The organism is Streptomyces sp. NPDC001700 (assembly GCF_053596435.1).
Map to the genome: position 1 here is coordinate 1 of NZ_JBSFGE010000038.1, position 57,085 is coordinate 57,085.

47 protein-coding genes and 1 pseudogene (1 of these 48 cut by a window edge) are annotated in these 57,085 nt (G+C 72.2%); 25 read left to right on the forward strand and 23 right to left on the reverse strand.

What is annotated here, in order from left to right; all coding sequences use genetic code 11:
- The first annotated feature begins 100 nt into the window (after positions 1-100).
- The gene (locus tag ACWC5C_RS39360; protein ID WP_385438073.1) at positions 101-523 is read left to right on the forward strand and encodes a PPOX class F420-dependent oxidoreductase; all 423 of its coding nucleotides are present in this window, start codon (positions 101-103) and stop codon (positions 521-523) included.
- A 61-nt stretch (positions 524-584) separates the two neighbouring features.
- Here the strand turns inward: ACWC5C_RS39360 and ACWC5C_RS39365 are convergent, their stop codons facing one another.
- The 4 genes from ACWC5C_RS39365 to ACWC5C_RS39380 all read right to left on the reverse strand — a co-directional run bounded on the left by ACWC5C_RS39365 (position 585) and on the right by ACWC5C_RS39380 (position 4,491).
- A complete protein-coding gene (locus ACWC5C_RS39365) occupies positions 585-1,658 on the reverse strand; it encodes a tetratricopeptide repeat protein (protein ID WP_450883711.1) in 1,074 nt (357 codons plus the stop codon).
- Between the two features lie 195 nt (positions 1,659-1,853).
- Positions 1,854-2,807, reverse strand: coding sequence for an ABC transporter substrate-binding protein (locus tag ACWC5C_RS39370; RefSeq protein ID WP_450883713.1), 954 nt, complete (start codon positions 2,805-2,807; stop codon positions 1,854-1,856).
- A gap of 11 nt (positions 2,808-2,818) precedes the next feature.
- Positions 2,819-3,367: a GNAT family N-acetyltransferase gene (locus ACWC5C_RS39375; RefSeq protein WP_450883715.1), complete on the reverse strand. Its 549-nt coding sequence runs from the start codon at positions 3,365-3,367 to the stop codon at positions 2,819-2,821.
- Positions 3,364-4,491 (reverse strand): LLM class flavin-dependent oxidoreductase, encoded by a 1,128-nt coding sequence (locus ACWC5C_RS39380; RefSeq protein ID WP_450883717.1) that lies wholly within the window; start codon positions 4,489-4,491, stop codon positions 3,364-3,366. The genes ACWC5C_RS39375 and ACWC5C_RS39380 overlap by 4 nt, the downstream gene beginning before the upstream one ends.
- Positions 4,492-5,056: 565 nt before the next feature.
- Here ACWC5C_RS39380 and ACWC5C_RS39385 point away from each other — a divergent pair.
- A complete protein-coding gene (locus ACWC5C_RS39385) occupies positions 5,057-6,016 on the forward strand; it encodes an amino acid ABC transporter permease (protein ID WP_450883719.1) in 960 nt (319 codons plus the stop codon).
- 50 nt (positions 6,017-6,066) lie between these two features.
- Here the strand turns inward: ACWC5C_RS39385 and ACWC5C_RS39390 are convergent, their stop codons facing one another.
- From ACWC5C_RS39390 to ACWC5C_RS39400, 3 genes are all read right to left on the reverse strand, one after another.
- The gene (locus tag ACWC5C_RS39390) at positions 6,067-6,960 is read right to left on the reverse strand and encodes a glutathione S-transferase C-terminal domain-containing protein (RefSeq protein ID WP_450883721.1); all 894 of its coding nucleotides are present in this window, start codon (positions 6,958-6,960) and stop codon (positions 6,067-6,069) included.
- Between the two features lie 373 nt (positions 6,961-7,333).
- Complete coding sequence (locus tag ACWC5C_RS39395) at positions 7,334-7,792, reverse strand: RrF2 family transcriptional regulator (RefSeq protein ID WP_450883723.1); 459 nt, start codon at positions 7,790-7,792, stop codon at positions 7,334-7,336.
- Between the two features lie 33 nt (positions 7,793-7,825).
- On the reverse strand, positions 7,826-9,037 hold the full coding sequence (locus tag ACWC5C_RS39400; protein WP_450883725.1) for an acyl-CoA dehydrogenase family protein: 1,212 nt from the start codon (positions 9,035-9,037) through the stop codon (positions 7,826-7,828).
- 130 nt (positions 9,038-9,167) lie between these two features.
- Between ACWC5C_RS39400 and ACWC5C_RS39405 the strand changes: the two genes are divergently transcribed.
- Positions 9,168-9,812, forward strand: a complete 645-nt coding sequence (locus ACWC5C_RS39405) for a formylglycine-generating enzyme family protein (RefSeq protein ID WP_450883817.1) — start codon at positions 9,168-9,170, stop codon at positions 9,810-9,812.
- Entirely contained in the window at positions 9,809-10,261 is a 453-nt protein-coding gene (locus tag ACWC5C_RS39410) for a hypothetical protein (RefSeq protein ID WP_450883727.1), read from the forward strand. The genes ACWC5C_RS39405 and ACWC5C_RS39410 overlap by 4 nt, the downstream gene beginning before the upstream one ends.
- A 10-nt stretch (positions 10,262-10,271) precedes the next feature.
- Here the strand turns inward: ACWC5C_RS39410 and ACWC5C_RS39415 are convergent, their stop codons facing one another.
- Both ACWC5C_RS39415 and ACWC5C_RS39420 read right to left on the reverse strand, forming a co-directional pair.
- Positions 10,272-11,732 carry an MFS transporter gene (locus ACWC5C_RS39415; RefSeq protein WP_450883729.1) on the reverse strand — a complete coding sequence of 487 codons (1,461 nt, stop codon included), beginning with the start codon at positions 11,730-11,732 and terminating at the stop codon, positions 10,272-10,274.
- Positions 11,733-11,815: 83 nt separating this feature from the next.
- Positions 11,816-12,394 (reverse strand): class I SAM-dependent methyltransferase, encoded by a 579-nt coding sequence (locus ACWC5C_RS39420; RefSeq protein ID WP_450883731.1) that lies wholly within the window; start codon positions 12,392-12,394, stop codon positions 11,816-11,818.
- A gap of 162 nt (positions 12,395-12,556) precedes the next feature.
- Between ACWC5C_RS39420 and ACWC5C_RS39425 the strand changes: the two genes are divergently transcribed.
- The 7 genes from ACWC5C_RS39425 to ACWC5C_RS39455 all read left to right on the forward strand — a co-directional run bounded on the left by ACWC5C_RS39425 (position 12,557) and on the right by ACWC5C_RS39455 (position 27,051).
- Positions 12,557-13,735, forward strand: a complete 1,179-nt coding sequence (locus ACWC5C_RS39425) for a serine hydrolase domain-containing protein (RefSeq protein ID WP_450883733.1) — start codon at positions 12,557-12,559, stop codon at positions 13,733-13,735.
- A gap of 99 nt (positions 13,736-13,834) precedes the next feature.
- Positions 13,835-15,088, forward strand: a complete 1,254-nt coding sequence (locus ACWC5C_RS39430; protein WP_450883735.1) for an alginate lyase family protein — start codon at positions 13,835-13,837, stop codon at positions 15,086-15,088.
- A gap of 35 nt (positions 15,089-15,123) precedes the next feature.
- Positions 15,124-16,833 carry a sigma-70 family RNA polymerase sigma factor gene (locus ACWC5C_RS39435; RefSeq protein WP_450883737.1) on the forward strand — a complete coding sequence of 570 codons (1,710 nt, stop codon included), beginning with the start codon at positions 15,124-15,126 and terminating at the stop codon, positions 16,831-16,833.
- 124 nt (positions 16,834-16,957) lie between these two features.
- A complete protein-coding gene (locus ACWC5C_RS39440; protein ID WP_450883739.1) occupies positions 16,958-19,780 on the forward strand; it encodes a beta-L-arabinofuranosidase domain-containing protein in 2,823 nt (940 codons plus the stop codon).
- A gap of 162 nt (positions 19,781-19,942) precedes the next feature.
- Complete coding sequence (locus ACWC5C_RS39445; RefSeq protein ID WP_450883741.1) at positions 19,943-23,161, forward strand: NACHT domain-containing protein; 3,219 nt, start codon at positions 19,943-19,945, stop codon at positions 23,159-23,161.
- A 218-nt stretch (positions 23,162-23,379) separates the two neighbouring features.
- Positions 23,380-25,461: an ATP-binding protein gene (locus tag ACWC5C_RS39450; RefSeq protein ID WP_450883743.1), complete on the forward strand. Its 2,082-nt coding sequence runs from the start codon at positions 23,380-23,382 to the stop codon at positions 25,459-25,461.
- Between the two features lie 6 nt (positions 25,462-25,467).
- Entirely contained in the window at positions 25,468-27,051 is a 1,584-nt protein-coding gene (locus ACWC5C_RS39455) for an ABC transporter substrate-binding protein (protein ID WP_450883745.1), read from the forward strand.
- Positions 27,052-27,061: 10 nt separating this feature from the next.
- Here ACWC5C_RS39455 and ACWC5C_RS39460 read toward each other — a convergent pair whose 3' ends face one another.
- Complete coding sequence (locus ACWC5C_RS39460) at positions 27,062-27,472, reverse strand: Fur family transcriptional regulator (protein WP_385438112.1); 411 nt, start codon at positions 27,470-27,472, stop codon at positions 27,062-27,064.
- A 247-nt stretch (positions 27,473-27,719) separates the two neighbouring features.
- Here ACWC5C_RS39460 and katG point away from each other — a divergent pair, with 247 nt between their 5' ends.
- Complete coding sequence (gene katG / locus ACWC5C_RS39465) at positions 27,720-29,936, forward strand: catalase/peroxidase HPI (protein ID WP_450883747.1); 2,217 nt, start codon at positions 27,720-27,722, stop codon at positions 29,934-29,936.
- Between the two features lie 67 nt (positions 29,937-30,003).
- Here katG and ACWC5C_RS39470 read toward each other — a convergent pair whose 3' ends face one another.
- A complete protein-coding gene (locus ACWC5C_RS39470; protein ID WP_450883749.1) occupies positions 30,004-31,020 on the reverse strand; it encodes a LacI family DNA-binding transcriptional regulator in 1,017 nt (338 codons plus the stop codon).
- Between the two features lie 109 nt (positions 31,021-31,129).
- Between ACWC5C_RS39470 and ACWC5C_RS39475 the strand changes: the two genes are divergently transcribed.
- Genes ACWC5C_RS39475 through ACWC5C_RS39485 form a run of 3 tightly spaced genes read left to right on the forward strand, consistent with a single transcriptional unit; the run spans position 31,130 to position 34,126 of the window.
- Positions 31,130-32,308, forward strand: coding sequence for a phytanoyl-CoA dioxygenase family protein (locus tag ACWC5C_RS39475; RefSeq protein ID WP_450883751.1), 1,179 nt, complete (start codon positions 31,130-31,132; stop codon positions 32,306-32,308).
- Positions 32,309-32,325: 17 nt separating this feature from the next.
- Entirely contained in the window at positions 32,326-33,087 is a 762-nt protein-coding gene (locus tag ACWC5C_RS39480) for an SDR family oxidoreductase (protein WP_450883753.1), read from the forward strand.
- A gap of 43 nt (positions 33,088-33,130) precedes the next feature.
- Positions 33,131-34,126: a Gfo/Idh/MocA family protein gene (locus ACWC5C_RS39485; protein ID WP_450883755.1), complete on the forward strand. Its 996-nt coding sequence runs from the start codon at positions 33,131-33,133 to the stop codon at positions 34,124-34,126.
- Between the two features lie 10 nt (positions 34,127-34,136).
- Here ACWC5C_RS39485 and ACWC5C_RS39490 read toward each other — a convergent pair whose 3' ends face one another.
- Entirely contained in the window at positions 34,137-35,006 is an 870-nt protein-coding gene (locus ACWC5C_RS39490) for a sugar phosphate isomerase/epimerase family protein (RefSeq protein WP_450883757.1), read from the reverse strand.
- A 146-nt stretch (positions 35,007-35,152) separates the two neighbouring features.
- On the opposite strand from ACWC5C_RS39490, the gene ACWC5C_RS39495 reads away from it, so the two are divergent.
- The 4 genes from ACWC5C_RS39495 to ACWC5C_RS39510 all read left to right on the forward strand — a co-directional run bounded on the left by ACWC5C_RS39495 (position 35,153) and on the right by ACWC5C_RS39510 (position 38,342).
- Positions 35,153-36,181 (forward strand): enoyl-CoA hydratase/isomerase family protein, encoded by a 1,029-nt coding sequence (locus tag ACWC5C_RS39495; RefSeq protein WP_450883759.1) that lies wholly within the window; start codon positions 35,153-35,155, stop codon positions 36,179-36,181.
- Between the two features lie 71 nt (positions 36,182-36,252).
- Positions 36,253-36,582, forward strand: coding sequence for a hypothetical protein (locus ACWC5C_RS39500; RefSeq protein WP_385438126.1), 330 nt, complete (start codon positions 36,253-36,255; stop codon positions 36,580-36,582).
- A 124-nt stretch (positions 36,583-36,706) separates the two neighbouring features.
- Positions 36,707-37,483, forward strand: a complete 777-nt coding sequence (locus tag ACWC5C_RS39505) for an SDR family NAD(P)-dependent oxidoreductase (RefSeq protein ID WP_450883761.1) — start codon at positions 36,707-36,709, stop codon at positions 37,481-37,483.
- 55 nt (positions 37,484-37,538) lie between these two features.
- Positions 37,539-38,342, forward strand: coding sequence for an inositol monophosphatase family protein (locus ACWC5C_RS39510; protein WP_450883818.1), 804 nt, complete (start codon positions 37,539-37,541; stop codon positions 38,340-38,342).
- Here ACWC5C_RS39510 and ACWC5C_RS39515 read toward each other — a convergent pair.
- Positions 38,339-39,331 (reverse strand): alpha/beta fold hydrolase, encoded by a 993-nt coding sequence (locus ACWC5C_RS39515; RefSeq protein ID WP_450883763.1) that lies wholly within the window; start codon positions 39,329-39,331, stop codon positions 38,339-38,341. The genes ACWC5C_RS39510 and ACWC5C_RS39515 overlap by 4 nt on opposite strands.
- 46 nt (positions 39,332-39,377) lie before the next feature.
- Complete coding sequence (locus ACWC5C_RS39520) at positions 39,378-40,310, reverse strand: SDR family NAD(P)-dependent oxidoreductase (RefSeq protein ID WP_450883820.1); 933 nt, start codon at positions 40,308-40,310, stop codon at positions 39,378-39,380.
- 284 nt (positions 40,311-40,594) lie between these two features.
- Here ACWC5C_RS39520 and ACWC5C_RS39525 point away from each other — a divergent pair, with 284 nt between their 5' ends.
- From ACWC5C_RS39525 to ACWC5C_RS39535, 3 genes are read left to right on the forward strand one after another with little or no spacing between them, the layout of a single operon-like run.
- Complete coding sequence (locus tag ACWC5C_RS39525; protein WP_450883765.1) at positions 40,595-41,002, forward strand: RidA family protein; 408 nt, start codon at positions 40,595-40,597, stop codon at positions 41,000-41,002.
- Positions 41,003-41,053: 51 nt separating this feature from the next.
- Positions 41,054-41,680 (forward strand): TetR/AcrR family transcriptional regulator, encoded by a 627-nt coding sequence (locus ACWC5C_RS39530; RefSeq protein ID WP_450883767.1) that lies wholly within the window; start codon positions 41,054-41,056, stop codon positions 41,678-41,680.
- Positions 41,677-42,786 (forward strand): DMT family transporter, encoded by a 1,110-nt coding sequence (locus ACWC5C_RS39535; RefSeq protein WP_450883769.1) that lies wholly within the window; start codon positions 41,677-41,679, stop codon positions 42,784-42,786. Before ACWC5C_RS39530 ends, ACWC5C_RS39535 begins: the two co-directional genes overlap by 4 nt.
- On the opposite strand, the gene ACWC5C_RS39540 is transcribed toward ACWC5C_RS39535, so the two are convergent.
- Positions 42,740-43,507, reverse strand: coding sequence for an SDR family oxidoreductase (locus ACWC5C_RS39540; RefSeq protein WP_450883771.1), 768 nt, complete (start codon positions 43,505-43,507; stop codon positions 42,740-42,742). The two genes, ACWC5C_RS39535 and ACWC5C_RS39540, sit on opposite strands and share 47 nt — an antisense overlap.
- Positions 43,508-43,575: 68 nt before the next feature.
- Here ACWC5C_RS39540 and ACWC5C_RS39545 point away from each other — a divergent pair, with 68 nt between their 5' ends.
- Entirely contained in the window at positions 43,576-44,211 is a 636-nt protein-coding gene (locus ACWC5C_RS39545) for a TetR/AcrR family transcriptional regulator (protein WP_450883773.1), read from the forward strand.
- Positions 44,212-44,674: 463 nt separating this feature from the next.
- On the opposite strand, the pseudogene ACWC5C_RS39550 reads toward ACWC5C_RS39545, so the two are convergent.
- Both ACWC5C_RS39550 and ACWC5C_RS39555 read right to left on the reverse strand, forming a co-directional pair.
- Positions 44,675-44,880, reverse strand: a pseudogene (locus ACWC5C_RS39550) (SAM-dependent methyltransferase); the annotation flags it as partial.
- A 73-nt stretch (positions 44,881-44,953) separates the two neighbouring features.
- Positions 44,954-45,907: a phosphotransferase family protein gene (locus ACWC5C_RS39555; RefSeq protein ID WP_450883775.1), complete on the reverse strand. Its 954-nt coding sequence runs from the start codon at positions 45,905-45,907 to the stop codon at positions 44,954-44,956.
- Between the two features lie 36 nt (positions 45,908-45,943).
- Between ACWC5C_RS39555 and ACWC5C_RS39560 the strand changes: the two genes are divergently transcribed.
- Positions 45,944-46,468 carry an AAA family ATPase gene (locus ACWC5C_RS39560; RefSeq protein WP_450883777.1) on the forward strand — a complete coding sequence of 175 codons (525 nt, stop codon included), beginning with the start codon at positions 45,944-45,946 and terminating at the stop codon, positions 46,466-46,468.
- A 19-nt stretch (positions 46,469-46,487) separates the two neighbouring features.
- Here the strand turns inward: ACWC5C_RS39560 and tpg are convergent, their stop codons facing one another.
- The 4 genes from tpg to ACWC5C_RS39580 all read right to left on the reverse strand — a co-directional run bounded on the left by tpg (position 46,488) and on the right by ACWC5C_RS39580 (position 53,081).
- Positions 46,488-47,045: a telomere-protecting terminal protein Tpg gene (gene tpg, locus ACWC5C_RS39565; protein ID WP_385438152.1), complete on the reverse strand. Its 558-nt coding sequence runs from the start codon at positions 47,043-47,045 to the stop codon at positions 46,488-46,490.
- Positions 47,046-47,062: 17 nt separating this feature from the next.
- Complete coding sequence (gene tap, locus ACWC5C_RS39570; protein ID WP_450883779.1) at positions 47,063-49,648, reverse strand: telomere-associated protein Tap; 2,586 nt, start codon at positions 49,646-49,648, stop codon at positions 47,063-47,065.
- A gap of 70 nt (positions 49,649-49,718) precedes the next feature.
- Positions 49,719-50,348, reverse strand: a complete 630-nt coding sequence (locus ACWC5C_RS39575) for an SRPBCC family protein (RefSeq protein WP_450883781.1) — start codon at positions 50,346-50,348, stop codon at positions 49,719-49,721.
- Positions 50,349-50,381: 33 nt separating this feature from the next.
- Positions 50,382-53,081: a SpoIIE family protein phosphatase gene (locus ACWC5C_RS39580; protein ID WP_450883783.1), complete on the reverse strand. Its 2,700-nt coding sequence runs from the start codon at positions 53,079-53,081 to the stop codon at positions 50,382-50,384.
- 376 nt (positions 53,082-53,457) lie between these two features.
- Between ACWC5C_RS39580 and ACWC5C_RS39585 the strand changes: the two genes are divergently transcribed.
- Entirely contained in the window at positions 53,458-55,416 is a 1,959-nt protein-coding gene (locus ACWC5C_RS39585) for a family 20 glycosylhydrolase (RefSeq protein WP_450883785.1), read from the forward strand.
- A gap of 7 nt (positions 55,417-55,423) precedes the next feature.
- Here ACWC5C_RS39585 and ACWC5C_RS39590 read toward each other — a convergent pair whose 3' ends face one another.
- Positions 55,424-56,251, reverse strand: a complete 828-nt coding sequence (locus tag ACWC5C_RS39590; RefSeq protein ID WP_450883787.1) for an HpcH/HpaI aldolase/citrate lyase family protein — start codon at positions 56,249-56,251, stop codon at positions 55,424-55,426.
- Positions 56,248-57,085, reverse strand: the 3' portion of a protein-coding gene (locus ACWC5C_RS39595; protein WP_450883789.1) for a hypothetical protein. 32 nt of this gene lie beyond the right edge of the window; 838 of the gene's 870 nt are visible here — the last part of the coding sequence; its start codon lies off the right edge, out of view; its stop codon occupies positions 56,248-56,250. The genes ACWC5C_RS39590 and ACWC5C_RS39595 overlap by 4 nt, the downstream gene beginning before the upstream one ends.

Here is a 57,085-nt window from a genome sequence, read left to right on the forward strand (position 1 = left end):
CCCGGAGAGCCGGGCGGCCACTCCTTGTCAGCCACTGAAGGCAAGAACCCATAAGCCACACCCGGCCCTCCCGGGCCGCCTAACAACTTACGGAGTTCCCATGTCCAAGCCGCCGCTGCCGCCCGAGGCCGCCGCCCTGCTGCGCCGCCCCAATCCGGCCGTCATGGCCACCGTGCGCTCGGACGGCACCCCCGTGTCCACTCCCACCTGGTACGTGTGGGAGGACGGCCGGGTCCTGGTCAACCTGGACGACGGCCGGGTCCGGCTGAAGCACCTGCGCCGCGATCCCCGGGTGACGCTCACCGTCCTGGACGAGCACAACTGGTACACCCACATCACCCTCATCGGGCGCGTTGTGGAGATGCGCGAGGACGAGGGCCTGGCCGACATCGACCGCATCGCCACCCACTACACCGGTGGCCCCTACCCGGACCGGGACCGCCCCCGGACCAGCGCCTGGGTCGAGGTCGAGCGGTGGCACGGCTGGGGTGCGATGAAGGACAACGACCAGGCTTCCATATAAGCCATCGGCTCCCCCGGCCCCTGTCCCGGTCGTTCCGGGGCCGGGGCCGGTGGCTTTCGCGTCAGACGGTGGCGGCCACCCTCGGGTGTTCGGGGGCCACCGCCTCGTCTTCCGTGATGCCGAACTCCACCCGTGCCCGGTCCACCATCCGGCGGGCGTGCCGCAGTCCGATCCGGTCCAGCACACCGGCCAGTTCGTCCAGGTCGGCGGCCGTCAGGGCGCGGTCACGCCCCAGCCGGGCCAGGGACTTGACGAGCCCCAGCCGGGACAGGGCCTCGCCACGCGGCTCGCTCATGGCGCGGAACTCGTCCAGTGCCTGCTGGTAGACATCGCGCGCCTCAGCGCAGCGGCCCGCGCGATAGAGCACATTGCCGCGCATCTTGTGGTTGTAGGCGAGCGCGCTCATCAGGTTCATCGTGCGACACGTCACCTCCGCCTCGGCCAGCAGGTCCAGCGCACGGTCCGCGTCCCCGTCGCGCACGGAGACGATGTCGGCCAGGCCCCGCAGCGCCCAGGCGTGGCCGCGCCGGTCGTCGGCCTGCGCGGCGATCGCCGCGGACTCCTCGAACATCGCGTACGCCGTGTCGTACGACCCGGTGTTGCGATGCATCTGGGCGATCCCCTCCAGCGCCCATACGGTGTGCCGAGCCTCGCCGCGCTCCCGCGCCTCGGCGAGAAGTTGCTCGTGCAGCGCGCTCACGGCCTCGTAATCCCCCTGGATGCGGCCCGTCTCCGCCAAACCGGCGAGCGAGTAGCCGCGGGCGAGGATGTCCCCTCCCTGTTCGCCGAGTTCGGCCGCGAACCCGAGCAGCCGCCACGCCAGCGCCAGCGCGCCCCGCTGCCGGGCGAGGGTGCCGCCGCTCCACAGCGCCCACGCCATCGCCCCGGCGTCCCCCGCCGCACGGGCCGCCCTATAGCTGGCCTTCCACTCGCGGTCGGCATCCGTCACATGTCCCAGCCTGCGGTGGGCCTCGGCCACCGCGAGCCCCACCCGTGCCGTCTCACGCGGGCAGCCGTTCCGCTCGGCCGCCCGCAACTCCTCTCTGCCCGCGGCCAGTACGTCGACCAGCGAAGAGTTCACGGACAGGGTGGTGAGGGAGCCCTGGTACTCCGGGGCGAATGCCTTGCCGTACATGGATGCCTTTCCGTTCTCGATCTCCGGAGCGCGCGCCACCCTTCTGTCCACCACCGCTATACACTCAGTGCATAGCGGGTCGGAAACAACCCCCGCCGGGTTGTCCGCCGCGCGTCCGCTGCCGATCAAGACGCGATTCGGCCCGGCGAGGTTGTTCGCCTCTTACGTGTTCGGGATTACGGGGGGTGTTCCGGCTTACGAGGGGTGTTCGGGCGGGTTGATCTGCGACGTTTTGATCGCGGAGGGGCCGGTGCCCCACTTGTCGAGGATCCGGGCGTAGACACCGTCCTTGATCAGCTCGTTGACGGCGGCCTGGAAGGCCCGGGTGAGCCGCGATCCCTTCTTGAAGGCGAAGCCCACGTCGAGGCGGTGGTACTCGCCGAGGAAGGTGGTCTGCGCGGCCTGCTGTGCCGCTTGGTGGCGGAGGCCGTTGATGGTGGACATCTCCACGTCGATCCGGCCCTGCTGGAGGGCGGTGAGGAGGGCGCCGTTCTCCGAGAACACCTTCACGTCGTACGGCTTCTTGCCCGCCGTGGCGCACACCTTCTTCTGCGCCTCTAGGGTCGCCTCGAAGGTGGTGCCCGCGCCGGTGCCGATGGTCCGGCCGCACAGCCGGGTCAGGTCGGTGACCTTGCCCTTGCCGAGCGCGGTGTTGCCCTTCTTCACCGCGAAGCCCTGGCCGTCGTTGATGTACGTGGCGAAGTCGATCGTCTTCAGGCGCTCGGCGGTCACGCCGAAGTTGCCGGTCCCGACGTCGTACTTGCCGCTGCCGAGCGCGGGCAGGATCGTCTCGAACGAGGCGTCCTGGCGCTGGAGTTCGACGCCGAGCACCTTGGCCACCGCGTCCGCGAGGTCGATGTCCTGGCCGACCGGCTTCCCGCCCGCCCCGCCCGGGTAGTACGCGCCGGGCGGTCCGCCGACCGAGCTGCCGATGCGCAGCTTGCCCGACTTCCTGACGTCGGCGGGGAGCAGGGCGGCGACGGAGTCGACCTTGTGCACGGCGGCGACCGGGTTGCCGGTCGGCGCGGGGGACGCGGCGCCCGCCGCCGAGGTCCCGCCGGTGGAGCCGGAGCCGCAGCCGGACAGCGCCAGCACCAAGGTCAGGGGGAGAGCGGTCGCGGTCGCGGCCGGGCGGAGGCGCGGTCTCATGCGGGGGTGGTTCACGGGGTGTATGCCTTTCGGATGCGGCCGTCGGCGGTGGTACGCGCGTCGGCGGCGAGGTGCTTCTCGAACGGGAGCGGGCCGATGGTCTCCGGGTCGGACTCGGTGTCGAACAGCGGTGTGTAGCCGGTGGCGAGGTACAGACCGCGCGCCTCGGGCTGGCGCGGACCGGTGGTCAGGTAGATCCGCCGGTAGCCGAAGGCCGCTGCCTCGCGCTCCAGTTCGGCCACGACGTGGCGGGCGAGGCCCCGGCGGCGGTGGCCGGAGTGGGTCCAGATCCGCTTCAGTTCGGCCGTGGTCGCGTCGTACCGGCGGAAGGCGCCGCCCGCGACCGGCTCCCCGTGCTCCAGCAGCAGGAGCAGCACGCCACCGTGCGGGGCGGTGAACTCCTCGTCGGGGTACCGGGCCAGCTCGGCGTGGGCGTCCTTGCCGTAGCGGCTGGAGTACTCGTCGCCCAGTTCACGCAACAGCGGCGCCACGCGCGGGTCGCCGACCTCGACGGTGACGACGGTCAGCCCGGTGGCCGGACGCTGCGTGACAGCGGTCATGCGCGCACCGCCGCGAGAGCCTCCGGGCGTCGCACGGCGCGCTCGGCGTCGCGTTTGGCGACCTCCTCGCGCACGATCGGGATGACGTGGCGCCCGAAGTCGATGGCGTCGCCCAGCAGGTCGTAGCCCCGGGCCGAGAGGATGTCGACGCCCAGGTCGTAGTAGTCCAGCAGCGCCTGGGCCACCGTCTCGGGGGTGCCGACCAGGGCGTTGGAGTTGCCCGCGCCACCGGTGGCGGCGGCGGTCGGGGTCCACAGCGCGCGGTCGTAGCGCTCGCCCTGCTCCGCGATGTCGATCAGCCGCCGGGAGCCGATGTTCTCGGGGGCGCCGCTGCGGTGGTGCCGTACGAGCCCCGCCTCGCGCCGCGCGCGGATCGCGCCGACCGTGCGGTGGGCCTTCTCCCAGGCCAGTTCCTCGGTCGGGGCGATGATCGGCCGGAAGGCCGCCTGGATGCGCGGGACATCGGTGCGGCCCGCCGCCCGCGCGGCCGCCTTCACCGCCTCGATCTGTTCGGCGGTCTTCTCCAGGGGCTCGCCCCACAGGCAGTAGATGTCGGCCTCCGCTCCCCCGGCCGCGTACGCCGCCGGGGAGGAGCCGCCGAAGGAGACCCCGGGCCTGGGCTGCTGCACGGGGCGGACATCGCTGACGAAGTCGTGGAAGCGGTAGTACTCCCCCTCGTGGTCGAAGGGCTCGCGGGCCGTCCAGATCTTCTTCACGATCCGGATGTACTCGCGGGTGCGCTCATAGCGCTGGTCCTTGGTGAGGGTGTCGCCCTCCCGGCCCTGCTCGTGGTCGTTGCCACCGGTGATGAAGTGCACCGTGAGCCGACCCTCGCTGATCTGGTCGAGGGTGGCGAAGGTCTTCGCGGCGTACGTCGGGTACGAGACGTTGGGCCGGTGGGCGAGCAGGATCCGCAGGCGGTCCAGCCTGCTGGCGATGTACGCGGCGGCCGGTGCGGGATCCGGCGATCCGGAGCCGTAGGCGAAGAGCACCCGGTCCCAGCCGTGGTCCTCGTGCGCCCGGGCGAGCCGGAGCGTGTAGTCCTTGTCGAAGGCGGCGCCGGAGCGCGGGGTGGTCTCGGAGCCGTCATGGGTGGCGGCGATGCCGAGGAATTCCACAGGCATGCGTGGGGCCTTTCGGAAAAGGGCGGAGGTGTCCCGCGATCGGGGCGGACTACCGCTGTTGAAGCCGTATATGACGGAGGATCAGCGTGATGAGGCCGGAGAGGTGCGGAGGCAGCGCGTGTCCGGGTACGCGGAACCGTTCGTACCCCGGGTCAGCGCCCGGGGACGGCGGTCATGCGAGGAAGAACTCGGCCCGCGACGGGGTCACCGAGGGAGGGAAGGGCCGGTCGGACAGCCCGCTGCCGGGTCAGGCGCAACACATCGCGGACCACACACGACCGAAGTCGATGTGGTCGCGGGAGACCAAGCGCAGCTGGGCAGTCATGGGATTAATTGAGCAGGACGAACGGCGTCGCGTCAACCGGTGCTCGGATGGCGGACCGGCGGTGGCCGTCTTCCCCCGCCACATTGACATCTTCACGCTGTCGGCACATACCATCGCCCTTGGACCAGCTCCGGCCGCGTTGAGGGACGCGGCGAGCGTGATGAAGCCCCACCCTGGCCGCACCCGTGCCGCCAGGGGTCTCTTGCCCACGCCCGCGCCCCTCCCCCGGAGAGCCCTCAGATGGCCACGCCTTCCGATGTCACCGCCCCTGCCCCCGTGTCCGCGCGCAAGCATCCGGAACCGGTCGACCTGCCGCGGATCGTGCCACGCCGACACCTCGGCCGGTGGTTCACCGCGGCCGTCGCGCTGCTGGTGTTCGCCATGGTGGTCAACTCCGTCATCCGCAACCCGGCGTTCCAATGGGACGTCGTCGGGCGCTACTTCACCACCACCGCCGTGCTGGGCGGGCTGCTGCTCACCCTGTGGCTGACCGCGGTGGTCATGGTGCTGGGCTTTCTGCTCGGCACCCTGCTGGCCGTGATGCGGCTGTCCGTCAACCCCGTTCTGGCGACGCTGAGTTGGGGCTATGTGTGGATCTTCCGGTCCACACCGCTGCTGGTCCAGCTGCTGTTCTGGTTCAACATCGGCGCCCTCTATCCGACGCTCGGTGTCGGCATTCCCTTCGGTCCCCAGTTCATCACCGTCAAGACCGTCAACCTGTTCGGCCCCGCCCTCACCGCCGTCATCGGACTGACCCTGCACGAGGCCGCGTACGCCGCCGAAGTGGTGCGCGGTGGCATCCTCTCCGTGGACCCCGGCCAGACCCAGGCGGCCCAGGCGCTGGGCCTGGGGCGGTGGCGCACGCTGCGCCGGATCGTCGTGCCGCAGGCGATGCGCTCCATCGTGCCGACGGCGGGCAACATGCTGATCGGCACCCTGAAGGGCACCAGCATCGTGAGTGTCCTGGCCGTGCACGACCTGCTCTACTCGGTGCAGCTGGTCTACAACCAGACGTACCAGGTCATCCCGCTGCTGATGGTCGCCACCGTCTGGTACATCGCCGTCACCACGGTGCTGAGCGCCGGGCAGTTCTACGTCGAGCGCCACTACGCGCGCGGGGCCGCCCGTACGCTGCCGCCCACTCCGGTGCAGCGGCTGCGCGGACAGGTGGCCGCCCTGCGCGCCCGGCTACGGCGGTGAGACGCGCGCAGAGCGGCCCGTGACGTGGCGTCAGCCGGGCGCTACGGGGGTCAGCCGGACTCGACGGGGGTCCTGGTCCGGGTGTGCGCCGCCCAGTCCAGGATCTGCACCGCCGCTCCGGCGGCCTCCAGGCCCCGGCAGTGCGCGTGGTGGCGGCGGGCGATGCCGTCGAGGTCGAGGTGGGGGCCGAACGCCGGGTGGGCGGCCAGCCGCCGCGCGTAGGCCCACACGTGCGGATGCTCCGTGATCCTGTGCACCGCGGCGGCGTCCAGGTGCTGCCGGTGCACGGTGTCGAGCCACACCAGGGTCACCCACACCTGCACATCGGAGGCGGTCAGCGCGTCGCCCAGGACGTAGTCCCGGGTCGTAAGCCGCCGCTCCAGCGCGTCCAGCGCGCAGAACACGGTGCTGAGCGCGGCCTCGCGCGGCGCGTCGTCGGCACCGGGCTGTCCAGCGCGCTGGACGGCCTCGTTGATGCCGTGCTCGCAGAGGTGCGCGATCGCCTCCATCTCCCGCTCCGTGCCGGACGGGTGGAGCACCGCGCGGTCCGGGCTCCCGCTGCCGAAGCGGCGGTCCAGGTCGCGCAGGATGTCGGGGGCGTGGGTGCTGACGATCCTGCCGGACCAGTCGTCGCTGAGCACCGGCGCCGCCGTCGGCCCGGCGTAGCGGTGCGCGCTGGCCTCGTACATCAGACGCAGGGCGGAGTGTCCGCCGTCCGGTCCGTCGGGCACGGCGGGCAACAGGGTTACCGGAAGGGTGTCTTCCAGGCCGAGCAGGCTGTGGGTGATGGCGATCCGCAGACAGTGGCGGCAGGACAGCGCCAGATGGAGGCGGTAGCGGCGCGGCACGGCGTAGTGTCCACTGCGTGCGTCCCGGCCGATCCTGCCCCGGAACGATGCGATGGACAGCGAGGACTGCGCGGCTTTCCCAGGTGTGACGGACACGTTTCTCCCCAGATCGTGTTCTTCGCTGGTGGTGAGACGTACGGTGAAGGGCCTGCGGTGGGCGCGGGCGGCGGGGTTCGCGCTTCGCCGCGTGACGACGCTGTCAGGTGCCCGCGAAGGCCTGCCGGATCAGACCGGATCAGAAGGGCAGACTTGCGGCGCTGCAGACGCGCAGCAGGTCGATGTGGCGGCGGGACGTCAGAAGAGGAGAGGTCAGAAGGGGAGATGGCCGATGCGCGCGGACCGCGTGACCGGCGGCCGCCTGCCCTGGCCCCATCATTCCCCACCTATCCGCTAGGAATCCCTCCCGAGGAGTGTCGAGCGCCCCGCGAGCCACGTCAAGGGGTGTCCCACGGACTGGCTGACGGACTGGCTACGGGTTCGTCCACGCCTCGGGGTCCTCGGCGAGGTCCAGGACCTGGTCGGGCAGCTCGGCGGCGGCGACCTCGGCGAGGGTGACCTCCCCGAGGATCTTGCGGACGTTGGCCCGCACCGCGATCCACAGCGGCAGCAACGACTCCGCCGGGCCGTGGTACGACAGCTCGGGCGGGCGCACGCCCCGGACGGAGACCAGGGGCCCGTCGACCACGCGGATCACATCGGCGATCGTGATCTCGTCGGCGGGGCGGGCCAGCCGGTAGCCGCCGTTCCCGCCGCGCTGGCTGGCCACCAGCCCGCCCCGGCGCAGATCGCCGAGGATCCCTTCGAGAAACTTGTGCGGCACGCCCTGCGACGCGGCGATCGCCTCGGCCTTGACGGAGACACCGTCCACCGCCACCGCCAGCTCCAGAGCCGCCCGCACCGCATAGTCCGCCTTCGCAGAGATCCGCATGCGGTGATTATCCGCCACCGGGACGCACGGCGATCAAAAGGGCAGGGCGAACGGAGGGTGCTCGCCGTGGAGGAAGTAGTCCCCCACCTCCTGGAGCCGGGGCGCGACCGGCACGCAGAGGGTGTGGGTGCGTACGTTGCGCCAGAAGCGGTCGAAGCCGTACGCCGAGGCGGCGGAGCGGGCCCCGAGGACGTCCAGCGCGCGGGCCGTGACGTCCTGCGCGGCACCGGCGGCGGCCGCCTCGGCCGCCGCCGCCAGCATGGTGATCTCGGCGCACTCGTCGTCGGTGAGGTCCTCGCCGCGCGCGAGCCCCACGTCCAGCGCCTCCAGCGCCTGGTCGGCGAGCGCGGACGCGGAGAACGTGGCGACGGTCAGCTCGCCGTAGGTCGTCAGCACGTACGGGTTACGGGGCGAGCTGTACGACGGCCCGTCCAGCTGCCACGGCACATCTACGGCCCTGCTGTACTCGCGGGCCTCGGCGAGCACTCCCTGGGCGATCCCGAGACAGATCTGCGCCGAGACCAGGCGCCCGGTCGGCGCGGACAGCCCGGCGAAGGGCGACAGGGTGCCGTCGTCCGGGGAGAGCGGGCCGAGGACCGCGTCGCGCGCGACCGCCACCGCGTCGAACTCCACGCTCCCGCCCGCCGCCAGCCGCTGGCCGAAGGTCTCCCCGCCGTCGCCCCCGGACACCACGCCGGGCCGGGCGGCGTCGACGAGCACGGCCAGCGGCTCGCCCGTCTCGGAGTGGTCGGCGCGGACCGCGAGGCGGTCGGCGACCAGGACGCCGGTGGCGTACCCCTGGCGCCCGTTCAGCGCATAGCCGTCCGGCCCGGGGGTCAGCGTCAGCCGCGGTTCCACGGAGGCCAGCCCGCCGCCCCAGCACCACTGGCCCGCCGCTGACTCCCGCTCGACGCGGGCGGCGATGCCGGGTCCGCCGAAGAAGCGCGCGCTGGAGGAGAGCAGATAGTGGCAGCCGAGCACTTGGCCGATCGCCCCGTCGGCCGCGGCGATCGTCCGTACGGCGGCGAGCGCCGTGGGCCAGTCCGCGCCGCCGCCCCCGCTTTCCACGGGGATCAGCAGCGACAGCAGCCCCGCCTCCCGCAACCGCGCGACCTCGTCGAACGGCGTCTTCCCGGCCTGGTCGCGGACCACCGCGTCGGTGGCCAGGTCGTCCGCCGCCTCCCGGGCGATATGCAGCCACCGCGCGCGGTCGGGTGTCTCCGTTACCGCTTCCACGACCGTCACGCGCGCTCCTCATTCATCCGGCGAAAACCTGCTCCATGCTTCCCTATTAACCCAGTAGGAAAAATAGGGAATCAAGCCGCAGACGTCCAGCCGGTACCGTCTGTGCGTGGACGCGACCGCAGGGCACGAGATGATCGACATCCCGCCGGGGCAGGTGACGCTGTCCGACCGGCGCACCCAGCGGAGTTGGCCGGTCCGGCTCGCGCCGTACCAGCTCGGTGTGTATCCGGTCACCCAGGCGCTGTACGCCCAGGTCACCGGCGGGCAGCCGAGCACCGCCCACGCGGACGCGTCGCCCGTCGAGGGCGTTTCCTGGCGGGACGCGGTGCGGTTCTGCAACGCCCTGTCCCAGCGCGACGGGTTCGCGCCCGCGTACCACCTCTCTGACGAAGATGTGGCGTGGGACGCTTCCGCCGATGGATACCGGCTGCCGAGCGAGGCGGAATGGGAACACGCGTGCCGTGCCGGTACGGCCGGACCGCGCTACGGGCCGCTCGACGACATCGCCTGGCACCGTGGCAATTCGCACGACCGGCTCCACGACGTGGGAGCCAAGCAGCCCAACGCATGGGGCCTGCACGACATGCTCGGCAACGTCTGGGAGTGGTGCTGGGACCTCTACGACGCCGAGGTCTACGGCACCTACCGAGTCCTCCGTGGCGGCGGCTGGTTCGATGAGCACTGGAGCTGCCGGGCCTCCGTACGGCGCCGCAGCCACCCGACCTTCCGGGTGGACGACGTGGGATTCCGCCTCGCGCGGGGAAGTGCCCGGTGACGTCACACAGCGGCAGCGCACACTTCGAGGCGGCCACGGGCGACGAACAGCCCCTCGGCGCGGGCACCCGGGAGCGGGCGGCGGCGGTGCGGGCGGCGTTCGACGGTCTGTTGGAGATCCGGCGGCTGATGAACACCGAGCGGCCCGCCGCCTGGGAGCGGCACCAGCCGGTACGGGCCGTGGCCATCTCCCTGGAGGCGGCGGGCATCCCGCCCTCGGCGCTCGGCGCCGACGGCCACCGGCTGGCGACGGGCTACCGCTGCGGCGAGGCCGAGCAGGCGGGGGTGGTACGGGTCGAGTGGCTGGGGCCCTCGGGAAGTGGCGCCGCGTACGCGGCGGCTGAGGAGCTGGGCAACTGCGCGCGGGTGCTGCGCGGGCTGGGCTGGGAGGCCCTGGAGTACCGCGGCCGCGCCCGCCACCGCTATCTGGAGGTCGAACCCCTCCCCTGACGCCGGGGGCTCAGGCCCTGGCCTTTCGTACGGACCGGGCCATGGTCAGCGGCGCGGCGACGCACGCCGCGGCGAGGAGGATACCGAAGCCCACCGTCAGGGCGGTGGTGTAGCCGTGGACGGATGCCGCGATCGGCGTGGCGTCGGGGGCCGACGCGAGGTGGGACGCCGTGGCGCTGGCCGCGATGGTGTTGAGCAGCGCGGTCCCGAGTGCGGCGCCCAGCTGCTGGGCGGCGTTGTAGGCGGCCGACGCGGCCCCGATGTCGTGCCGGTCGATGTCCGCGGTGGCCAGGCTCGCGGTCGGGGGCATCACGCAGCCGAGGCCGAGTCCGGTGAGCACCAGGGCGGGTGCCAGGTGGAGCGGCAGGATGTCCGTGCTCTGGGGTGTCAGGCGGGTCAGTACGAGCATCCCGGCGGCTGCGGCGATCAGGCCGGGCAGGATCAGCGCCACGGGGGCGACGCGTCCGTGCAGTCGCCCGGCGATGAGTGTGGAGCCGAGCAGGGCGGCCACCGCGTTGATGATCAGCGTCAGGCCCGCCTGGACCGGTGAATAGCCGAGGAGAGTCTGTGTGTAGTAGCTCATGAACAGGTAGAAGCCGAACATCGCGACGAACATCAGGGTGATCGAGAGGAACGCACCGGCGCGGGCCCGGTGCACGAGCACCCGCATCGGCAGCAGCGGGCGGGCGGCCCGGGCTTCGACGGCGGCGAACACGGCCAGCAGCAGGACACCACCGGCCAGCAGCGCCACCACCTTCGGCGCGCCCCAGCCGAGCGGTTCGGCTTCGTTGAAGGCGTACACCACAGCGGTGAACCCGGTGACGCTGAGCAACGCGCCCGCGATGTCGAGCCGTCCGTCGTCGCGAACCGGGCGGTCCTGTGGCACGAATGCCGTGCCGAGCACGGCGAGCAGGGCGACCGGGACGTTGATGTACAGGCACCATCGCCAGCTGGCGTACTCGGTCAGCAGACCCCCCGCGACCAGCCCGAGGGCCGATCCGGCCGCACCGACCGCGGCGAACACGCCGAACGCCTGGCCGCGTTCGCGCGGCTCGGTGAACGTCGTGGTCAGCAACGACAGCCCGGCGGGCGCGAGTAGGGCGGCGAAAACACCCTGCAGGGCGCGGGCCCCGAAGAGCATCCCGGGGTTCACGGCGGCCCCGCCCAGCGCGGACGACGCGGCGAAGCCGACCAGGCCGATGACGAACGCCCGCCGATGGCCGAGCGCGCCACTGACCCGTCCCCCGATCAGCAGCAACCCGCCGAAGGCCAGGGCGTACGCGGTGATCGCCCATTGCCGGTTCGCGTCGGACATACCGAGCGCGCTCTGTGCGGAGGGCAGCGCGATGTTCACGATCGTTCCGTCCAGCACCACGAGCAACTGGGCCGCGCTCACCGCCAGCAGCGTCCACCACCGGCGCTGCGGCGCGGGGCGCTCCATGGTGCCTCGGGTCTGTTCTCGGGAATCCATGACTTCAAGTGTTTCGTTGAAGTGACTCCGGAGACTTTTCACCGCCCGTGGCCGCCGGTTCAGCGCCGATCGCCGGACAACCCTCAATCCCCCGGTTGAATCCGGCCCCGCAGGATCAGCACCGCCAGCCCCTCCGCGTCGAACCGCTCCACCCGCTTCCACCCGGCACCCAGCAGGCCGACCTCCGTCTCGTCCAGCGCGACGCCCCGCCGCTCCTCGGGCGTCGTCGCGGCGAGCGGCGTGATCACCACGATCGCCCCGCCTTCCCTCAGCCGATGGCCGAGGTCGTCCATGACCCGGGTTCGGTCGCGGAAGAAGGGATAGACGAGCCGGAGCGTGATCAGGTCGTAGCCGTCCCGGTGCAAGGCGGCGAGGTCGTCCTTCTCCACGTCCAGCCGCAGCCACCGCACGCCCCGGGGGTGCGCACTGCGAGCCCGCGCGAGACCGCTGTCGGCCCAGTCGACGGCGTCGACGGCATAGCCCACCGACGCCAGATACGCGGCCAGTTCGCCCACACCACAACCCACATCGAGCGCACGGCGGCCCCCGGCGGAAGCGGGCACGTGCGCGGCCAGCAGCCCGCGTTCAATGTCCCCCAGGGGCCGGTATGTCTTCCCGTCGGCGTAGTGGGCGTCCCATTCGTCCTGCCGCGTGTGTCCCAACGGAGCGCTCCTCACCGATGACGTTCTTCACGGTCCGCGTGCCGCGCCGCATAGGGGCCCCGCGAGCGTGCGGGGCGGCCGCCAAGAACATCCCCGGGTTTCCGCTGGTCCAACCAGTCGGTATGTTGCAAGTCCGCCGAACACACCTGTTGGGAGTGCCCCATGACGCAGCAGTCCGTTCCGCCCGCGCCGGGTATCGAAGGCCACTGCGACCCGCGGTTCGCCGCCGTGCGGGACGCGTTCGAAGCCAACTTCGCCGAGCGCGACGAACTGGGCGCGGCGGTCAGCGTCCAGGTGGGCGGTCAGACCGTGGTGGATCTGTGGGGCGGCTGGGCGGACGCCGGGCGTGAGCGGGCGTGGGAGCGGGACACCGTGGTGAACGTGTGGTCCACCACCAAGGGCGTGACGGCGCTGTGCGCGCATGTGCTGGCGGACCGGGGGCTGTTGGACTTCGACGCGCCGGTGGCCTCGTACTGGCCGGAGTTCGCGGCGGCGGGCAAGGCCGACATGCCGGTGCGCCATCTGCTCTCCCACCGGGCGGGCCTGGCCGGGCTGCGGGAGAAGCACACCGCGGCGGACCTGTACGACTGGGAGAAGACCTGCGCGCGGCTGGCCGCCACCGAGCCGTGGTGGGAGCCCGGAACGCGGTCCGGCTACCACGCCATGATGTACGGCCACTTGGTCGGCGAGGTGATCCGGCGCATCACCGGTGTCCTGCCCGGTGAGTTCCTGCGGCAGGAGATCACCGGGCCGCTGGGGATCGACTTCAGCATCGGATTGCCGGAGAAGGAGGCCGGGCGGGTGGCGGAGCTGGTGCATCCGCCCGCCGCCGCGTCCAGCGAACAGGCCGCCGTCTTCGCGCAGTTGGAGCCCGTGGCCATTGCCGCGCTGGCCAATCCGCTCATCGGGGCCGCCGAGGCCAATACTCCGGAGTGGCGGGCCGCCCAGATACCGGCCGCCAACGGCCACGGGACAGCCCGTGCGCTCGCCACCCTCTACGGCATCTACGCCCGCCGCGGCCTGGCCGGGGACCACCGGGTGCTCTCGCCCGAGGCCGTCGAGCGGGCCCGGGAGGGGCAGGGGGCCTGCCGTGACCTCATCGTGGGCGACGGTTTCCCGCATGACACCGAACTCGGGCTCGGAGTGCTGCTGAGCGGTCTCAACGGCTCGTACGGCCCCAACCCCCGTGCCTTCGGCCACGACGGCTTCGGCGGCTCCTGCGGCCACGCCGACCCCGAGGCCGAGGTCAGCCTCGGGTATGTCATGAACCGCATGGGTCCGCACATCTCCGACGATCCCCGGAAGAAGGCCCTGATCGACGCGGTGTACTCGGCAATGTGACGGCGGGGGCGACGCTGGCGTAAGAAAAAACTGTTATCGGCGGTCGTGTGGCTCCGTCTCCTGGGCATCCCTTGTCATCCCCGTTCAGGAGCGAGCCACATGCCGCACACCCACGCGCACACGCACGCGCACAGCAACAAGCACCGCCTCAGCCGCAGAGGCCTGTTCACCCTCGGCGGTGGCCTCGCGGCGGCCGGGGCGCTCGGCGGTGGGATCGCCGCGTTCGCCGGGGGTGGCGCCGAGGCCGCCCCGACGGCCTTCACCCACCCCGGCGCGCTGCACAACGCCGGTGACCTGCACCGCGCCAAGGTGCGGGTGGCGGCGGGCGACGACCCGTGGCTGGCGGGCTGGAAGAGACTCACCGCCAACCGCCACTCCGCGAGCACCTGGGCGCCGAGGCCCCAGGCCACCGTCATTCGCGGTGGCACCGGCCAGAACTACCCCACCCTGTACCACGACGTCCACGCCGCCTATCAGAACGCCCTGCGCTGGAAGATCGGCGGCACCAGGGAGCACGGCGACACCGCCGTCGCGATCCTCAACGCCTGGTCGGCCACGCTCAAGGAGATCACCGGCAACGCCGACCGCTTCCTGGCCGCCGGTCTCTACGGCTACCAGTTCGCGAACGCCGCCGAGCTGATGCGCGGCTACGAGGGCTTCGACCTCGCCCGCTTCCAGACGATGCTGAAGCGCGTCTTCCAGCCGCTCAACGAGGACTTCCTCACCCGCCACAACGACGCCTGTATCACCAACTACTGGGCCAACTGGGACCTCTGCAACACCGCCTCGCTCCTGGCGATCGGCATCCTCCGCGACGACGCCACGGCGTTCGACCGCGCCGTGACGTACATGAAGTCCGGCGAGGGCAACGGCTCCATCCCGCACGCCATCCCCTTCGTCCACGAGAGCCAGGGCCTCGCGCAGTGGCAGGAGAGCGGCCGCGACCAGGGCCACACCATGATGGGCATGGGCCTGATGGGCGCGATCTGTGAGATGGCCTGGAACCAGGGCATCGACCTGTACGGCTACGACGACAACCGGTTCATGAAGGCCGCCCAGTACGTCGCCACGTACAACCTCGGACGGGACGTGCCGTTCACCACCTACACCTGGGGCACCGGCCAGAACTGCGCGCAGCGGTCGCAGACGGTGATCTCCGACGCGGGACGCGGGCAGATTCGCCCGGTCTGGGGCATCTTGCGCTACCACTACGCACGGCGCCGGGGGCTCTCCGTCCCCGCCATCACGGCGATGGCTGAGAAGGTGGGCGCCGAGGGCGGTGGCGGCGACTACGGGCCGAACAGCGGAGGGTTCGACCAGCTCGGCTTCGGGACGCTCCTCTACGCGAAGTGAACCCCGGGCGGGAAGGGACAGCGGAAGGGCAGGTTTTGGACGGGCGCAGTGTGGACGGACGGCAGTGGCGCTCCACCATCGCGGCGGCGCAGACCGGGGACCGGCGCGCCCTCGACGAGCTGGTCGAGGGCTGGTTGCCGCTCGTCTACAACATCGTCGGGCGGGCCCTGAACGGCCACGCGGACGTGGACGACGTGGTGCAGGAAACCATGCTGCGCGCCGTCCACGGCCTGGGCTCGCTGCGCGATCCGGACGGCTTCCGGTCCTGGCTGGTCGCCATCGCCATGCGCCAGATACGCGAGCGGGCGCGGCAGCGGACCGCCGACGCGCTGCCGGACGACACCCGTGGCGCCCCGGATTTCGCCGAACTGACCGTATTGCGACTCCAGTTGGAGGGTCAGCGGCGGGAGGTCGCGGAGGCGGTGCGCTGGCTCGCCGACGAGGACCGGGAACTGCTGTCGCTGTGGTGGCTGGAGGTCGCGGGCGACCTCACCCGGCGTGAGCTGGCGGCGGCCGTCGGCATCAGCCGACAGCACGCCGCCGTCCGCGTCCAGCGGATGAAAACGCGCCTGGAGACCGCGCGGGGCATCGTCCGGGCGCTCGACGCCGCATGCCCGGAGCTGCGCGAGGTGACCGACGGCTGGGACGGGCGGCCCGATTCGGTGTGGCGCAAGCGGCTGGCGCGGCACATCCGGGGGTGTGCGCGCTGCGCGGGAGGGCGCGAGGACGCCGTACCCGCCGAGCGGCTGCTCGTCGGCATCGCGCTGGTGCCGCTGCCGGTCGGCTTCACGCTCGCGACCGTGCTGGGAGGCAAGACAGCGGCGGCGGCAACGACGGCCGCCGCTCCGGCGGGCTGGTCGGCCAAGGTCCTCGGCGCGCTGGCCAAGCCCGCGGTGGCGGTGACCGCCGGGGCGACCATCGCCGCGGGCGGCGCGTACGTCGTGACGCAAGCGCCGGACGAGCCCCCGCCGCGCGCCGCACCGCCCACCGCCGCGAGCACGTCGCGCCCGCCATCGTCCGCGCCCCCGCCCTCCCCGAAACCGAAAACGACACCGAAAACGACACCGACGCCGACACAGACGCGCTCCCCCAAGCAGCTGTACGGCACCGTCGTGGACACCGCCGACCGTGCCCCCGCCGCCACCGCCCGCCCCACGACGCTGCCACGGCGCGCCGACGGCACGGTGACACTGACCGGCGCGCCGCCGACCGGGCTGACCCACCGGGGCGAGCAGGTGACGTTCACCGGGCGCGGCTACTTCCGGGTGCGCTGGCAGGTGCTGCCCGGACAGCGCCCGGGCTCTCTCGCCATGGCGACGTGGACCGGTCTGCGCGGCAAACTGTTCCACGTGGCCTCGGGCGGCGGACGGCGCCTGGACGACGTACAGCCGGGTTCGACGGACGGTACGACGTGGATGGGCGGCCCCGCCACCGGCTCCACCGTGCTGCCCGCCGGGACCCAGCAGATGTGGCAGAACGAGTACTTCTGGCTGGACGGCAGCGTCACGCTCCACCAGAACGAACGAGGCGCGGACTACAACCTCTTCGCCCAGCCGTCCCGTTGGGACCAGGTCACCGAGGACGTGGCCACCGCGCCCGACGCGGGCGCGGGCATCGTCCGGTACGGGCTGGTCCGCGACACGGGCGGGGACACGGCGCCGGTGCCGCAGTATCTGACGCGCGCGCGGCCCACCGATCCCGAGTCCGTACCGCAGCGGTCCCGGGTCACTCCCCCGCCCCGCTGACGCTTGCCACACTCTCGTCCCAGCCATTGACGTGTTCTGACCGGCGGTCTACTTTCGCGTCGACTTCCCGAACGTCGGTCGATATACCGAACGTTGCGTGATCCCTCCCAGAAACGAGGCATCCATGGCATCCGCACCCGCCAGACGAGCCGTCCTCCGTGCGGCGGCCCTCGTCGCCACGGCCCCGGCACTGACCTCGCTCGCCACCGGCCGTGCGACCGCCGCCCCCACCAACGCGCCCACCACCCGGGCCCCGGCCGCCTGGACACTGCAGCCGTTCAGCCCCGAGGACGTGGCACTCCGCGAGGGTGTCTTCAGCGCCAAGCGCCAGCTGATGCTGGACTACGGCCGCGGATACGACGTGGACCGACTGCTCCAGGTCTTCCGGGCCAATGCCGGGCTCTCCACCCGTGGCGCGGTCGCCCCCGGCGGCTGGGAGGGGCTGGACGGCGAGGCGGGCGGCAACCTCCGCGGCCACTTCACCGGCCACTTCCTCACCATGCTCTCCCAGGCATACACCGGCACCGGCGAGACGGTGTACGCGGACAAGATCCGCCATATGGTCGGGGCCCTGGACGAGGTCCGCGAGGCGCTGCGGCGCGATCCGGCGGTGCTCAGCGTCCCGGGCAGGTTCGGCACCGCCGCGGAGAACGTCCGCGGGTCGTACCAGTACGTCGACCTGCCGGACACCGTGCTCGGCGGAGGCGCCACGGCGGTCACCCTCGCGGCCTGGGTGAAGCCCACCCACCCCACCGCCTGGGCCCGGATCCTCGACTTCGGCGACGACACCACCCGCTACCTCTACCTCGCCGCCCGCAACGCACAGGGCAACCCCCGCTTCGCCATCACCACCTCGGGCGCGGGTGGCGAACAGAGCCTCGACGGCACGGCGCCACTGCCCGTGGACACCTGGAGCCATGTGGCGGTAACGATCGCGGACGGCACCGGAATCCTCTACGTCAACGGCGCGGCGGTCGCGAAGAACACCGCGATGACCCTCACCCCGGCAGCGCTCGGCACCCTGCGCGACCACTGGCTCGGCCGGTCCCACTACCCCGCCGACCCGGTGTTCGCGGGCGCCTTCGACGACGTCAACCTCTGGTCGCGGGCCCTGACCGCCGCCCAGATCGCCGAGCTTCACAAGAGCCCGGCGGCCGAGTCGTCGGCCGGGGCCGGAAACCTGGCCGCGTACGCCTTCGCCGAGACCACCGGCGGCACCTTCGCCGACTCCTCGGGCCGCGACCAGCACGCCACCCTGCGCCGCACCTGGGGCGGGCCGAGCCACCCCGGGTTCCTCGCGGCGTATCCGGAGACGCAGTTCATCACCCTGGAGTCGATGACCAGCGGCGACTACACCGTGGTCTGGGCGCCGTACTACACCGCCCACAAGATCCTGCGCGGGCTGCTCGACGCCCATCTCAGCACGGGCGACGCACGGGCCCTGGACCTCGCCGAGGGCATGTGCGACTGGATGTACTCCCGGCTGTCCAAGCTGCCCGCGAGCACGCTGCAGCGGATGTGGGGCATCTTCTCCAGCGGCGAGTTCGGCGGCATCGCCGAGGCGATCTGCGATCTGTACGCGATCAGCGGCAAAACCCAACACCTCGCGCTGGCCCGCCTGTTCGACCTCGACAAGCTCATCGACGCCTGCGCCGCCGGAAACGACACCCTGGACGGGCTGCACGCCAACCAGCACATCCCGATCTTCACCGGTCTGGTCCGGCTGTACGACGAGACGAAGGAGGAGCGCTACCTCACCGCCGCGAAGAACTTCTGGAGCATGGTCGTCCCGGCCCGGATGTACGGGATCGGCGGCACCAGCAACCGGGAGTTCTGGGGCGCCCGCGGCGCCATCGCCAAAACCCTCAGCGACACCACGGCCGAGACCTGCTGCGCCTACAACATGCTCAAGCTGAGCAGAATGCTGTTCTTCCACGAGCAGGACCCGGCGTACATGGACTACTACGAGCGCGCCCTCTACAACCAGGTCCTCGGCTCCAAGCAGGACAAGGCCGACGCGGAGAAGCCACTCGTCACGTACTTCATCGGCCTGGTGCCGGGGCATGTGCGCGACTACACCCCCAAGGCGGGCACGACCTGCTGCGAGGGCACCGGCATGGAGAGCGCCACCAAGTACCAGGACTCGGTCTATTTCAAGAAGGCCGACGGCACCGCCCTGTACGTCAACCTGTACAGCCCGACCACGCTCACCTGGGCCGAGAAGGGCATCACCGTCACCCAGTCCACCGGGTATCCCACCGAGCAGGGTTCCACCCTCACCATCCGGGGCCGCACCGCCGCCTTCGATCTGCGCCTGCGGGTGCCCGCGTGGGCGACGAGCGGCTTCCGGGTGACGGTCAACGGCAAGACCGTCAACAGGACGTGGGCCCCGGGCAGTTACGCCTCGGTGTCGCGCACCTGGCGCGATGGGGACACCGTCCGGGTGCTCATCCCGTTCCGACTGCGGGTGGAGAAGGCGCTCGACGACCCGTCCGTACAGACCCTGTTCTACGGTCCGGTCAACCTGGTGGCGCGCGACGCCCGCACATCGTTCCTCAACCTCGGCCTCTACCGCGACGCCGCCCTCTCCGGCGATCTGCTGCCCACGCTCACCCCCGTACCGGGCAAGCCGCTCCACTTCACCCTGGACGGGGTCGAGTTCGCCCCGTTCTCCGAGGGCACCGAGGAACCGACGCACGCGTACTTCCGCCGGTCCGAGCCGACGGTGGTCTTCGGCGGCACCGACTCCGGCATCGCCAACCCGGTGCGGGACGACGGCACCACGCTCCTCGACGCGATCTGGGCCGCCGCCCCGTACCGGAACAAGAGCGCGCTGGTCAAGCACGTCCGGTCCACCGTGGACTCCTGGGTGGCCGCGGGGCTGCTCGGCGCGGCGGACGGCCGGGGAGTGGTCGACGCGGCGCGGAAGGCCGACTACGTATCCTGAGCGAACGCGGGCGAGCAGAAGCGGAAGTGACGGGTGCTCGGCGCAAGTCCGGCGTCCGCGCGCCCTGCCTGAAGGCGGCCGTCCACGGCTATGGTGAGCGGGGTTCCAGGGGCGCGGGCCCCGGCGGGGGAAGCGCGTCGGCGCTGGTGAGGGAGGGCTGCTGTGGACGGCGGCACGGTGGGTCTGAAGATCGCGTCGGCAGTGGTCGTGCCGGTGGTCAAACGACTGCTGCTGCCGCCCGCGAGCGCGCCCGCGGCCGAATTCGGCGAGCGTCCGATTCCGGTGCGCCGGCTGGTGTCGTTCGGCCGGGAGCACCGCACCCTGACCGAGGACGATCTGCACAAGCTCGCCCGGGAGCTGGTCCGCCGCGCCGTGCGGGCCGCGGGCCCCCACGATCCGCCGATCGGCGCCGACGAGCACGACTCCGTCGGCCAGGCGCTGACCCGCACCCTGCACGCGCTCGGCGATCTCGACATGGACGACGTCCACGCCTTCGCGCTCGGCCCCGAGCGGCTGGCCGCGGAGCTGTCCAGGAGCGCGGGCCCCGACACCCGGCGGCTGCTCAGCGACGACGCCGCCCGCTTCCACGACCGCCTCCTGGAGACGGCGTGCGTCCACCTCATGCGCTTCTTCAGCCAGCGGCCCGGTTTCGCGGCCCGTGCCCAGATCGAGCAGAGCCGCGAGATCCGGGAGCAGAGCGAGAAATTGGACAGGATCCTGCGGCGACTGCCCGACATCAGCCGCCAGGACGCGGAGTTCGAGGAGGAGTACGGGCGCTACGTCGTCGAGTGCCACGGCAGGCTCACGATCTACGGTGTCGATCTGCGCGAACCGGACGGCCAGGACTGGCCGCTGGAGACCGCGTATCTGAGCCTGGAGGCCAGGCCGTACCGAGAGGGGACCGATCCGCTTACGGTGGTGAACAGCGAGCCGGGCACCGACCGGGACGCGGAGGCCGAGCGGGCCGCGGGCCCGGCCGAGACGGTCTTCGCCCGCCATGAGCGGGTGCTGCTGCGCGGGGTCGCGGGCACCGGCAAGACGACCCTGGTGCAGTGGCTGGCGCTCGCGACGGCGCAGCAGGAGCGGCTGCCGGGCGGGCTGACGCAGCTGTTCGGGCGCGTCCCCTTCGTCCTGCCGCTGCGCACCCTGGCCCGCAAGAACGCCGAGCTGCCGATGCCCGAGGACTTCCTGCGCTGGATCGGCTGTCCGCTGGTGGGCACGGAGCCGGACGGGTGGGCGGCGCGGGTGCTGCAGCACGGGCGCGGTGTGCTCCTGGTCGACGGGGCCGACGAGATCCCGAAGGAAGACCGGACCCGCACTCGGGCCTGGCTCAAGAAGCTGCTCGCCGTCTTCCCCGGCAATCTGTGGCTGCTCACCACCCGCCCCTCGGCCCTGGAGCGGGGCTGGCTGGCGCGCGAGGGCTTCCAGGAGTTCGCGCTCGCGGCGATGCGGCCCGCCGACATGAAGCAGTTCATCCGGCGCTGGCACACGGCGGCCGGGGCGTCGGAGGAGATGGGCGAGTCGCTGACGCTGTCGCTGCGCAGCAGCCCCGAGCTGAGCCGTCTGGCGACCAATCCGCTGATGTGCGGCCTGATCTGCGCCCTGCACCGGGAGCGCCGCGGCTTCCTGCCGCAGGGCCGCGCCGCCCTGTACGAGGCGGCGCTGTCGATGCTGCTGGAGCGGCGCGACCTGGAGCGCGAGGTGTACGGGCGCAGCCGCCCGGCGCTGGACCAGAAGTCGGCGACGGAGCCGCTGCAGAAGCTGGCGTACTGGCTGATCCGCAACGAGCGCACCCAGCTGGACCGTCCGGACGCGGTGGACGTGGTGCGCCGTCTGCAGCCCTCCGTACCACGGCTCGCGGAGGTCGGGACGGCGGAAGAGGCTCTGCAGCATCTGCTGGAACGTTCCGGGCTGTTGCGGGAACCCGCCACGGGAGCAGTGAACTTCATTCACCGGACTTTTCAGGATTTCCTGGGCGCCCGGGCCGTGCTGGAAGAGCGCGACATGGGCATGCTGGTGAACAACGCGCACTTGGACCAGTGGGAGGACGTGGTGCAGATGGCCGTCGCACAGGCCCGTCACCAGGAGCGCGCCGATCTGCTGACCCGCCTTCGCGAGCGGGGCGACCGGGAGCAGGACGCCGCGGTGCGGGCGCGTCTGCGGCTCCTCGCGCTCGCCTCGCTCGAACAGGCCACCCGCCTGGAGCCGACGGTGCGCGAGGCGATCGAGGACCGGGCGGCGCGGCTCCTCCCGCCGCGCAGTCTGCGGGAGGCCAGGTCGCTGGCGCAGACGGGCCCGCTGCTGCTCGGTCTGCTGCCCGCCGCGAAGGATCTGGAGGGCGACGAGGAGCTGGCCACCGTCCACGCGATATGCCAGATCGGCGGGGACGCGGCCATCCCCCGGTTACGTGAGTTCCTGCGCACCGGCCAGCCCGCGGTGCGCGCGCAGCTCCTCGCCCACTGGGACCGGTTCGACACGACCGCGTACGCCGAGGAGATCGTACGGCCCCTCCTGGAGACCGCCCCCGAGGAGCTGGTCACGGTGCGCTCGCACGCCGAGCTGGACGCGCTGCGCACCATGTCCGGGTATCAACGGGTGGGGCTGCACGGCGACTTCGCCCCCGAGGAGATCCGCGCCACCCTCGACCCGCTCCACCTGCGCGAGCTGCGGCTGCGCAACACCCTCCAGCTGGAGGATCTCGGTCTGCTCTCCGCCTACCCCGAGCTGGAGACGCTGGCCCTCCAGGGCTGCCGGAACGTCAAGGACCCGGCGCCGCTGACCCGGCTGCCCCGGCTGCGGCGGCTGGAGCTGCGGGACCTCCCCCAGTTCGAGACGCTGCAGAAGCTGTCGGACTGCCCCCGTCTTGAGGGCCTGCTCGTCGGCCCCGAGGTGCCCTGGCGCGGCCTGTCCGACCTGCCGCGCGCCGCCGAGCTGCGGCTGCTGGCGCTGCCGTCGGCGGCGGCCCAGCTCGGGGGCATCGTGGCCTGCCGGGCCCTTGAGGAGCTGCGGCTGCAGGACGCGAGCGAGCGGCTGACGCCGGACGAGTGGGGCTCCCTCGTCGCCGAGTTGCCCAATCTGCGCAAGCTGACGCTCTCCCCGCAGCAGCTGAGCATGCTGCTGTTCGCCCCGCGCACCGAGATCCCCCAGGTCACCCACCTGGATGTCTGGGCCAGGGCGGGCGCCGCGGTTCCCCTGCGGCGAATCGCCCGGCGCCTCCCCGGGCTCGAGGAGGTCCATCTGTCGCAGGTCGCCGAACTCGACCTCGCCTCCCTGGCCGGACTGCGCAGGCTGCGCCGGGTACGGCTGGTCTACCCGGGCGAGATCCGAGGGGCGGACGCGCTCCCCGACAACGTCGAACTGGATGTCTATCCGCACCCCTGACATACCGCACCCGCGTTCGATATCAGGGGCCCGCAGGCCGCCGCCGCGTACCCGATCGCGCCTTCACCTGGTGTGACGCTCCCGCGACGGGTAAATTCTCTGTTTACAGGCGTAGTTGGTACGGATGTCAGCGGCTGATGTCTCGGGGGAGCGGTGCCGCCCGCCTCCTGAGTTGTGGCCACGGGCAGCGTTGAGCGACGGAGGCGGGACGCAGCCAGATGCGCGTATCGGAAGGGTCACCGCTCTACGGCCGTGACCCCCTGCTGCGCTCGCTCGTCCCCCGGCTCACCGGCCTGACCCTGGACGAGAGATCCCGTACGGCCCGGGAACACCAGGGCGACCTGCCCGTCGTACTGGTGACGGGATACCACGGCATCGGGCGCAGCGCCGTCCTCGCCGAGCTGGCCACCCGCTACCGGGACCGGCTGCCGCTCGCCCACCTCCGCGTCGTCGCCACCGAGACCGCCGCCTTCCCGTACGCCCCGGCCGACGGCGGCACGCCCACCGCGTCCACCCTGACCGAGATCCTGGCGGAGCTGGTGTGCGGGCTCGCCCCCGGGCTGCGCCGCCGCTTCCCCGTCCTGGTGCCGGGCCTGTTCGCCGTCTCCGGATGGCACCACGGCAACGCCGAGCAGCGGGACGCCGCGTGTCTCCGGTTCGCCCGGCTGCTGCTGGCGTGCCGCCTCACCACCGGGGACGAGAACACGTTGCGGCACGCGTGGGCCACCGCCGTCGAGGGCCGTCTGGAGGCCCGTGGTGCGGATGCCCGGGGCGCGGAATACAACGAACCGGAAGACCTGAGCCCGGACGCGGTCACCGCCGCCGTGGTGGCCGAGTATGCCGACCGGCACCAGCCCGCCGCGGCCCAGGAGTGGTACCGGCGGCGCTTCCCCCGGGGCGCGGACGGCCAGGATCCGCTCGTGCTGCTCGGGCAGTGGTTCCAGCAGGGCGGCGACTACCGGCACGCGGCCGAGCAGACCCTGATGGCCGCCTTCCTCCACGATGTGGCCGCCTCCTACGGCAGGCTCCAGCGGTGGAACCGGGAGCCGTGGCCGCTCATCCTGCTCGACGACACCCACCACCCGTCCGGGCACGGCTTCCTCGAACTGCTGCTGGAGCACCGGGCGATGCCGGAGCGCCCCGACCACGAGGAGCTGGTCGTGGTGGCCACCCGGCTCGGCGGCCTGCCGGAGGACGCGCCGGCGGCGGTCCGCCGCAACCTCCCCGACCTGGTGAAGTCCTCAGGCTGGGAGCGCAAGGGCCTCAGCCCCTCCGCCGGGCTGCTCGCCGTCCCGCTCACCCCGCTGAGCCGGGACGACATACTGCCCCTGCTGGTGCCGGACCAGCCTGCCCGGCCGCTCCACCCCTATCTGGCTTCCGCCGTCCACTCCCTCACCGGCGGGCATCCCGCGGTGACCACCGTGCTGTGCGCGGCGGTGCTGGACACCACCGCGAAGGGCGGCAGCGTAGGCCCACGGGACCTGCTCCAGCTGCGCGCCGAGGACGGGCGCCCGGTCACCGAGGCGCTCCTCGAACGGCTGCTCCCGGACCGGCGCCAGCGCGACCGGCTGACCCTCCTCTCGCTCGCCCGCGACAGCACCGCGGCCGAGGCACTGGCCGACCATCTGCGCCTCCAGGGCCCCGATCAGCTGCCCGCCAACTCCGCCACCGACTACCTCGAAGAGCAGCAGTGGCAGCAACTCACGCCACCGGACGAGCCGCTGGTCACCGACCCGCTGCTGCGGACCCTGCTGGTGCACGAGGCGCGCCGTACCTCGCGGGCGGCCGAGGACGGCCGTGGCTGGCAGGACATCCACCGCTTCCTGCGGATGCACCACGCGCAGCGCGGCGAGAGCGGTGAGGCGGACGCCCTGCGGCACACGCTCGCGTCCGGGAACGCCGAGGCCGTGGTGGCCATGCTGGCGGAGGAGTTCCAGTCGGAGCAGGACGAACACGCCGCCGCGCACTGGCTGGTGTGCCTGCGGTACGCCGCCACCGCGCCCACCCCGCCCGCCGGAGAGTGGGCCGACGAACGCATGCAGGTCGCCCTCGGCGCGCACGACGGCCGGTACGCGGGGCTGCACGAGATCGAGCGCTGCGTCAACCGGCTGCTGCACGCCCTGTGGCATGTATCCGAACCGCACGCCGAACCGGATCCCGACATGTGCAAGGCGGTCGGCGAAGAGCTGGCCTACCTCTCACCGCGGCACCCGTCCTGGCACGCCGTCCTGGGCCAGGCCGCCCGCAGCTGGCCCGGCGCGGCGCGGAAGAAGCGTCCCTTCCCCATCACCGGTCAGTGAGGAAGCATGCTGCTGCGTCTGTTCCGTCGTCATCCCCGCGAGTGGGGCCCGGTCGAATGGCTGGCCGTCGCCGGACTCGGGGCGCTGGCCGCCGTCGCGGTCACCGTCGTCGTCAGCATGGCGCGGGGCCCCGGCAAGTGCGGTGACGATCTGCGGGACATCGACGGGGACTGCGTGGGCGTCACCGCGAACGCCTTCGAGGCCGACCCCGGCGTCGAAAGCCTCATCCGGGCGGTCGCGAAGGAGAACGCGCGGGTGGAGCGGAACGCCGAGTCCCCGGCGAGCGGGCCGCAGATCCCGTATGTGCGCATCGCGCTGATGATGCCCTTCACTGCGGACGAACACAGCGCCATGACCACGGACATGATCCGCCGAGGGCTCGCCGGTGCCCTCGCCGCGCAGCGGCAGGCCAACCGTTTCGGCGGCCCGCACTACCAGCTGCTGCTCGCCCCCGACGGCCGCAACCTCGACCAGTGGGAGCCCGTCGTCGCGCGCCTCGCCGAACTGGCCAAGGACACCCGCGCGCCGCTGGTCGGCGTGACCGGCATCCCCAGCAGCACACCGGATACGCGCAGGGCGATCGCCGCGCTCAGCAAGCACAGCATCCCCACGGTCGGTCCCGTCATCACCGCGGCCACCATGAACTCCCCGTACTTCTTCAAGACCTCGGCCAACAACGACCAGTTCGCCCGCGCCCTGAAGCTCTACCTGGCCGAGAAGCCGGGCCAGCACCGGGGTTTCCTGGTCTGGGACAACCGCGCCGAGGACGTCTACTCCCAAGACCTGCGCGGCGTCTTCGAGAGACACTTCGGCGACGCGTACGGCCTGGCCCGCCACAACTCGAACTTCACCGGCACCTCCGGAACCGACAAGGGCATCCCCCAGCGGTTCACCGACGCCGTGCAGAAGATCTGCAACGAGAAGTCCGACACGGTCTTCTTCGCGGGCCGCGACCAGGATCTGCCCGCGTTCATCGAGCGTCTGGCCCAGGAGGGCGACTGCGGCCGCACCACGAAGCTGCGCATCCTCAAGGTGGGCATCGGCCTGGAGCCCACCCTCACCGCCGAGGCGCCCACCCGGCGGCTGGAGGACGCCCGGGCGACCATAGTGGACGCCTCCTGCGTCGACCCCGCGTGGTGGAACGGCAAGAACAAGCCCGAGAAGGCGCTCGGCCGCTTCCTGGACCGCTTCGACGAGCTGCGGAAGCAGCACGATCTCGGCGACAAGCCGCTCGACGACGGCTACGCGGTCATGTACCACGACGCCTTCGCCCTCCTCGCGGGCGCCGTGGACCGCACCTACACGGAAATCAACGAGAGCGGCCAGCAGGCCCCGAAGTCGCCGAGCATCCCCACGAAGGACGACGTCTACAACACCCTCATCATCCCGAGCGTCTCCGGCGACTCCTGCGACTCCTGCCTGATCGGCGCGGGCGGAACCTACGGCTTCGAGGGCCCGGGCAAGAACGACCAGTGGGCCGTCTGCAAACCCGTCCCCGTGGTCGAGCACCCACCCGCCGCCCGCACCGGCGGACAGACCACCCTCTACCGCACCTACCGCACCGGCCCCGGGAACGCCTGCCCCTCCTGATCCGGGCGGGCTAGACGCAGGAGGGGCACAGGCCGCGGTAGGTGACCTCGGCCCCGGACACCGTGAAGCCGAACCGCTCCTCCGCCGGGAGGGCGGTCAGCGGGTCGCCGGTGGGGTGGACGTCGCGGATGGTGCCGCAGCTGGAGCACACCAGGTGCTGGTGCGGCTGGTGGGCGTTGGGGTCGTAGCGCTTGGCCCGCCCGTCGGTGGAGACCTCCATGACCTCGCGGAGGGAGACCAGTTCGCCCAGGGTGTTGTAAACGGTCGCCCGGGAGATCTCGGGCAGCCGCTCCGCCGCGCGGGCGTGCACCTCGTCGGCGGTGAGGTGCACATGGTCCCCGTCGAGGACCTCCGCGACGACACGTCGCTGGGAAGTCATCCGCCAGCCACGTCCTCGCAGTCGCCGCAGCAGGTCACTCATACAGGCTCACCTATTCACGTTCGGTGGGATGTCCCGATCTTACCCATGGGTGCCCGGGACTCTGATGGGATCTGGGTTTGGCGTGCTTATTGACTTAGACCCTGTCCATCGTAGGATCGGTTCCGGCGATAGCCAAGGGACAGGAAGACTCCAATTCGGCAGGAGACGGAGGCGTGGGGCCCGGCCCCGACTGTTCCACCGCCCGCAGTTCCTGGGCACCTGATCCGCCTGGTCCGGAAGGATTCCCATGTCTGAGAACCATGAAGCAATCGTCACCGACTCAAAGACGGAGGGTGAGGGCGGTGGCTGCCCGGTCGCGCACGGGCGGGCCCCGCATCCGACCCAGGGCGGCGGAAACCGCCAGTGGTGGCCGGAGCGGCTCAATCTGAAGATCCTTGCCAAGAACCCTGCCGTGGCCGACCCCCTCGACGAGGGCTTCGACTACGCCGAGGCGTTCCAGGGCCTCGACCTCGCCGCGGTCAAGCAGGACATCGCCGAGGTGCTGACCACTTCGCAGGACTGGTGGCCGGCCGACTTCGGCCACTACGGCCCGTTCATGATCCGTATGGCCTGGCACAGCGCGGGCACCTACCGGATCAGCGACGGCCGCGGCGGTGCCGGTGCGGGCCAGCAGCGCTTCGCCCCCCTGAACAGCTGGCCGGACAACGGGAACCTCGACAAGGCCCGCCGTCTGCTGTGGCCGGTCAAGAAGAAGTACGGCCAGAGCATCTCGTGGGCCGACCTCCTGATCCTCACCGGCAATGTCGCCCTGGAGTCGATGGGCTTCGAGACCTTCGGCTTCGCCGGTGGCCGTCCGGACGTCTGGGAGGCCGACGAGGACGTCTACTGGGGCCCCGAGACCACCTGGCTCGGCGACGAGCGCTACACCGGTGACCGTGAGCTGGAGAACCCGCTCGGCGCGGTCCAGATGGGCCTGATCTACGTCAACCCGGAGGGCCCCAACGGCAACCCGGACCCGCTGGCCGCGGCCCGCGACATCCGTGAGACGTTCCGCCGGATGGCGATGAACGACGAGGAGACGGTCGCCCTGATCGCGGGCGGTCACACCTTCGGCAAGACCCACGGCGCGGGCCCGGCGGAGAGCGTCGGCGCCGACCCCGAGGCCGCGACGATCGAGGAGCAGGGCCTCGGCTGGAAGAACTCCTTCCGCACCGGCAAGGGCCCGGACGCGATCACCTCCGGTCTCGAGGTCATCTGGACCACGACCCCGACCGAGTGGAGCAACGGGTTCTTCAAGAACCTCTTCGAGTACGAGTACGAGCTGACCCAGAGCCCGGCCGGGGCCAACCAGTGGGTGGCCAAGGACGCCCCGGAGATCGTCCCGGACGCGTACGACTCGTCGAAGAAGCACCGCCCGCAGATGCTCACCACGGACCTGTCGCTGCGGTTCGACCCGATCTACGAGCCGATCTCCCGCCGCTTCTACGAGAACCCGCAGGAGTTCGCGGACGCCTTCGCGCGCGCCTGGTACAAGCTGACCCACCGTGACCTGGGCCCGAAGTCGCTCTACCTCGGCCCGGAGGTCCCGGAGGAGACCCTGCTGTGGCAGGACCCGCTGCCGGAGGCGGAGGGCGAGACCATCGGCGCCGAGGACATCGCGGCCCTCAAGGCCAAGCTCCTCGACTCGGGCCTGACCGTCTCTCAGCTGGTCAGCACCGCGTGGGCGTCGGCCTCGACCTTCCGCGGCGGCGACAAGCGCGGCGGCGCCAACGGCGCGCGCATCCGCCTGGAGCCGCAGCGCGGGTGGGAGGTCAACAACCCCGACCAGCTCGCGACGGTCCTGCGCACCCTCGAAGGCATCCAGCGGGAGTTCAACTCCGGTGCCAAGAAGGTGTCGCTGGCCGACCTGATCGTGCTCGGCGGCTCCGCCGCCGTGGAGAAGGCGGCCAAGGACGCGGGCCACTCCATCGAGGTGCCCTTCACCCCGGGCCGGGTCGACGCGACCGAGGAGCACACCGACGCCGAGTCGTTCGCGGCGCTGGAGCCGAAGGCCGACGGGTTCCGCAACTACGTCGGCAAGGGCAACCGGCTTCCGGCCGAGTACCTGCTCGTCGACCGGGCGAACCTGCTGACCCTGAGCACCCCGGAGATGACGGTCCTCGTCGGTGGCCTCCGCGTCCTGGGCGCCAACCACGCCCAGTCCTCGCACGGCGTCCTCACCGAGAAGCCGGGCACGCTGACCAACGACTTCTTCGTCAACCTGCTCGAACTGGGCCTGGAGTGGAAGTCTACGTCCGAGGCCCAGGACACGTTCGAGGGCCGCGACGCCGCGGGCAAGGTCAAGTGGACGGGCACCCGCGCCGACCTCGTCTTCGGCTCGAACTCCGAGCTGCGCGCGGTCGCGGAGGTCTACGCGAGCGATGACGCCAAGGAGAAGTTCGTGAAGGACTTCGTGGCGGCGTGGTCCAAGGTGATGGACCTCGACCGGTACGACCTCGTCTGATCGATCTCCTGATCAGTCCTGCTCAATAACGTCCAGGCCGACCCGCACGGGTCGGCCTGGACGCTTTTCACGGCATGTTGTACGGGGTGACCACCTGGATCGCCGAGGGCAGCGCGGGCCCTTCGTCGGGCAGCGCCTGGTGGGCGCGCATGATGGTCTGGCAGGCGCGGCGCATGTCCTGGCGCAGGTCGTGGTGGAGGACCGCGGAGAGGCGGCGTTCGCGCAGCAGCCGGGTGTTGTCGTGGTCCAGGTCGTGGGCGATGAACACCGCGCACTCCCGTCCGAGGGTGTCGAAGGCGTCGAGGGTCGCGGCGTTGCCGCCGCCGATGGAGTAGACGCCGAGGATGTCGCCGTCGCGCTCCAGCGCCGCCAGGACGAGGTCCCGCTGAGTGGCGTCGAGTCCGTCGCTGTCGGTGACCTCCACCAGGGACCGGCCGGGGTGGGCGTTCCGCATGGCGCCGCGGAAGCCCATCTCGCGCTCCTCCTCGCCACGGAAGGAGCCCCGGCTGATGGTGACGAGCACATGGCCGGGGCGGTCGCCGAGCCACTGCCCGGTGAGGTAGGCGGCGGTGGCCCCGGCGGCACGGTTGTCGATGCCGACGTACGCCCTGCGCGCGCTGCCGGGCAGGTCGGTCACCAGGGTGACGACGGGGATGCCCGCTTCGGTCAGCCGCCCGACGGCGGCGCCGATCTCCGGCAGGTCCGGCGCCTTGAGGAGCACGCCCCGTGAACCCCGCTTGGCGATCTTGTCCAGGGCGGCGATCAGCTCCGAGGAGGGGCCGGTCTCCCGGAAGTGGAAGCGTGAGCGCACCACGGCGGGGTGGAGGGACGGCAGTTCGGCTTCGAGCGCGTCGCGTACGGCGGTGGAGAACCGGTCCGGCGCCTGCATCACGATGTCGATCATGAAGGTACGTCCGCCGATGCGGACCTGGGTCCGCTGGCGGTCCAGGTCCTTGACCGCCTGGCGCACCTCCATGACGGTGCTCTCCCGTACGCCGCCCCGGTTGTTGAGGACCCGGTCGACGGTGGCCTCGCTCAACCCGGCCTGCCGGGCGATCTCCTTGATCGTGTAGGGGTGCCGCATGGGGATGTCCTCGATGCCGATGATGGGTTTTTGATGGGTCGCTGCGGATTGATTGATGGATGGAGGTTCATAAGACTGGCAGAAAGGCAGGCACGGCGAAAGGACCCGGATGTCCCCCACCGACGCGATGACACGGACGTGGCTGACCGAGGACGACTGCGCTCTCGACGCGTTCCGCACGCTGGTCGAGCAGGGCACCGACCCGCGTGATCACCCCTCGGCCGACCGGATCGAGCGCGGCGTCCCGCTGTACGACAGCGACCGGATCCGCGACCTCGCGGCCACCCGGGACGGGCTCCGGGCGATCCAGGAGGAGCTGGTGCGGGCCCTGCTGGACGGGCCCGGCGTGGTGGTGCTGCGGCGCGCGTATCCGGACCCGGCCGTCGTGGACGGCGCGTCCGCCGCGTTCCACGCGCTGATCGAGAAGGAGCGCGCGGGAGGCGGCGCACGCGGTGACCACTTCGCCAAGCCGGGCGCCAACGACCGGGTGTGGAACGCCCTGGAGAAGATGGCCACGCACGCGCCGGAGGCGTTCGCGGACTACTACGCCAACGACATGCTGGCGCTGGTCTCCGAGGCGTGGCTGGGCCCGGCGTACCAGGTCACCTCGCAGGTCAACGTGGTCAACCCCGGTGGCGCCGCGCAGAGTGTGCACCGCGACTACCACCTGGGATTCCTCCCTCAGGCGCGGGCGGCCGCGTACCCGGCGCACGTCCACCGGCTGTCGCCCGTCCTGACCCTGCAGGGCGCGGTGGCGCACTGCGACATGCCGGTGGAGTCGGGGCCGACGCTGTTCCTGCCGCATTCGCAGAAGTACGAGCCCGGCTATCTGGCCTGGCGGCTGCCGGAGTTCATCGACTACTTCGAGGGCCACCACGTCCAGCTCCCGCTGGAGAAGGGCGACGCGGTGTTCTTCAACCCCGCGCTCTTCCACGCCGCCGGGCACAACCGCTCGGCCGACATCAGGCGCATGGCCAATCTGCTCCAGATCTCCTCCGCCTTCGGCCGCGCGATGGAGAGCGTGGACCGCCGGGCGATGGCGAACGCGCTCTTCCCGGTGCTGCTGCGCCGTACGGCCGAGGGCGTCTCCGAGGAGTGGCTGCACCGGGTGGTCGCCGCCACGGCCGAGGGCTACGCCTTCCCCACCAACCTGGACCTCGATCCGCCGGTCGGCGGGCTCGCCCCGCCCTCCCAGGCGGACACCCTGCGGCAGGCCGTGGCCGAGGGCTGGACACCGGAGCGACTGCGACAGGAATTGGACGCGGGCGCCGAGCGCCGTCAGAGCTGAAGGAGGCACAGCACCCCATGGGACTGCTCAACGACAAGGTCGTCCTGGTCAACGGCGGCAGCCAGGGCGTGGGCGCGGGCATCGTACGGGCGGCCGTGCGCGAGGGCGCGGCCGTCGTCTTCACCGGGCGCCGGGCCGAGGTCGCCGAGCCGCTCGCCACGGAGACGGGCGCCCGCTTCGTCCGCGCGGACCTCGCGGATCCGGAGCAGGCGCGCGAGAGCGTCGTACGGGCCGTGGACACGCATGGCCGCGTCGACTGCCTGGTCAACGCGGCCGGGCTGACCTCGCGCGGCTCGCTGCTCGACACCACGCCGGAGCTGTTCGACGCGCATATGGCGATCAACCTGCGCGCGCCGTTCTTCGCGATGCAGGCGGCGGTGGCCGACATGACGGCCCGCGCGGCGGCGGGGACCATCGTCAACATCCTCTCCAACTGCGCCCACGGCGGCCCGCCGCATCTCGCGCCGTACTCCGCCGCGAAGGCGGGGCTGGCGGGCCTGACCCGCAACGCGGCCTACGCCCACCGCTGGGACCGGATCCGTATCAACGGCCTCAACATCGGCTGGACGGACACCGAGGGCGAGGACGCGACGCAGCGCGCCTTCCACGGTGCGGGCGACGACTGGCGGGAGAAGGCCGCCGCGTCGCAGCCGATGGGGAAGCTGGGGCAGGCCGACGAGATCGCGGACTTCGTGGTCTTCCTGCTCTCCGAGCGCAGCGGAGTGGTCACCGGGTCGGTCATCGACTGGGATCAGAACGTCATCGGCGGGTTCGAGTGAACCGTCCCGTGGCCTGCCCCCTCTTCGGCAAGGAGCGACTGTCATGCGTATAGGCATCATGGGGCTGGGCCGGATCGGCGCGTTCCACGCACAGACCCTGTCCGGACTGGACACGGTGGAGTCCCTGGTGGTCACCGATCCGGTGGCCGCCGCCACCGCCGTGGCCACCGAACGGTGGGGGGCCACGGCGGTGGACTCCCCCGAGGCCGTGTTCGCCGCCGGGGTCGACGGCGTCGTGATCGCGGCCGCGACCGACGTCCACCCCGAGCTGATCCTCGCCGCGGTCGAGGCGGGTGTGCCCGCGTTCTGCGAGAAGCCCGTGGCGCGCGGGATCGAGGAGGCCGTGGGTGTGCGGCGCGCGGTCGAGGGCAGCGGTGTTCCGGTGCACATCGGATTCAACCGGCGCTTCGACGCGGGCTGCGTAGCCGCGCGCCACGCTGTCGTGAGCGGGGAGCTGGGGCCGCTGCACACCGTACGGTCCACCACGCTGGACCCGGCCCCTCCCCCGGCCGCCTATGTCGCGGTGTCCGGCGGGCTGTTCCGCGACTGCGGTGTGCACGACTTCGACATCGTGCGCTGGGTGACGGGGCGTGAGGTCACCGAGGTGTACGCGACCGGCGGCAACCGGGGCGCGGCGTACATCCGGGAGGCGGGCGACGTCGACACGGCGTCCGCGCTGCTCACCCTTGACGACGGCACGATCGCCGTGGTCTCCAACTCCCGCCACAACGGCCGTGGTTACGATGTGCGCCTGGAGTTGCACGGCATGACGGACAGCATCGCGGTCGGCCTGGAGGACCGGCTGCCACTGCGTTCGGCCGAGCCGGGCGCCACGTTCCCGGCCGGGCCGCCGCACGACTTCTTCATGGACCGCTTCGCCGACGCCTACCGTGCCGAACTCGCCGCCTTCACCGAGGTCGTGGCGGGCACCCGGGCCTCGCCGTGCACGGTGGCGGACGCCATCGAGGCGAGCCGGATCGCCGAGGCCTGTGCGCTGTCGCTGCGGGAGCACCGGCCGGTACGGCTCGAAGAGGTGTGAGGGGTCCTGCTCACCCCGCCGGGTCGAGCACCCCGGCGGCGGTGCGGTACGCCGCGTCGGCGGCTTCCCGCACCGGACGTGTCCGATGCGTATCGGAGAGGATCTCCACTCCCCACGGGCCGGACCAGCCGGTCGCGCGGAGCGCGGTGATGATTCCCGGCAGGTCGAAGGAGCCCTCACCGCACAGGCGGCGGCGCCGTACGGTGTCCTCGAAGAGCGTGCCCTCGACGCGGCTGTCCGCGTCGCTCAGCTCGACGCCCACGATGCGCGCCCCCGGTACGTCCGCCAGCTCGGCCGGTGGGGTGTGGGCGCGCTCGGTGTGCCAGACGTCGATGATGAGGCCGCCCGCCGGATGGCCCGCGGCCTCGACCAGCCGGAGTCCGTCGTGCACGGTCTTGAGGTTGGACCAGGGCAGGAATTCGATGCCGAGCCGGGCCCCCACGCCGTCCGCCTGCGCGGCCAGCGCGGCGAACTCCCCGGCCCAGGCGTCGGCGTCCCACGGCCGGTCCTCGTGGTCGGGCCCCACCTTGAGGTGGCGGGCGCCCAGTGCCTCGGCGGCCCGCAGGAGGTCCCGGCGTACCGCGTCGGAGGCGGTACGGCGGTCGCCGTCGGTCCACCAGTCCGTCAGGAACTCCAGCTCCAGGTGGACGAGTCCGTTGTCCTCGAAGAGCGACCGCATGCCCGTGAGCCCGTACGCGCGCTCGGCCTCCACCAGGTCCGCGTACACCAGCCCGAACCCCCGGAACCCGGCGGCGCCCGCCGCCTCCGCACGGTCCCGCAGCGTCAGCGCGCTGCGCCCGTCGCCCCGCCCGGGCGCGGTGTCACCGGCGGTGGTCCAGCAGGTGGCGAGCAGGTCCTCGGTGGTGGGAGCGTGTTGCATGACGGGGTCCTTCCCTTCCCTGGGCCTGTCCATGGGCCTGGCCGTTGACCTGGACGCACACGCTAGGCGCACGCGGGCGGATTACTGAAGGGGCGGAAACCATCATTAGTCCCTCATACGGAAAGCCCTCATACGGAAAGGCGCTCATGACAACCGTCGAAACCTCGGTGCGCGAGGGGGTGGCGCATCTGGTGCTGGGCCGCGCGTCGGCGCTCAACGCGCTCGACACCGACACCGTGCTGGCCATGCGCGGCGCACTGGACCAGTGGCGCGGCGACCCCGGTGTCCGCGCGGTCGTCGTCCGCAGTGGCACGCCACGGGCGTTCTGCGCGGGAGGGGACATCCGGGCGATCCGGGAGGCGGCGCTGCGTGGCGATTTCGCCGCCACGACGCGTTTCTTCCGCGAGGAGTACGCCCTGAACCGGGAGATCGCCGAGTATCCCAAGCCGTATCTGGCGCTGATGGACGGGGTCGCCATGGGCGGCGGCCTCGGCATCTCCGTGCACGGTGCGGTGCGCGTGGCCACCGAGCGGTCGGTGTTCGCGATGCCGGAAACCCTCATCGGCTTCTATCCCGATGTCGGCGCCTGCCACTTCCTGCCCCGGCTCGGTGGCGCGCTCGGCCGCTACCTCGGGCTCACCGGCGCCCGCCTGAGCGGGGCCGACGCGGTCAGGGCGGGGCTGGCGACCCACTTCGTGTCCTCCGCCGAGCTGCCCGAGTTCACCGCCGCCCTGGACACGGCCGAGCCCGCGGAGGCGCTCGCCAAGTACGCCCGCGCCACGCCGCCGTCCGAGCTGGACGACACGGGCGAGCGCATCGCGGCGGCGTTCGCGCCCGGCCCGCTGCCGGAGGTGGCCGACCGCCTCCGGGCGGACGGTTCGGCCTGGGCGGAGACGGCGCTCGGCGCCCTCGCGGCCGCCTCCCCGCTGAGCCTCCGGCTGACCGACGAGATGCTGCGCCTGGGCGGACACGACAGCCTCGCCCAGTGCCTCCGCCGGGACCTGGACGTGGCGACCCGGCTCGTCCGTGAGCCGGACTTCGCCGAAGGTGTCCGCGCGAAACTGGTGGACAAGACCGGGGACGCGCGCTGGTCGTTCGCCTCCGCCGAGGAGATTCCCCACGAGCGCGTCGCCCAACTGCTCGGCGGCGAGGGCGAATCCGCACCCGGTCGGTGATGGCCGGGGGTAGGGTCATCGCACCGCTGCGCGCTACGGCAGCGGGCAGTTCCACCAACGGGAGAATCTACGTGCGCAGGCATTCACTCTTGAGCCGGTCGGCGGCAGCCGCGGGGGTCCTCGCCCTCGCCTTCGCCGCCTCGGCCGGGACGGCTCAGGCAGCGGAATCGCGGGGAGGCGTCGCCACGTTCGCCGCGGCCCCCACGTGTGTGAAGGTCAATGTCGACGAGGGCACCATCTCGAAGACGGCCTACGTGAAGAACGGGTGCTCGACGACCAAGCGGGTCAAGGTCGTCTGGTCCTTTGCCCCCGACTCCGGCTGCAACACCCTCAAGCCCGGACAGGGGTTCAAGAGCAAGCGCGGCCTGGCTCCGCAGTTCGACGGTCTGGCCCTGTGCTGACCATCGGCTGAGCCACCTCGCGGGCCCCGGACACCACCACGTGTGTCCGGGGCTCGCGGGCGTACGGCGGCTGGCCTACTGTGGCGGTGCTTCGTCCGTACCACCGCAGAGGGAGTGGTGTGCTGTGCCGGGTCCGCCGAGCAGGGGTGTGCTGGTCACCGGGGCGTCCCGGGGCATCGGCCGGGCGGTCGCGCGGGCGTTCGCCGAGCGTGGCGACCGGGTGGCCGTGCACTACGGGGCGCGGGTGGCGGACGCCGAGGAGACCCGGGCGGCGCTGCCGGGCGAGGGCCATGTCGTCATCGGTGGCGACCTCGGCGACCCGGTCGCGGCGCGGCGGATCGCCGACACCGCCGAGGAGGCGCTGGGCGGGGTCGATGTGCTGGTCAACAACGCCGCCGTGGCCACCTCGGAGAGCAACGCGCACCGGGTGGCGGACGTGTCGTACGAAGACTGGCAGCGGGTCTGGCGGCAGATGGTCGACGTGAATCTGCTCGGGGCGGCACATGTGAGTTACTGCGTGGCGCGGCACCTCATCGACCGTGGTGTGCCCGGCCGGATCGTGCACATCGGCTCGCGCGGGGCGTTCCGTGGTGAGCCGGACCATCCGGCCTACGGGGCGAGCAAGGCGGCGCTGCACGCGCTCGGCCAGTCGCTGGCGGTGGCGCTCGCGCCGCATGGGATCGCGGTCACCTCGGTGGCGCCCGGGTTCACCGCCACCGAGCGGGTGGCGGGGCGGCTGACCGGGGAGTCGGGGGACGCGCTGCGGGCGCAGAGTCCGTTCGGCAGGGTCGGCACACCGGAGGAGGTGGCGGCCGCGGTGCTGTATCTGGCGTCGGCGGAGGCCACGTGGGCGTCGGGGACGGTGCTGGATCTCAACGGGGCGTCGCATCTGCGGCTCTGAACGTCAGAAGGAGTCAGAACGTCAGAAGGAGTCAGAAGGAGGACGGGTGTCCGTGATGGACGAGGCGGGGCTGCGCCGGGCCGTGGCGGTGGCCGGTGAGCTGGCGGAGTGGGCGGCGGAGGCCATGCGCCGCCCTCGTACCGGCGGCGTACGGCACAAGGCGAACGCGGCCGACCTGGTCACCGACACCGATGAGCTGATCGAGCGCCAGGTCCGCTCCGTGCTGCTGCGCGAGTTCCCCGGCCACCGGGTGGAGGGCGAGGAGTACGGGGTGCGCGAGGGCTCGGCGGGGGCGCCGAGCTGGGTGGTGGACCCGGTCGACGGCACGACGAACTACGCGCACGGGGTGGGCTGGAGTTCGTTCTCCCTCGGCCTGTCCGACGCGTCCGGGCCGCTGCTCGGCCTGGTGGCCGACCCGTGGCGGGGCGAGGTCTTCACGGCGGTACGGGGCGAGGGCGCTCGCCTGGACGGGGAGCCGATCCGGGTCACCGAGGCCGAAGGGGTACGGGGGCAGGTGGTGATGACGGAGTGGGCGGCCCACGCCCCGTGGCGCGGCATGGACCGGGTGCTCGCGGAGCTGTCCGCCCGGCTGTGCACCGTGCGGATCATGGGCTCGACGGCGCTGTCGCTGGCCCAGGTGGCGGCGGGCCGGGCGAGCGCGGGGGCCATCGGCAGGTTCCAGGCGGTGGACGGGCTGCCCGCCCTGCTGATCTGCCGGGAGGCGGGCGCGCTCGCGTTCGACGACACCGGGCCGACCACGGGCCTTCCGTCGGGCGGGCTGCTGGTCGCGGCGCCCGGGGCGGCGGACGAGACGTACGGCATCTGGCACGCCGCCCGGGCGGAGTACGGTGTCGGCTAGGGGGTGCCGCCATCCAGGTGGGCGAGGAAGTCCCGCAGGGCGGCGTTGACCTCGTCCGGGCGTTCCTGCTGGGTCCAGTGGCCGCAGCCGTGCAGGGTCACGTCGTCGTGCAGCTGGGGGACGATCCGGCGCAGTGCGGTGCGCAGGGTGTCCATGCCGCGGAACGAGGTGACCAGGTCGCGGTCGCCCACCATGTAGAGCGCGGGCACCTCGATGCCCCGGCCCTGGAAGGGGGCCAGCAGCTCCTGGTTGCGTTCGATGTTGCGGTACCAGTTGAGGGGGCCGGTGAAGGCCCGGGGGCCGTGTTCGGCGTAGTCGCGGGCGAACACCTCGATGTCCGCCTCGGTGAGCCAGCCGGGCAGCTGCTCCGGTTCGGGCACGGTGTCCAGCAGGGCGTGGCCCTCGGGGATGACCCAGGGCCGGGGCCGCTCGTTCTTCGGGTTGTCGCCGGAGCCGCTGAACAGGATCCGGCGGAGGGACGACGCGATGTCCTGCCCCAACTCGGCGTCTGCGACGCCCAGTTGCTGGAAGTAGTTCTGGTAGAAGCCCTCGCCGTAGTACGTCCGGGTGGCCGAGGGCGGGGCCATTCCGGCGGGCAGCGCCGGGGGAACGCTCAGCCCGGCCACGGCCCGTACGACATCGGGGCGCAGCATCGCCGTGACCCAGGCGACCGGGGCGCCCCAGTCGTGTCCGACGACCACCGCCTGCTTCTCGCCGAGCGCGCGGATCAGCCCGATCACATCACCGGCCAGGTGGAGCAGGCTGTACGAGGCGACGTCCTCGGGCTGCTCGCTGCGGGCGTAGCCGCGCTGGTCGGGGGCGACGACGCGGTATCCGGCCTCGGCCAGCGGGGCGAACTGGTGGCGCCAGGAGTACCAGCTCTCCGGAAAGCCGTGCAGCAGCAGGACCAGCGGCCCCTGCCCCTGCTCCGCGATGTGCAGCCGCACACCGTTCACCTCGACAACGTCATGCTTGACCGGGCTGTGCACTGTGTTTCCTCTTCCGGTTGCGGCGCTCTACTGCTCAGTAACGATGCTATATGCACGCACTACCGGTCATGGCACGGCTCATGCCCCACAGCCGCGCCGCGGCGGCGGTGTCGGCGAGGTGAGCCCACACCGGTTCGGGCCGTGGCCTGCCGCGCAGGCCGAAGGCGCTCGGCCCCCACAGCTGCCCGCCGCGCACATCGGGGTCGAGCACCGCTCGCACCGCGGACCACGCCCCGGCGTCCTTGCCCTGGAGCAGGACCCCGGCGGGCGCCGCGCGCAGCCGGGTGCCGAGGGTCCGTATGTGCACCGGTGGCCGCGAGGGCGTGAGGGAGTCCAGGGCGCCGCCGGGGTGGACCACCACGCTCGCCACCGTGCTGCCGGTGGCGCGCAGACGCCGGTCGAGTTCGAGGCCGAAGGACATCTGCGCCAGCTTGGACCGTCCGTACGTGCGCTTCGGGCGGTAGTCCTGCCGGGACTGCGGGTCGTCCAGGTCCAGCCGTTCGGTCTTCGCCGCGAAGCTGCCCATGGTCACGACGCGGCCCGCGGGTGCGGCCGACAGCAGGGGCATCAGCCAGGTGGTGAGCGCGAAGTGTCCGAGGTGGTTGGTGCCGAACATCAGCTCGTGACCGTCCACGGTCTCGCGGCGCGGCGGGTCGTCGAGGGCGACCCCGGCGTTGTGCACCACCGCGTCGAGGTGGGTCAAGTCCAGTGAGTCCACGGCGGTTTCGAGGGAGGAGAGGTCGGCGAGGTCCAGCCGCAGAGCCCGCACCCGCGCACCGGGGACACGCTCGCGGATGGCCGCCATCGCGGCCTCGGCCTTCAACTGACTGCGGCTGCCCAGCACGACGGTGGCGCCGGTCGTGGACAGCTGTTCCGCGATGAAGTACCCGATGCCCGCGTTGCCGCCGGTGACCAGGACCACGCGGTCATCGGCGCGTGGCAGCCGGTGGACATCCCAGGAGGGTGGGGCGGAGGGCATGGAGGGCATGGCGACAAGCTCCCTTGCGGCAGACGGCTGGGTGGGCCCGTATCAAGCGGGGACGCCCGGGGTGAGCGCCTGCCATCGAAGATCGCAGCGGCCGCCGACAGATCGGCGACAGATCGACCGTGGATCACCGACAGCGGCAGCCACGCTCGTGAGCTGCTGGGTCACCAACAGGTTCCTCAGGCACGGAAAAGTGCGTTCTTCCATGTCAGCGGGCGCTCTCCTACGGTTCCCGAGTAACCACGAGAGAGCGTGAAGCTCACAGGGAGGCACACGGCATGGCCATCACTCTGGTGAACCCCGACGGATTGCCCAGCGTCGACGTCTACCGGCAGGTGTCGATCGCGTCCGGATCGAAGCTGGTCTTCATCGCCGGGCAGGTCGCCTGGGACGCCGAGGGCGTCACGGTCGGCGAGGGCGATCTCGCCGCGCAGGTCGAGCAGTGTTACGTCAACGTCGCCACCGCCCTGGCCGGTGCGGGCGGCTCCTTCGCCGACGTGGCGAAACTGACCGTCTACGTCGTGGACTGGACGCCCGACAAGATGCCCGTGCTTCTGGAGGGCATCGCCCGGGCGACCGCGAAGCTGGGAGTCACCGCGACTCCGCCCGCCTCGCTGCTGGGCGTCGCGGCACTGGACGTACCGGACCATCTTGTCGAGATCGAAGCCACCGCCGTCCTCGACTGAGCTTCGTTACTAGGTAGACTGACCTACCTAGTAACGGAGAGGGGATGCGCGATGAGCACGACCGACGCCGCGGCGCGGCAGCCCGGCAGGCAGCCCGGCAGACGGCGCGGGCCGGCGCGTGAGCGGCTGCTCGCCGCCGCGTCACGCCGCTTCTACGCGGACGGCGTATCCGCCACCGGAATCGACACGATCACCGCCGAGGCGGGCGTGGCGAAGATGAGCCTGTACAACAACTTCTCCTCCAAGGCCGATCTGGTGGTCGCCTACCTCGACGCGCGCCACGAGGAGTGGATGGACCTGTACCGGCGGCGGCTGGCGGGCGTCCGGGACGGCGACGCCCGTGGCGGTGTGCTGGCCGTCTTCGACGCGTACACCGATCACGCGGCCTTCGCCTACGAGAACGGCTTCCGGGGCTGCGGGCTGCTCAACGCGGCCGCCGAGCTGCCCGCCGGGGACGAGGGGCGGGCCGTCGTACGCCGCCACAAGGAGGAAGTGGAATCCCTGCTCGCCGCGCACCTGGCGGAACTGCTGCCCGGGCGACCCGGGGAGGCCCGCGCGATGGCGGAGCAGCTGGCGTTCCTGCTGGAGGGCGCGATGGCGCGCGCCGGTCTGGAGGGCGCGGGTACGCGTCTGGAGCACGCCCGGACCATGGCCGCCGACCTGGTGGAGCGGCTGTGACGCGGCCCGCCGGGCAGGCGGCCGGTTCGGTGGGCGTGGGCTCGCTGTGCGTGCTCGTGGCGTCGGTGCTGTGGGGCACCACGGGCACCGCCGCGACCTTCGCGCCCGGCGTGGGACCGCTCGCGATCGGGGCCGTGGCCATGGGCCTGGGCGGACTGCTCCAGGCCCTCATGGCCGCCCCCCGCATCGCCCGGGAAGCGCCCGCGCTCCGTACGCGGCGCGGTGTGGTGCTGCTCGGCGCGCTGGCGGTGGGGGCCTACCCGCTGGCGTTCTACAGCTCCATGCACCTGGCTGGGGTCGCCGCCGGAACCGTGGTGTCGATCGGCTCGGCCCCGCTCGCCTCGGCCGTCATCGAACGCGCCGCGGACGGACGCCGCCTGACGCGCCGCTGGACGGCGGGCGCCGCACTGGGGCTGTCCGGGACGTTGCTGCTGTGCGCGGCCGAGGCCGCGCACAGCAGCAACGACACCGGGGCCCGTTCGGTGGGATCGACCGTGCTCGGCGTGGCGCTGGGCCTGGTGGCCGGTGTCACCTACGCCCTGTACTCCTGGGCGGCCCACCGCCTGATCAGCGGTGGCGTCACCTCGGGCGCGGCCATGGGCGCCGTCTTCGGGCTGGGCGGTCTGCTGCTGGTGCCCGTACTGCTGGCCACCGGCGCCCCGCTGCTCAGCTCCTGGTCCAACGCGGCCGTGGGCGCCTATATGGCCCTGGTGCCGATGTTCATCGGCTACGTCCTGTTCGGCTGGGGCCTGGCCCACGTACCGGCGAGCACCGCGACGACGCTCTCCCTGCTGGAACCCGCCGTCGCGGCGGTGCTGGCCGTCCTGGTCGTCGGCGAACGCCTGCCCCCGCTGGGGTGGGTCGGCATCGCCCTGGTCGTCGGCTGCCTCGCCGTACTCACCACCCCACCCCGGACGACCGCCCCGGCGCCGCGCCGGGCCCCGGCCCCCGGGCCCCAGGGAGAGGGCGCACCGGCGCACCTGCAGTCGTACGGTCAGCCTCCGCCCGCCGACGGGCAACTCGGATATCCGACGCCAGCATCAACTGTGAACCCGTTGGCTATCCGGCGCGTGGTCCGAGGAACAGTCCACCGCTTGCGTCGATGACCTGCCCGGTGATCCAGCGCGCCTCGTCCGAGGCGAGGAACGCGACCACCTCGGCGACGTCGTCGGGCCTGCCCAGCCGATCGAGCGCCGTCGTGCCGGCGATGAATTCGGCCAGGCCCGGCGCTTCGAAGAACGATCCGTTGGTCGCCGTCCGAGTCGCGCCCGGAGCAACCGCATTCACCGTGATCCCTCGGACCCCGAGTTCGTTGGCCAAGGTCATGCTCATCGTCTCGACCGCGCCCTTCGTCATGGCGAAGGACGTCTGGGCGGGGTTGGCCATCCGGGTTGCCACGGACGAGATCGTGATGATGCGGCCACCGTCGCGGAGCAATGGCAGCGCTCGCTGGATGATGAAGTACGGCGCCCGCACGTTCACCGCGAAGAGGTGGTCGAACTCCTTGCGCGTCGTGGCTCCGATCGGACCGGCGGGCGCTGCCGCCGCGTTGTTGACGAGGACATCGAGCGGTCGCCCGGCCAGGCCAGACTCGACTCCCGCGAAGAGCGTCTCGACGTCGTCATCCACGCCCAGCTCCGCCCCGACGGCGAGCGCGGTTCCACCGGCACGTCCGATCTCATCGACCGTCGCCGCCGCACCGTCCTCGTCCGTGCCGAAGTGCACGATGACCACCGCCCCCTTCGCCGCCAGCCGGGCCGCTATCGCCCGCCCGATACCGCGCGACGCCCCACTCACGAGAGCCGTCCTGCCGGTCAGATCACTCATGTCCACCACCCCGTGATGTTAGGCACTACCAATCTGGTAGTCACTACCACTCAGGTAGGGTCTACCACATGCCCGACCAGCACTCAACCTTGCGAGAACAACGGCGAGCCGAGACGCAGCGCACGATTCAGGCGCACGCGGTACGGCTGTTCACCGAGCATGGATACGACGCCACGACGGTGACCGACGTGGCCGAGGCCGCAGGCGTGTCACCCATGACCGTGTACCGGCACTTCCTCACCAAGGAAGACCTCGTGCTCCTCGACCAGAACGGTCGGCTCGTCGCCGAGCGGATCATCGCGGCGTCGGCCGCGCAGCCCCTGGTCCGCCGTATCGGCAGCGCGCTCATCGACTCGGCCGCGGCGTTGACCAGCGGTGGCCACGGAGACGACCTGACGGCGAACGGGCAGTTCCTGCTCGCCCGCCTGCGGCTCATGATCTCGACGCCGGCTTTGCGGGCGAAGCACCTGGACAACCAGTACGCCCTTCAGCAGGCGATCGTCGACGCCCTCGGGGGCGCTGCGACCGATCCCGACACGGCGTTCCACGCCCACGCGGCGGCCAGTGCCTGCCTGGCCGCCATGCACACGGCATTGGTGCGCTGGGCCGAGGACGACGGACGGACCGAGCTGCCCGACCTGATCGCGAAGGCGCTCGCTGCCGCCTTCGGCGATGACATCCTCGATGCCGGCCCGGACGCGTGAGAAAGACCCTTCGAGCACTCGGCCGAAGCGACCGAGCAGCGCCCGGCGGCTGCCATGGGTCTCCCCGCCGTCGACCGCCTGCCCGGTGGCCACGGCGTGCGAGGCGATCCGCACGGGTGCGGCGGCAGGGAAGAATGGGGGCATGACGACGTGTAAGAAGTGCGGTGCGCGAAGGCGCCGTTGGCCCCGTACCTGCTCTCAGTGCCGCTCGGAGTCGGACCGGATGTCCGCAGCCGGGGACGCCGCCGACGTGGCCGTGGCGGGAGGACTGTTCGAGTGGGTCTGGGGAGGCGTCAGGGCAGTTGTCCGGCTGATGGTGCGTACGTTCAACTGATGCAGGCCGGAACCAGCCCAACAGCCAGCTCGTCTCGTACTCGCCGTACCGGTGGATGACCGTGCCCGAACTCGCCGTCGGCGTGTCAGGCGGTGCGGCGTATGAGGAGGACATGGTCGGTGACCTCGGCAGTGCGTGGGCGGCCGAGCGCAGGACGGTTGCCCGGTCCAGGTCGAAGGGCGTGTGCGGGTAGTGGGCGCAGACCAGGTCGAACTCACCGGGCGGGTAGGACTCGCGCAAGTCGGTCCGCACGGTGGTGACGCGGTCGCCCAGGCCGTGTGAGCGGCGAGGGCGGCGAGCCACAGCGCGTCGCCGCCGTCGCCGCATCCGAGGATCGCCGCAGGCCGGAAGCCGACGGTGAACTCATCGCCCGCGCTCCACGGCCGAGTCGTCACACCCGCCGAACGATCAGATCGTCTCCGTGTCCATCAGGGCGGTGACGTAGGCATCCAGCCGCTCCTCCACGGCTCGTGTCGTCAGCTCCGTCCTGCCTGCCTCCCGCCATGGCTGCGACACCGACCCCACTTCCTCCGAGAACGCCAGAGCGTCCCGCACCAGCCAGTACCGCCGCTCGCTCGCGGTCGCGGCCAGCACCCCGCCAGCCTCCTCGTACGCCTCAGCGAACCGCAGCCCCCACGCCGGGCCGTGCAGCACCGCGAGATTGGTGGAGCAGTGCGCCACGTCGAGATCCGCCGGGCCCCAGGAGGTGGCCGCCCAGTCGACGACGCCGCTGATCCGGGCACCTGTCGGCCTTGAGGGCGGCACGTCGAACAGCACGTTGCCGGGGTGGAAATCCCGGTGCAGGAATCGCCCCTCATAGGGCGGCGCGGGCCTGCGGATCACGTCGATCGCCGCGGCCCACACCGCCGCGTCGGCGCCCTTCGGAGTCACGACGGTGTCGGCGGTCGTCAACGCCACGTACTCCCGGGGCCGCACGGCGGGTCGCACCGCGTGGATCGCCACGAGTTGACGGGCCAGCAGAGGGACGCGCGTCCTCAATCCCTCATCGTCCAGGACCGTCCGGCCCACCAGATGTGTCATGAGGAGCGACGGATACTCGCAATGCGCGGCGGTCAGATCAACCGCGACCAGTCCAGGAGCGGGAACGCCGGTCCCCGTGAGCAGGGTCAGGGCGTCAGCCTCCCTGTTCAGCCAGTCCTCGGCGTGCTCCACGTCGACGAAGGACCGCAGCACCAGGTCACGGGTGGCTCCATCCCGCGCGGCGATGGTCAGCCTCCGCATGTCGGCGGTGATGCCGCCGTGCAGCGCCTCGGCCCTGACGACCCGTTCACCGGCCTCCAGGTGGCGGCTCACCCAAGCCAGTGTCAACGGTCGAACAGCCGCCACTTCACGCTCCGACATACCCGAACCTGCCCCACGACTCTAATGTTGGGTCTCGTGATCGTATGGCTCAACGGTACCCATGGCGCGGGCAAGACGACGACCAGTGCGCTCGTGCAGCAGCTGATCCCGGATTCACGGGTGTTCGACGCCGAGAAGGTCGGCGAGACACTCATGGACATCACCCCAGGGCTGCCCGCGACGGACAACTTCCAGCACTGGCCGCCGTGGCGGCCGCTCGTGGTCGAGACCGCCCGCCGCGTCCTCGACTACGCCGGTGGCACCCTGGTGATGCCCATGACCGTCCTGGTCGAGGAGTACTGGCGGGAGATCAGCTCGGGCCTTGCCCGGCATGCCGTTCCGGTCCGGCACTTCGTCCTCCATGCCGACCAGGACACCCTCCGCGCGCGCATCGCGGGCGACACCGTTCTCGGCCCCGCCTCCCCGTTCCGTCTCCGATACCTTGAGCCCTACGCCGAGGCGGCCCGCACATGGCTGCACGCCGAGGCCGAGGTCGTCGACACCACGCACCTCACCCCCGCACAGGCCGCCCTGCGGATCGCGGAGGCCGTCAAGAGCTGAGAAAGACGGCCTGTCGGCGTCAGAAGTCCATTTCGACGTAGTCGATGTCGGTGAACTCCACCAGGAGGCCGTCCGCGCGGCGGCCGCTGTCCTTGAAGTAGATCTCCTGGAAGCCCTCGGCGGCGATGTCCCGGAGTTGCTGTTCGGTGGCGCCGGTGGACTGGGCTTCGAAGAGGCGGGCCGCGTAGGCGGGGGGCAGGTGCTGGGTGATCAGGCGGATGCGGCCGTCGTCGGTGGAGCCGGGGGCGGCGGTGAAGCCGAAGCGGGCCCGGGTCTCGATGACGATGCCGGTGGCGGTGGCGGCCTGCTTCCTGGCCCGGGCGCGCACCCGGGGCTGCCAGTCCTTGCGCACCTCGTCGGCGAGGCGCGCGGCGAGGTCCTTGCGGGGGCGTTTGAACTGGCCGGTGAGATAGCGCTCGACCGTGCGCTGCGATACGCCGAGGCGGCGCGCGACCGCCTTGGTGGAGCCCTTCTCCTGCTTCACCAGGAAGCGCATCTGCGCGGGGGCGGTCTTCGGGATGGGGCGCGTGAAGGTGGCCTCCGAGGCCTTGTCGAGGCTGTCGCCCATGATGCCCATCGTGCTCGTCCCCTCCCCTATTCGCCGTCGAGCGCGGCGTCGGTGCCCTTGATGTGGCGGGCCGGGTTGTGGCCCTCGTCGAGGAGCTGGGCCGCCCACAGGAACTCCTGGGTGCCCTCGTGCTTGACCATGCCCGGTGAGACGCCGAGCCGGAATCCGCCGGGCAGCGGCTTGCCGTCGGGCGTGTGCGGCAGGAAGTCGAGCGGGCTCGGGCCGTCGGAGAGGTAGACGACGCAGTCCGAGAGGACGGCGACCGGGAACAGCCCGGCGTCCGCGAGCTTGCGCATCTTGCGGTGCATGTTCACCCGGGCGGTGGAGATGACGGCGGCGCGGATGTCGGGGCGCCAGGTGGGGCGTTCCAGGGCGGGCCAGCGTTCGCCGGGGCGGTAGCGGGCGCCCTGGGGCCGTTCGCGGAGCTTGCCGATGCCGCCCTTGACGGTGGCCTTGATGGCGGACAGGACGGCGGCCTGCCCGGGGTCGGCCCGCTTGTGCCGCTCCATGGCGGCGAGGTAGTCCGGCGGGCTCATGCCGGACACCACGCCGAGCAGTTCCATGGTGGCCATGTAGGCGTCGCGCAGCCGGGTGTACCAGGCGTCCAGGTAGGGGCCGGTCTCGGGGCGGATCCACGCTTCGGCGGGCCGTACGTCGTGGCCGAGTTCCACGGCGTACGCCACGGTCGGCGTGGCGTACCAGGCCGGGCCCTCGGGGCGGTTGCCGTGCGGGGTGAAGGGGTTCGGGAGGCGCGGGTCGAGGTCGATGTGGGACAGGTCGACCAGCCAGCTGCCGGGCAGCGCCTTGTCGAAGGCGGGCGCCTTGAGGTGCTCGGGCGCCCCGAGCCCGACGGTGAGGCGGTTCGCGGCGGCGGCGAAGGCCATGTTGACGTCGATGCCCACGGCGTGGGTGTGCGCGCACTCGGCGTCGGTGAGCAGCTCGGGGTCGCGGATCCAGTCGTACGCCTCCTCGTCCAGGATGTCGGCCGGGGTGCGCTGGTGGCCGCGCGGGTACAGCTGGGCGACGACGGGATGCTCGTCCGGCGCCTCCGGTGGCGCCGGGTCGACCGGCGCGGTGAGCGAACCGGGCTGCGGGCCTGACACCCACGCGCCGGTCGCCTCGTCCTTCACGGCCCGGGTGGGCGGGCGCAGGGCGGTCATCAACTCCAGCCCGGTGACGGCGGTGGTGCCGCGCGGGGTGATGACGCGGGTGGCGTAGTCGCCGAGTACGCGCGCCAGTTCGGCCGGGGCGAACCGGTCGGCGCTCCCCCAGGCGCGCGAGTCGAGCGCGCCCCACGGCAGGACCGCGAACCGCACGCAGTGGCGGCGGTCGCCCTGCACCGGGCGGTAGACCGAGGCCCAGGGGCCGAAGCCGCGGCGGGTGAGCTGCCATTGGGCCTTGGCGATCTGCTTGACGACCTTGTGGTCCTCGGGCAGGCGCAGGTTTCGGCGGTCGGTCAGTTCGGCGGGCAGTCCGAGGCGTTCGGCGGCGGAGGTGGTGAGGACGAGCAGGGGGTCGGCCTCCTTGCCGTTGCGGTGCAGCCGGGGAGCGCCCAACTGGGCCTCGGCCAGGGCCCAGGTGACCAGGGTCGGGATGTCCTTCAGCGGGCACTCCAGCACCAAGCCGCCGGTGCAGTACGCGGCCCCGTCGCCGTCCACGACGGCCAGGGGCCCGTGGGCGAACCGGGGTTCGGCGGCGGGCGCCGGTGTGGCGGGGCTCTTCCGCGCCGCGGGCCGTGCCGTGGCCTGCCGATGTTCCCGCCGCGGGGCCGGGCGGCTGGACGCCGCGGTGCCCCCGGCGGGCGGCCCGGACTCCCTCGCGGGCGGCGGAACCTCCGGTGCGGCGCGGGGAGATACGGGGCCGGGGGCCGGGGGCGCGGGCGATGCGGGATGCGCCGCCTCGGCAGCAGGGCGCATGGCCGGGGCGGCCTCGGGGGCGGAGGCCGCTGCATAGGCCGAGGGCGGGGCCGGGGCAGCCTCAGAGGCGGGAGCCGGGGCCGCCGCAGAGGCCGGGGCCGGGGCGGCCTCGGGAGCAGCGGCGGAGGCTGAGGCCCGGGGGGCCTTGGGAGCGGGGTGCGCGGCCGGGGCGACTCCCGGAGCGGTCTCGGGGGTTGGGACCGCCGCAGAGGCCGGGGTGGCCTCAGAAGCGGGGAGCGGGGCCGGGGCGACTGCCGGGGCAGTCCCGGGGGTTGGAGCTGCTGCAGGAGCCGGGGGGGAGGCCGGGGCCGCTGCGGGACCAGCTGCAGGGGCCGTGGCCGCCTCCGGGGCGGCGGCTGAGGCCCGGGCGGCCTCAGGAATGGGGAGCGGGGCCGGGGCGACTGCCGGGGTGGTCTCGGGGGTTGGAGCCGCCTCCGGGGCTGGGGACGTCTCTGGGGGTGGGTAGAGCTTCGCCAGTTCGTTCAGGAAGTGGGCGTACGCCTCGCGCTGTGGTGGTCGGGGGTCGGTCTTTCCGCTCTCCCAGTTGACCACCGTCGCACGGCGCACCTTCAGCGCCTTGGCGACCTGCTCCTGACTCAGGCCGTGTGCCTTGCGCAGCCGCTCCCGCTCGGCCGGTGACGGCAGCGGGGACTGGCCCGCGATCAGTGCGTCGATCGCGTCGAACAACTCGGACATGGAACGCCTCCCGCCCCCGTTATACACAGGGGCGGACTTCCGGCGCACATATCGCGGACCGTCGCGACGCCTACCGCTCGGGGACGTAGAAGCGCGTGGTGGCGCGGGCGGCGGCGGCCGCCACGTGGGCCGGGGCGCCGGACGCCTCGTACGCCGCGCCCCAGGCCTCGCTGCTGCGGGTCGTGTAGGCGCGCGCCTCGTCCGTCTCCTCCCACGCGGCCGGGTCGCCGATCGACTCGCCGCGCAGGTGCAGGCCGAGGCCGAGGAGGCCGAGGTCCCAGCCGACTCCGGTGGCGCCGGGGCCGAACTGGTCCCACATCTCGGCGGGCACGACCGCGACGTGCTCCAGCTCGAAGACGGTGCGCTCACCGCCGTCGGCGGTCAACCGCACCTCGACCTCGCTGAAGCCGGGGTTCTCGCCGAACAGCCAGCTGACCGTGAGCAGTCGCGGGGGTTCGCAGCGGAGGATCTCGCCGCCCGCGTTGCCCTCCAGCTGGTAGTGGCCGCCGAGCCGCAGGTCGCCGCTGACCGGCAGGAACCAGCGGGCGATCCGCTCGCGGTCGGTGCACGCCGCCCAGACGTCCTCGATGGCGGCATCGTAGGTGCGGCGCAGCGTCACGGTGCGGGCGTCGCCTTCGGGGACGGCGCGGCTGCCGACCGCGCGGTGCACGTCGTTGATCTGGTCGGCTATGTCGCTCATGGGTGCTCTTCCTTGCCGGTGCGGCGGTGCTCGCTACGTCGACACGTCGTCCAGGTCGTCCCACTGGGCCAGCAGGTCTTCCTCGGTGGGTTCGGGGCCGGGGGCGGCGGCGGTGAGGGGTTGCTCGGCCCAGATGATCTTGCCGGTGGGGGTGTAGCGGGTGCCCCAGCGCTGGGCGAACTGGGCCACCAGGAACAGGCCCCGGCCGCCCTCGTCCGTGGAGGCGGCGCGGCGCAGATGCGGGGAGGTGCTGCTGCCGTCGGAGACCTCGCAGATGAGGCTGCGGTCGTGGACGAGGCGGACGTGGATGGGGCCGGAGCCGTAGCGGATGGCGTTGGTGACCAGCTCGCTGAGGATGAGTTCGGTGGTGAAGCCGCTCTCCTCCAGACCCCATCCGGCCAGCCGCCGGGCGGCCTCGGCGCGGATTCCGGCGACGGCGGCGGGGTCGGCGGGGACGTCCCATTCGGCGACCGAGCCGGGGTCCACGAGGTGGGTGCGGGCGACGAGGAGGGCGATGTCGTCTCGCGGGTGCGCGGAGGTCATGGCCTCGAAGACGGCCCGGCAGATCTCCTCGGGGCCGCGCTCGGGGTGGCCCGCCAGGGTGCTGCGCAGCAGGCGCAGACCGGTGTCCCGGTCGCGGTCGCGGTCCTCGACCAGACCGTCGGTGTACAGGGCCAGCCGACTCCCCTCGGGCAGCAGCATTTCGGTCGTCTCGACGGGTTCGCCGCCGAGGCCGAGCGGCGGGGCTAGGGGGACTTCGGGGAAGGTGACGGTGCCGTCGGGGTAGGTCAGGGCGGGGCCCGGATGGCCCGCCCGGGCCATGGTGCAGCGGCCGGAGACCGGGTCGTAGATCGCGTACAGGCAGGTGGCGCCGCTGATCGGCGCGGCGTCGGTGTCCGTGGCGACCTGGTCCTGGTCGAAGCGGGTGACCAGCTCGTCGAGGTGGCTGAGGATCTCGTCCGGCGGCAGGTCGAGCGCGGAGAAGTTGTGCACGGCGGTGCGCAGCCGCCCCATGGTGGCGGCGGCGTGCAGTCCGTGGCCGACGACGTCGCCGACGACGAGGGCGACCCGGGCGCCGGGCAGCGGGATGACGTCGAACCAGTCGCCGCCGACCCCGGCCTGGGCGGGCAGATAGCGGTGCGCCACCTCCAGGGCGTCCTGTTCGGGCAGGCCCTGCGGCAGCAGGCTGCGCTGGAGGGTGACGGCCATGGAGTGCTCGCGGGTGTAGCGGCGGGCGTTGTCGATGGCGACGGCGGCGCGCGCGACCAGCTCCTCGGTGAGGGCCACGTCGTCCTGGTCGAACGGTTCGGACTTCTCGGAACGCCAGAAGGTGGCGATGCCCAGGGTGACGTCGCGGGCGCGCAGCGGGATGGTGATCATCGAGTGGATGCCGTATTCGACGATCCGGACGGCCTGCTCGGGATCCTGCTCCTGCCATCCGGCGAAGTCGCGGATGTCGGCGTCGAGCACCGGCCGCCCGGCGCCGAAGCCGAGCGCCTGCGGCGCGCCGCGCACGTACGTCGTCCGCTTGCCGACCCGCCACAGCGGGTGGTCCTCGCGGATGCCGAAGGTGGCCGTACGGCACATGGCGTCGCCCGACGGCTCGTCGCCGCGCAGCACCGGGTCCACCAGGTCGACGGTGGCGAAGTCGGCGAACCACGGCACCGCGAACCGGGTCAGCTCCTCGGTGGTGCGGGAGATGTCGAGGGTGGTGCCGATCTTCGCGCCCGAGTCGTACAGCAGCCGCAGCCGCTTCTCCGCCACCTCGGCCTGGCCGGACAGGGCGCGCAGTTCGGTGGTGTCCCGGAGGGTGGCGACGCTGCCGGGGAGGCCGCCGTCCCACTCGGTGGAGCGCTGGTTGACGGCCAGCAGCCGGTCCCCCGCGAGATGCACCTCGTCGGTGGCCACCCGGCCGGAGGACAGCAGCTCGGCGGTGCGCGGTTCGAGGCCCAGGTCGCCGACGTGGCGGCCCTCGGCGTCCGGGGGCAGGTCGAGCAGCCGGCTCGCCTCGTCGTTGACGAGGACGAGGCGGCCGTGGCCGTCGACGATGAGCACGCCCTCGCGGACGGAGTGCAGCACCGCGTCGTGGTGCTCGTACATCCGGGTCATCTGGGCCGGGCCCAGGCCGTGGGTCTGCCGCCGCAGCCGCCGCCCGACCAGGGCGGTACCGGCGGTGGCTAGGGCGAGCGCGCCTCCGGCCGCGCCGAGGACCAGGGGCAGCTGGCGGGTGACCCGGCCGCTCACGTCCTGGGCGGTCATCCCGGCGCAGACCACGCCGACGACCGTTCCGTCGGCCCGCCGGATCGGGACCGTGGCCTGCACTTCCTTGCCGAGGGGGCCCTGCACGGTCTCGGTGACGACCTCGCCGCGCAGCGCGGGCTTGTAGTCGGCGATGAGCTGCTTGCCGATCTGCCGCGGCAGCGGGTGGGTGTAGCGGACGCCCTTGGGGTTCGCCGCGACCACGAAGTCCAGGCCCGATCGCTTACGGACCTCCTCGGCCCGTGGCTGGAGGACGGCGGACGGGTGGCGGGACGTCATGGCCTCCGCCGTGCCCGGTGAGCCCGCGAAGGCCTGGGCCACGGCGGTCGAGCGGTTGACGGCCTCCTGCTCGCTGTCGTTCCGGGCCTGCAGGACGAGCGCCAGTGTCGCCACGGCGATGAGCATGACGACGACGATCGCCTGTACGGCGAATACCTGTCCGGCGATGCTGCGCACGCCAAGAAGGGAGCGCAAGCGTCCCCGCGACCGGGCAGGCGGGGAGGGCTTCGATCGACCGAAAAATCCGATCACCCCCTATTCCTAACACCTCACGGTGCCGGGACGTGAGCAGCCAGAGGGAGACAGTACCCGCGATCGGGCGGTTGATACGTTCCAGTCACACAGCGATGACCAGGGCTCTCTTTCCGTAGGGGTTCTCGGAGCGGGGTTCGTGGGGCGGGAGGGAGGGGAAGGACCCTGCCGCCGGGCCCTGGTTCCCGTGTGTCCGTCCGGCATCCGCACCACTTGTTGTCCGTCACGGCCGCCGCCCCGAGGGCGGGCGGCCCGGTGAGCATGGAGGCGAGTGCCGTTGTCGACACGTCATCACAGATTCAGGGCCACGGTGGGGGCCGTGGTCCTGGCGGTGCTGGCCCTGCTGGTGCCCGCCGCGGCGGCCGGGTCCGCCGCCGCGTCCGGCCCCGCGGCGGCCGCCGGGCGCGCCGCGGCCACGCCCAGTGTGATCCCGGCGCCGGTGCGGTGGACCGGGCAGGAGGGCACGCTGCGGCTGGCCGCCACGGCGGCGGTGGTCGCGCGGACGGCGGAGCTGCGCGGCGACGCCGGGACGTTCGCCGACGATCTGGCCGACGCGACGGGGCTGCGGCTGCCCGTGGTGACCGGCGGGGACGGCGCGGCGGGCGATGTGGTGCTGGGGGTGGACGCGTCCCGTAAGGATCTGGGCGCGGAGGGGTACGAACTGGTCGTCGGCGACACCGTACGGATCACCGGTGCCACGGCCGCCGGGGCGTTCCTCGGCACCCGGACCGTGCTGCAGATGCTCGGCGGCGGGCGCGAGCTGCCGCGCGGCAGCACGGTCGACGTGCCCCGGTACGCCGAGCGCGGGGTGGGGGTGTGCGCCTGCTACATCCACGTGTCCCTGGACTGGTTCGAGCGGCTGATGCGCGAGATGGCGTATCTGAAGCTGAACCAGCTGTGGATCGAGGCGAAGGTGGCCAGCGACGACTACCCGAAGACGAAGTTCTGGGGCTACTACACCAAGGACGAGGTGCGGCGGCTGTCGGCGATGGCCCGGAAGTACCACATCACGCTCGTCCCCGAGATCAACTCCCCCGGGCACATCGACCCGTATCTGCAGAACCATCCCGAGCTGCAGCTCACGGACACCAAGGGGACCCGTTCGCCGTCCCGGCTGGACATCACCCGGCCCGAGGCGTTCGCCTTCTACACCGGGCTGCTGGACGAGGCGCTGACCGTGTGGGACACCCCGTACTGGCACATGGGTGCGGACGAGTACATGCTGGGCTCCGACTACGCCGCCTACCCGCAGATCGCCGCGTACGCCAAGGCCAAGTACGGCTCCCGGGCCACTCCGCAGGACGCGTTCGTGGACTTCGTCAACCGGGTCGATACCCATGTGCGCGCGGGCGGGCGGACCCTGCGGATCTGGAACGACGGGCTGACCGGCGACAACACCGTCCCCGTGAACAAGGACATCCGGGTCGAGCACTGGATCTCCGAGCCCGAGCAGCCGCCGTCGGCCCTGCTCGCCCAGGGCCATCAGGTGATGAACTCGGCCTACGCGCTCTATCTCATCCGGGGCGGCTCCCCCATGAAGACGCGGGAGCTGTACGAGAGCGACTGGACACCGCTGCGCTTCGAGGGCGAGACGCTGAGCGGCCCCCAGCCGGGCATCACCGGGGCGAAGATCACCATGTGGCCGGACTCGGCGGCGGCCCAGACCGAGAACGAGGTCGAGACGGAGGCGTATCTGCCGCTGCGCTTCCTCGCGCAGGCCACCTGGGGCGGCCCGAAACCGGCCGCCACGTACGACGGGTTCAGCGCACTCGCCCGGACCATCGGCCACGCGCCCGGCTGGGAGAACACGGTGCGGCTGCCGGTGAAGGACGGTACGTACGCCCTCACCCTGCCCGGCTCCGCCACCCGGCTGACCACCACGGGCGGCGGCGAGGGCGCCACCGCGCGGTTCGGGGACGACAGCGGCGCGGCGTGGCGGCTGGCGGCCACCGCGGACGGCTACTACACGCTGCGCGCCGTGCGCGGTGGCACGGCCACCGGCTACTGCCTGGACATGGTGAAGGGCGCCCGCTACCTGGGCGCCCCGCTGGAGGCGGGCGCCACGGTCACCACGCAGACGTGCTCGGCCACGGCCCGCACCCAGCGGTGGCAGCTGATCGGCACCGGGACGCGGGTACGGCTGGTCAACGCCATCTCGCAGCTCGGCCTCGCGCAGCGCGCCGCCGACGGGGTGGCGGTGCAGCAGCCGCCGGACCAGCAGGCGGCGGCCGAGCTGCGGCCGGTGGCCACCGCCGCGTCGGCCCGGGGCGGCGGCTGAGCGTCGCTCAGGTGGCGGATCCCGGCCCTCGGGCCAGGATCCGCCGCGCGCGCTCCAGGACCGGCTTGTCCACCATCAGCCCGTCGACCGTGGTGACCGAATCTCCGGCGTCGAGGACCGCGCGGGCCCACCGCACCTCGGCGTCGGAGGGGGCGAAGCCGTCCGCCACCGGCCGGAGCTGCGCGGGGTGGACACAGAGCTTGCCGGTGAAGCCCAGCCGCCGGGCGTGGGCGATGTCGGCGGTGAGGGTGTCGGTGTCCCGTATCGCGGTGGTGACGCCGTCGAGCGGCGGACCCAGGCCCGTGGCGGCCGAGGCGAGGACCAGCCTGGAGCGCGCGTAGGCCAGCGCCGTGTGGTCGTCGGGGGCGACGCCGAGTTGCCCCGCGAGGTCGACGTTGCCGAAGGCCGCGCGGACGGCCCCGGGCGTGGCGCACAGCGCGTGGGCGCGCTCCACGCCGAGGGCGGTCTCGATGAGCGGGATGAGGGCGCACCGGCCTTCGGCGCGCGCGGCGAGGTCCGCGAGGACGGCCGCGTCCTCGGCCTTGGGCACCATGACCGGGCAGCCGTGGGCGGCCGCCGTGCCGAGGTCGGCCTCGGCCCAGGGGGTGCCGGGCGGGTTGATCCGTACGACCGCCCGGTTGCCCCGGCCGAGCCAGGCGGACGCCTCGTCGCGTGCCCGGTCCTTGTCCTGCGCGGCGACCGCGTCCTCCAGGTCGATGATGACCAAGTCGGCGCCGGAAGAGACGGCCTTGTCGAAACGGTCGGGCCGGTCTCCGGGGACGAAGAGCGGATTGCGGGCGGTGGCGATGCGGTCGCTGTCCCAGCTCGTGCTCATGCGAACGTCACCTCCGCCGTGGCGTGCCGTTCCTCCCGCCGGGTGGCGATGCGCAACCCGGCGCCACCGTCGGAGGGGGTGCCGGACGCGAGGACGTGCTCACCGGCGAACACCGGGCGGCGCAGCCGGTAGGACAAGGAGCGCACCTGCCGCGCGGGGGCGTGGCGGCGGGCCAGTTCCAGCATGAGCAGGACGAGCAGCGGGCCGTGGACGACGGGGCCCGGGTAGCCCTCCTCCCCCTGGGCATACGGGGTGTCGTAGTGGATGCGGTGGGCGTTCGCGGTGAGCGCGCTGAAGCGGAACAGCAGGGTCGGGTCCGGGTGCAGCGGAAGCCGCCACGGTTCGCCGGAGTCGGGGGCGGCGGTGTCGGCGTCGACCGGGGTGTGGCGGGCTGAGCCGCGCCCCGAGCGGTAGACGATGTCCTGTTCCTCGACGAGGCAGAGGTGGCCGTGCTGCCGGAACTCGCGGCGTTCGGTGACGAAGAGAAGCTCTCCGGTGCTGCCGTGCTTGGCCGCCACCGTGCCCAGGCTCGTGACGCGCTCGGCGGGCTCGCCGAGGCGGAGCGGCCGGGTGGTCTCGCAGCGGCCTCCGGCGATCATCCGCTGCCGGTCGGGGACGGGCGGCAGGAAGTGTCCGTGCCGTGGGTGTCCGTCGCTTCCCAGCTCTCGTTGTGCGGGCCACCGCGGGAAGTACACCCAACTCCACAGCGGCGGCAGGGGGTCACCGGCCTCCGCCACCGGTCCTGGCAGGTCCAGGAGCGCCGCCAGGGCCGCTGCCGGGCTGGTGGCGAGGGGGTCTTCGGCGGTGACCGGCCCGGGTGTCCATGACTGTACG

Excerpts from the sequence above, each read along its gene's own strand:
- ACWC5C_RS39360 (WP_385438073.1), top strand. The coding sequence starts at position 101 with ATGTCCAAGCCGCCGCTGCCGCCCGAGGCCGCCGCCCTGCTGCGCCGC.
- ACWC5C_RS39365 (WP_450883711.1), bottom strand. The coding sequence starts at position 1,658 with ATGTACGGCAAGGCATTCGCCCCGGAGTACCAGGGCTCCCTCACCACC.
- ACWC5C_RS39370 (WP_450883713.1), bottom strand. The coding sequence starts at position 2,807 with ATGAGACCGCGCCTCCGCCCGGCCGCGACCGCGACCGCTCTCCCCCTG.
- ACWC5C_RS39375 (WP_450883715.1), bottom strand. The coding sequence starts at position 3,367 with ATGACCGCTGTCACGCAGCGTCCGGCCACCGGGCTGACCGTCGTCACC.
- ACWC5C_RS39380 (WP_450883717.1), bottom strand. The coding sequence starts at position 4,491 with ATGCCTGTGGAATTCCTCGGCATCGCCGCCACCCATGACGGCTCCGAG.
- ACWC5C_RS39385 (WP_450883719.1), top strand. The coding sequence starts at position 5,057 with ATGGCCACGCCTTCCGATGTCACCGCCCCTGCCCCCGTGTCCGCGCGC.
- ACWC5C_RS39395 (WP_450883723.1), bottom strand. The coding sequence starts at position 7,792 with ATGCGGATCTCTGCGAAGGCGGACTATGCGGTGCGGGCGGCTCTGGAG.
- ACWC5C_RS39405 (WP_450883817.1), top strand. The coding sequence starts at position 9,168 with ATGATCGACATCCCGCCGGGGCAGGTGACGCTGTCCGACCGGCGCACC.
- ACWC5C_RS39415 (WP_450883729.1), bottom strand. The coding sequence starts at position 11,732 with ATGGATTCCCGAGAACAGACCCGAGGCACCATGGAGCGCCCCGCGCCG.
- ACWC5C_RS39425 (WP_450883733.1), top strand. The coding sequence starts at position 12,557 with ATGACGCAGCAGTCCGTTCCGCCCGCGCCGGGTATCGAAGGCCACTGC.
- ACWC5C_RS39430 (WP_450883735.1), top strand. The coding sequence starts at position 13,835 with ATGCCGCACACCCACGCGCACACGCACGCGCACAGCAACAAGCACCGC.
- ACWC5C_RS39440 (WP_450883739.1), top strand. The coding sequence starts at position 16,958 with ATGGCATCCGCACCCGCCAGACGAGCCGTCCTCCGTGCGGCGGCCCTC.
- ACWC5C_RS39450 (WP_450883743.1), top strand. The coding sequence starts at position 23,380 with ATGCGCGTATCGGAAGGGTCACCGCTCTACGGCCGTGACCCCCTGCTG.
- ACWC5C_RS39455 (WP_450883745.1), top strand. The coding sequence starts at position 25,468 with ATGCTGCTGCGTCTGTTCCGTCGTCATCCCCGCGAGTGGGGCCCGGTC.
- ACWC5C_RS39460 (WP_385438112.1), bottom strand. The coding sequence starts at position 27,472 with ATGAGTGACCTGCTGCGGCGACTGCGAGGACGTGGCTGGCGGATGACT.
- katG (WP_450883747.1), top strand. The coding sequence starts at position 27,720 with ATGTCTGAGAACCATGAAGCAATCGTCACCGACTCAAAGACGGAGGGT.
- ACWC5C_RS39470 (WP_450883749.1), bottom strand. The coding sequence starts at position 31,020 with ATGCGGCACCCCTACACGATCAAGGAGATCGCCCGGCAGGCCGGGTTG.
- ACWC5C_RS39475 (WP_450883751.1), top strand. The coding sequence starts at position 31,130 with ATGTCCCCCACCGACGCGATGACACGGACGTGGCTGACCGAGGACGAC.
- ACWC5C_RS39480 (WP_450883753.1), top strand. The coding sequence starts at position 32,326 with ATGGGACTGCTCAACGACAAGGTCGTCCTGGTCAACGGCGGCAGCCAG.
- ACWC5C_RS39485 (WP_450883755.1), top strand. The coding sequence starts at position 33,131 with ATGCGTATAGGCATCATGGGGCTGGGCCGGATCGGCGCGTTCCACGCA.
- ACWC5C_RS39490 (WP_450883757.1), bottom strand. The coding sequence starts at position 35,006 with ATGCAACACGCTCCCACCACCGAGGACCTGCTCGCCACCTGCTGGACC.
- ACWC5C_RS39495 (WP_450883759.1), top strand. The coding sequence starts at position 35,153 with ATGACAACCGTCGAAACCTCGGTGCGCGAGGGGGTGGCGCATCTGGTG.
- ACWC5C_RS39510 (WP_450883818.1), top strand. The coding sequence starts at position 37,539 with ATGGACGAGGCGGGGCTGCGCCGGGCCGTGGCGGTGGCCGGTGAGCTG.
- ACWC5C_RS39520 (WP_450883820.1), bottom strand. The coding sequence starts at position 40,310 with ATGCCCTCCGCCCCACCCTCCTGGGATGTCCACCGGCTGCCACGCGCC.
- ACWC5C_RS39525 (WP_450883765.1), top strand. The coding sequence starts at position 40,595 with ATGGCCATCACTCTGGTGAACCCCGACGGATTGCCCAGCGTCGACGTC.
- ACWC5C_RS39530 (WP_450883767.1), top strand. The coding sequence starts at position 41,054 with ATGAGCACGACCGACGCCGCGGCGCGGCAGCCCGGCAGGCAGCCCGGC.
- ACWC5C_RS39540 (WP_450883771.1), bottom strand. The coding sequence starts at position 43,507 with ATGAGTGATCTGACCGGCAGGACGGCTCTCGTGAGTGGGGCGTCGCGC.
- ACWC5C_RS39545 (WP_450883773.1), top strand. The coding sequence starts at position 43,576 with ATGCCCGACCAGCACTCAACCTTGCGAGAACAACGGCGAGCCGAGACG.
- ACWC5C_RS39555 (WP_450883775.1), bottom strand. The coding sequence starts at position 45,907 with ATGTCGGAGCGTGAAGTGGCGGCTGTTCGACCGTTGACACTGGCTTGG.
- tpg (WP_385438152.1), bottom strand. The coding sequence starts at position 47,045 with ATGGGCATCATGGGCGACAGCCTCGACAAGGCCTCGGAGGCCACCTTC.
- tap (WP_450883779.1), bottom strand. The coding sequence starts at position 49,648 with ATGTCCGAGTTGTTCGACGCGATCGACGCACTGATCGCGGGCCAGTCC.
- ACWC5C_RS39575 (WP_450883781.1), bottom strand. The coding sequence starts at position 50,348 with ATGAGCGACATAGCCGACCAGATCAACGACGTGCACCGCGCGGTCGGC.
- ACWC5C_RS39590 (WP_450883787.1), bottom strand. The coding sequence starts at position 56,251 with ATGAGCACGAGCTGGGACAGCGACCGCATCGCCACCGCCCGCAATCCG.